49 protein-coding genes (1 of these 49 running past the window's edge) are annotated in these 57,671 nt (G+C 57.4%); 26 read left to right on the forward strand and 23 right to left on the reverse strand.

Annotation, left to right across the window (positions count from 1 at the left end; all coding sequences use genetic code 11):
• Nucleotides 1–82: 82 nt before the first annotated feature.
• Nucleotides 83–328: an IS110 family transposase gene (locus tag HMPREF2847_RS10670; protein WP_070852423.1), complete on the reverse strand. Its 246-nt coding sequence runs from the start codon at nt 326–328 to the stop codon at nt 83–85.
• 332 nt (nt 329–660) lie between these two features.
• On the opposite strand from HMPREF2847_RS10670, the gene HMPREF2847_RS10675 reads away from it, so the two are divergent.
• A complete protein-coding gene (locus HMPREF2847_RS10675; RefSeq protein ID WP_070852424.1) occupies nt 661–2,157 on the forward strand; it encodes an MFS transporter in 1,497 nt (498 codons plus the stop codon).
• Nucleotides 2,144–2,689 (forward strand): TetR/AcrR family transcriptional regulator, encoded by a 546-nt coding sequence (locus HMPREF2847_RS10680; RefSeq protein WP_070852426.1) that lies wholly within the window; start codon nt 2,144–2,146, stop codon nt 2,687–2,689. Before HMPREF2847_RS10675 ends, HMPREF2847_RS10680 begins: the two co-directional genes overlap by 14 nt.
• A gap of 6 nt (nt 2,690–2,695) precedes the next feature.
• On the opposite strand, the gene HMPREF2847_RS10685 is transcribed toward HMPREF2847_RS10680, so the two are convergent.
• The gene (locus tag HMPREF2847_RS10685) at nt 2,696–3,898 is read right to left on the reverse strand and encodes an alpha/beta hydrolase (RefSeq protein WP_070852427.1); all 1,203 of its coding nucleotides are present in this window, start codon (nt 3,896–3,898) and stop codon (nt 2,696–2,698) included.
• A gap of 387 nt (nt 3,899–4,285) precedes the next feature.
• Here HMPREF2847_RS10685 and HMPREF2847_RS10690 point away from each other — a divergent pair, with 387 nt between their 5' ends.
• Both HMPREF2847_RS10690 and HMPREF2847_RS10695 read left to right on the forward strand, forming a co-directional pair.
• Nucleotides 4,286–5,875, forward strand: coding sequence for a Re/Si-specific NAD(P)(+) transhydrogenase subunit alpha (locus tag HMPREF2847_RS10690; RefSeq protein ID WP_070852429.1), 1,590 nt, complete (start codon nt 4,286–4,288; stop codon nt 5,873–5,875).
• Between the two features lie 6 nt (nt 5,876–5,881).
• Nucleotides 5,882–7,357: an NAD(P)(+) transhydrogenase (Re/Si-specific) subunit beta gene (locus HMPREF2847_RS10695; RefSeq protein ID WP_070429465.1), complete on the forward strand. Its 1,476-nt coding sequence runs from the start codon at nt 5,882–5,884 to the stop codon at nt 7,355–7,357.
• 48 nt (nt 7,358–7,405) lie between these two features.
• On the opposite strand, the gene HMPREF2847_RS10700 is transcribed toward HMPREF2847_RS10695, so the two are convergent.
• Both HMPREF2847_RS10700 and HMPREF2847_RS10705 read right to left on the reverse strand, forming a co-directional pair.
• Nucleotides 7,406–7,873 carry a GNAT family N-acetyltransferase gene (locus tag HMPREF2847_RS10700; protein WP_070852431.1) on the reverse strand — a complete coding sequence of 156 codons (468 nt, stop codon included), beginning with the start codon at nt 7,871–7,873 and terminating at the stop codon, nt 7,406–7,408.
• Between the two features lie 11 nt (nt 7,874–7,884).
• On the reverse strand, nt 7,885–9,366 hold the full coding sequence (locus HMPREF2847_RS10705; protein ID WP_070852433.1) for an MFS transporter: 1,482 nt from the start codon (nt 9,364–9,366) through the stop codon (nt 7,885–7,887).
• 145 nt (nt 9,367–9,511) lie between these two features.
• Between HMPREF2847_RS10705 and HMPREF2847_RS10710 the strand changes: the two genes are divergently transcribed.
• A complete protein-coding gene (locus tag HMPREF2847_RS10710; protein WP_070852435.1) occupies nt 9,512–10,477 on the forward strand; it encodes a quinone oxidoreductase family protein in 966 nt (321 codons plus the stop codon).
• 13 nt (nt 10,478–10,490) lie between these two features.
• On the opposite strand, the gene HMPREF2847_RS10715 is transcribed toward HMPREF2847_RS10710, so the two are convergent.
• From HMPREF2847_RS10715 to HMPREF2847_RS10745, 7 genes are read right to left on the reverse strand one after another with little or no spacing between them, the layout of a single operon-like run.
• Nucleotides 10,491–11,012: an AAA family ATPase gene (locus tag HMPREF2847_RS10715; protein ID WP_048734931.1), complete on the reverse strand. Its 522-nt coding sequence runs from the start codon at nt 11,010–11,012 to the stop codon at nt 10,491–10,493.
• Nucleotides 11,009–11,452, reverse strand: coding sequence for a hypothetical protein (locus tag HMPREF2847_RS10720; protein ID WP_070852437.1), 444 nt, complete (start codon nt 11,450–11,452; stop codon nt 11,009–11,011). Before HMPREF2847_RS10720 ends, HMPREF2847_RS10715 begins: the two co-directional genes overlap by 4 nt.
• On the reverse strand, nt 11,419–12,111 hold the full coding sequence (locus HMPREF2847_RS10725; protein WP_048734938.1) for a metal-dependent transcriptional regulator: 693 nt from the start codon (nt 12,109–12,111) through the stop codon (nt 11,419–11,421). The genes HMPREF2847_RS10720 and HMPREF2847_RS10725 overlap by 34 nt, the downstream gene beginning before the upstream one ends.
• Before the next feature lie 3 nt (nt 12,112–12,114).
• A complete protein-coding gene (locus HMPREF2847_RS10730; protein ID WP_048734941.1) occupies nt 12,115–12,933 on the reverse strand; it encodes a metal ABC transporter permease in 819 nt (272 codons plus the stop codon).
• Nucleotides 12,926–13,756, reverse strand: coding sequence for a metal ABC transporter permease (locus HMPREF2847_RS10735; protein WP_048734944.1), 831 nt, complete (start codon nt 13,754–13,756; stop codon nt 12,926–12,928). Before HMPREF2847_RS10735 ends, HMPREF2847_RS10730 begins: the two co-directional genes overlap by 8 nt.
• Nucleotides 13,746–14,429, reverse strand: coding sequence for a metal ABC transporter ATP-binding protein (locus tag HMPREF2847_RS10740; RefSeq protein ID WP_065421351.1), 684 nt, complete (start codon nt 14,427–14,429; stop codon nt 13,746–13,748). Before HMPREF2847_RS10740 ends, HMPREF2847_RS10735 begins: the two co-directional genes overlap by 11 nt.
• A gap of 23 nt (nt 14,430–14,452) precedes the next feature.
• Entirely contained in the window at nt 14,453–15,583 is a 1,131-nt protein-coding gene (locus HMPREF2847_RS10745; RefSeq protein ID WP_070852439.1) for a metal ABC transporter substrate-binding protein, read from the reverse strand.
• A 275-nt stretch (nt 15,584–15,858) separates the two neighbouring features.
• On the opposite strand from HMPREF2847_RS10745, the gene arsC reads away from it, so the two are divergent.
• The 8 genes from arsC to HMPREF2847_RS10785 all read left to right on the forward strand — a co-directional run bounded on the left by arsC (nt 15,859) and on the right by HMPREF2847_RS10785 (nt 25,043).
• Nucleotides 15,859–16,203 (forward strand): arsenate reductase (glutaredoxin), encoded by a 345-nt coding sequence (gene arsC, locus HMPREF2847_RS10750; protein ID WP_049189324.1) that lies wholly within the window; start codon nt 15,859–15,861, stop codon nt 16,201–16,203.
• A gap of 197 nt (nt 16,204–16,400) precedes the next feature.
• On the forward strand, nt 16,401–17,798 hold the full coding sequence (locus HMPREF2847_RS10755; protein ID WP_049189323.1) for an MFS transporter: 1,398 nt from the start codon (nt 16,401–16,403) through the stop codon (nt 17,796–17,798).
• 142 nt (nt 17,799–17,940) lie between these two features.
• A complete protein-coding gene (locus HMPREF2847_RS10760; protein ID WP_016422348.1) occupies nt 17,941–18,108 on the forward strand; it encodes an antitoxin in 168 nt (55 codons plus the stop codon).
• Nucleotides 18,109–18,250: 142 nt separating this feature from the next.
• Complete coding sequence (locus HMPREF2847_RS10765; RefSeq protein ID WP_246822015.1) at nt 18,251–19,348, forward strand: FecCD family ABC transporter permease; 1,098 nt, start codon at nt 18,251–18,253, stop codon at nt 19,346–19,348.
• The gene (locus tag HMPREF2847_RS10770; protein ID WP_070852443.1) at nt 19,345–20,205 is read left to right on the forward strand and encodes an ABC transporter ATP-binding protein; all 861 of its coding nucleotides are present in this window, start codon (nt 19,345–19,347) and stop codon (nt 20,203–20,205) included. Before HMPREF2847_RS10765 ends, HMPREF2847_RS10770 begins: the two co-directional genes overlap by 4 nt.
• A gap of 112 nt (nt 20,206–20,317) precedes the next feature.
• Nucleotides 20,318–21,343, forward strand: a complete 1,026-nt coding sequence (locus HMPREF2847_RS10775) for an ABC transporter substrate-binding protein (protein WP_049189320.1) — start codon at nt 20,318–20,320, stop codon at nt 21,341–21,343.
• Between the two features lie 21 nt (nt 21,344–21,364).
• Nucleotides 21,365–23,197: an ATP-binding cassette domain-containing protein gene (locus HMPREF2847_RS10780; protein ID WP_070852445.1), complete on the forward strand. Its 1,833-nt coding sequence runs from the start codon at nt 21,365–21,367 to the stop codon at nt 23,195–23,197.
• 1 nt (nt 23,198) lies between these two features.
• Nucleotides 23,199–25,043, forward strand: coding sequence for an amino acid ABC transporter ATP-binding/permease protein (locus HMPREF2847_RS10785; RefSeq protein ID WP_070852447.1), 1,845 nt, complete (start codon nt 23,199–23,201; stop codon nt 25,041–25,043).
• 46 nt (nt 25,044–25,089) lie between these two features.
• Here the strand turns inward: HMPREF2847_RS10785 and HMPREF2847_RS10790 are convergent, their stop codons facing one another.
• Nucleotides 25,090–26,385, reverse strand: coding sequence for an alpha/beta fold hydrolase (locus HMPREF2847_RS10790; protein WP_070852449.1), 1,296 nt, complete (start codon nt 26,383–26,385; stop codon nt 25,090–25,092).
• 15 nt (nt 26,386–26,400) lie between these two features.
• Nucleotides 26,401–27,495: a trimeric intracellular cation channel family protein gene (locus HMPREF2847_RS10795; RefSeq protein ID WP_070852451.1), complete on the reverse strand. Its 1,095-nt coding sequence runs from the start codon at nt 27,493–27,495 to the stop codon at nt 26,401–26,403.
• 57 nt (nt 27,496–27,552) lie between these two features.
• On the opposite strand from HMPREF2847_RS10795, the gene HMPREF2847_RS10800 reads away from it, so the two are divergent.
• The 3 genes from HMPREF2847_RS10800 to HMPREF2847_RS10805 are packed head-to-tail and all read left to right on the forward strand — an operon-like array spanning nt 27,553 to nt 28,974.
• Nucleotides 27,553–28,149: an HD domain-containing protein gene (locus HMPREF2847_RS10800; RefSeq protein ID WP_070852453.1), complete on the forward strand. Its 597-nt coding sequence runs from the start codon at nt 27,553–27,555 to the stop codon at nt 28,147–28,149.
• Between the two features lie 58 nt (nt 28,150–28,207).
• Complete coding sequence (locus tag HMPREF2847_RS11520) at nt 28,208–28,345, forward strand: hypothetical protein (protein ID WP_246822017.1); 138 nt, start codon at nt 28,208–28,210, stop codon at nt 28,343–28,345.
• A 29-nt stretch (nt 28,346–28,374) separates the two neighbouring features.
• On the forward strand, nt 28,375–28,974 hold the full coding sequence (locus tag HMPREF2847_RS10805) for an LURP-one-related/scramblase family protein (RefSeq protein WP_070852455.1): 600 nt from the start codon (nt 28,375–28,377) through the stop codon (nt 28,972–28,974).
• 38 nt (nt 28,975–29,012) lie between these two features.
• On the opposite strand, the gene HMPREF2847_RS10810 is transcribed toward HMPREF2847_RS10805, so the two are convergent.
• Nucleotides 29,013–30,311 (reverse strand): MFS transporter, encoded by a 1,299-nt coding sequence (locus HMPREF2847_RS10810; RefSeq protein WP_070852457.1) that lies wholly within the window; start codon nt 30,309–30,311, stop codon nt 29,013–29,015.
• Between the two features lie 140 nt (nt 30,312–30,451).
• Between HMPREF2847_RS10810 and HMPREF2847_RS10815 the strand changes: the two genes are divergently transcribed.
• The 4 genes from HMPREF2847_RS10815 to nagB all read left to right on the forward strand — a co-directional run bounded on the left by HMPREF2847_RS10815 (nt 30,452) and on the right by nagB (nt 34,526).
• On the forward strand, nt 30,452–32,209 hold the full coding sequence (locus HMPREF2847_RS10815) for an ABC-ATPase domain-containing protein (RefSeq protein WP_070852459.1): 1,758 nt from the start codon (nt 30,452–30,454) through the stop codon (nt 32,207–32,209).
• A 111-nt stretch (nt 32,210–32,320) separates the two neighbouring features.
• A complete protein-coding gene (locus HMPREF2847_RS10820; protein ID WP_070852461.1) occupies nt 32,321–33,109 on the forward strand; it encodes a MerR family transcriptional regulator in 789 nt (262 codons plus the stop codon).
• A 220-nt stretch (nt 33,110–33,329) separates the two neighbouring features.
• Nucleotides 33,330–33,641 (forward strand): hypothetical protein, encoded by a 312-nt coding sequence (locus HMPREF2847_RS10825; RefSeq protein WP_048761199.1) that lies wholly within the window; start codon nt 33,330–33,332, stop codon nt 33,639–33,641.
• 99 nt (nt 33,642–33,740) lie between these two features.
• A complete protein-coding gene (gene nagB / locus HMPREF2847_RS10830) occupies nt 33,741–34,526 on the forward strand; it encodes a glucosamine-6-phosphate deaminase (RefSeq protein WP_048761204.1) in 786 nt (261 codons plus the stop codon).
• A 20-nt stretch (nt 34,527–34,546) separates the two neighbouring features.
• Here the strand turns inward: nagB and HMPREF2847_RS10835 are convergent, their stop codons facing one another.
• Nucleotides 34,547–35,170, reverse strand: coding sequence for a cation efflux transmembrane domain-containing protein (locus HMPREF2847_RS10835; RefSeq protein ID WP_070852548.1), 624 nt, complete (start codon nt 35,168–35,170; stop codon nt 34,547–34,549).
• A 32-nt stretch (nt 35,171–35,202) separates the two neighbouring features.
• Here HMPREF2847_RS10835 and HMPREF2847_RS10840 point away from each other — a divergent pair, with 32 nt between their 5' ends.
• A complete protein-coding gene (locus HMPREF2847_RS10840; RefSeq protein WP_070852468.1) occupies nt 35,203–36,288 on the forward strand; it encodes a lipoate--protein ligase family protein in 1,086 nt (361 codons plus the stop codon).
• Nucleotides 36,289–36,447: 159 nt separating this feature from the next.
• Entirely contained in the window at nt 36,448–38,283 is a 1,836-nt protein-coding gene (locus tag HMPREF2847_RS10845; protein WP_070852549.1) for a BCCT family transporter, read from the forward strand.
• A gap of 122 nt (nt 38,284–38,405) precedes the next feature.
• Here the strand turns inward: HMPREF2847_RS10845 and HMPREF2847_RS10850 are convergent, their stop codons facing one another.
• The gene (locus HMPREF2847_RS10850) at nt 38,406–39,851 is read right to left on the reverse strand and encodes an ATP-binding protein (RefSeq protein WP_070852470.1); all 1,446 of its coding nucleotides are present in this window, start codon (nt 39,849–39,851) and stop codon (nt 38,406–38,408) included.
• A 174-nt stretch (nt 39,852–40,025) separates the two neighbouring features.
• On the opposite strand from HMPREF2847_RS10850, the gene HMPREF2847_RS10855 reads away from it, so the two are divergent.
• From HMPREF2847_RS10855 to HMPREF2847_RS10860, 3 genes are all read left to right on the forward strand, one after another.
• Nucleotides 40,026–41,621 carry a type I restriction-modification system subunit M gene (locus HMPREF2847_RS10855; protein ID WP_070852472.1) on the forward strand — a complete coding sequence of 532 codons (1,596 nt, stop codon included), beginning with the start codon at nt 40,026–40,028 and terminating at the stop codon, nt 41,619–41,621.
• Complete coding sequence (locus HMPREF2847_RS11385) at nt 41,618–42,772, forward strand: restriction endonuclease subunit S (RefSeq protein WP_083327378.1); 1,155 nt, start codon at nt 41,618–41,620, stop codon at nt 42,770–42,772. Before HMPREF2847_RS10855 ends, HMPREF2847_RS11385 begins: the two co-directional genes overlap by 4 nt.
• Nucleotides 42,773–42,990: 218 nt before the next feature.
• Entirely contained in the window at nt 42,991–46,488 is a 3,498-nt protein-coding gene (locus tag HMPREF2847_RS10860) for a DEAD/DEAH box helicase family protein (protein ID WP_070852474.1), read from the forward strand.
• Between the two features lie 99 nt (nt 46,489–46,587).
• On the opposite strand, the gene HMPREF2847_RS10865 is transcribed toward HMPREF2847_RS10860, so the two are convergent.
• From HMPREF2847_RS10865 to lepA, 7 genes are all read right to left on the reverse strand, one after another.
• Complete coding sequence (locus tag HMPREF2847_RS10865; protein ID WP_070852476.1) at nt 46,588–47,556, reverse strand: ADP-ribosylglycohydrolase family protein; 969 nt, start codon at nt 47,554–47,556, stop codon at nt 46,588–46,590.
• A 6-nt stretch (nt 47,557–47,562) separates the two neighbouring features.
• Complete coding sequence (locus HMPREF2847_RS10870; RefSeq protein ID WP_168168383.1) at nt 47,563–51,000, reverse strand: exonuclease domain-containing protein; 3,438 nt, start codon at nt 50,998–51,000, stop codon at nt 47,563–47,565.
• Nucleotides 51,001–51,118: 118 nt separating this feature from the next.
• A complete protein-coding gene (locus HMPREF2847_RS10875; protein WP_048735079.1) occupies nt 51,119–51,691 on the reverse strand; it encodes a histidine phosphatase family protein in 573 nt (190 codons plus the stop codon).
• Nucleotides 51,692–51,758: 67 nt separating this feature from the next.
• Entirely contained in the window at nt 51,759–52,694 is a 936-nt protein-coding gene (locus HMPREF2847_RS10880) for a hypothetical protein (protein ID WP_246822018.1), read from the reverse strand.
• A gap of 184 nt (nt 52,695–52,878) precedes the next feature.
• Entirely contained in the window at nt 52,879–54,462 is a 1,584-nt protein-coding gene (locus HMPREF2847_RS10885; protein WP_070852483.1) for a cation:proton antiporter family protein, read from the reverse strand.
• 91 nt (nt 54,463–54,553) lie between these two features.
• Nucleotides 54,554–55,570, reverse strand: coding sequence for an ankyrin repeat domain-containing protein (locus HMPREF2847_RS10890; RefSeq protein WP_070852485.1), 1,017 nt, complete (start codon nt 55,568–55,570; stop codon nt 54,554–54,556).
• A 12-nt stretch (nt 55,571–55,582) separates the two neighbouring features.
• Nucleotides 55,583–57,430, reverse strand: a complete 1,848-nt coding sequence (gene lepA, locus HMPREF2847_RS10895) for a translation elongation factor 4 (protein WP_070852487.1) — start codon at nt 57,428–57,430, stop codon at nt 55,583–55,585.
• Between the two features lie 162 nt (nt 57,431–57,592).
• Between lepA and HMPREF2847_RS10900 the strand changes: the two genes are divergently transcribed.
• Nucleotides 57,593–57,671: the start of a type II toxin-antitoxin system PemK/MazF family toxin gene (locus HMPREF2847_RS10900; protein WP_070852490.1), read on the forward strand. Its footprint extends 536 nt past the window's final position; the window shows 79 of its 615 coding nt (coding positions 1–79); its start codon is at nt 57,593–57,595; its stop codon lies beyond the right edge, outside the window.

Consider the following 57,671-nt stretch of genomic DNA (forward strand, 5'->3'; position numbering starts at 1 on the left):
GCATGGCTAGGTCGGGGAGGTCTCCGACCGTGCAACCGCAGTCGCGGGCCACGGCGATGGGCAAGGCACCAATCGTGTTGAGTTAATCGACGACCATGAGAACGCTGCCGTGGGCCTGCATGGACGCGAAGATTTCACGCCATGCGGCTTCGTCTTGGGGCAGTGGTTTGTCGTAAATTCTCTCGCCGGTGTTGGTCAGCGCGCAGGCATGGTGGCCGGTTTTGCCGACGTCGAGGCCGATGATGATTTCGGGTGTTGCGGACGGTTCCATGATGGTGTCCTTCTGTTGCGGCAGGTCGCCGGTGTCTTGGACATCCGTTGCAGGCACCCACGTTACGACGAGACCTCTGTTTGGTCCGTGGCCCTATTAGCTGTCAGCGGTTGTCCCCGGTGCCCGGTGGCAACACCCCCGGATCATGGAAACTACAGGGCAGATAAGCCATGCCGGGCCCGGTGACCGTCCCCCGTGAGGGGGACACCATCACGGTAACGGATCGAACGGCGGTCGTGAATTCGTACCTCAATAATGCCTTCAACTCAGACACTTTTTCACCGGCTCCTTGGAGGGGGATTAGCGTACTTTTCTTGAATTTTCTAGACCTAAATCGTTGCCCCTTCAAAAAGTTGTAACTAAACCGAACGTTCGTTACAGTTATTGGAATGACAAGTACCGACCACGCCGCTTCCACAAGGGCTACTCCGCCCACTTCAGTCACCCACAGGTGGATCTTCCTCGCTATCATCAGCGCCGGCCTACTACTCATCGGCATAGATAACTCGGTGCTCTACACTGCTCTGCCGGTTCTGCGCGAGCAGCTCCACACAACCGAATTGGAGGGCCTGTGGATCATCAATGCCTACCCACTGGTGATTTCTGCACTCCTCCTCGGCACCGGCACCCTGGGCGACCGCATCGGTCACCGCAAGATGTTTCTTGTGGGCCTGACAATTTTTGGCTTCTCTTCCCTGGCCGCGGCCTTTGCGCCGCACGCCTGGGCGCTGGTCATCGCCCGCGGCTGTCTAGGACTGGGCGCCGCGACCATGATGCCGGCGACCCTCGCACTGCTACGTGAGACCTTCCACCACCCTCGTGAACTTGCCACAGCTATTGGCATTTGGTCTGCCACGGCAACACTGGGTGCCGCCGCTGGCCCCGTCGTTGGCGGTTTCCTATTGGAGCACTTCTGGTGGGGCTCAATCTTCCTTATCAACATCCCTGTAGTAATTTTCGCAATCATTGGCACGCTGATTTTTGCTCCGCCGAATCAGCCCAACCCAGCCAAGCGCTGGGATTTCCTCACCAGCCTCTACGCGATGCTGGCCATGCTGGGCCTGGTTTCGCTCATTAAGGAACTCGCTGGTCATCGCTCCTCCACCGTCATCGTCGCAGCTATCGCCTGCGGGCTAGTGGGCGCGGTACTGTTTCAGCGTCGTCAGGCACGTCTCACTGAACCCCTCATCGACTTCTCCGTCTTCCGTTCGCGGATGTTTTCCGGTGGCGTGCTGGCAGCCGCGCTTGCCATGTTTGTCCTGGCAGGCGCCGAATTGATGACGACGCAGCGCTTCCAGATTTCCGTCGGATACACACCACTCGACGCGGGCTTGCTAGTTGCCACCGCGGCACTGGCGTCCTTGCCAGTTGGTGTCATCGGCGGCATGGTGCTGCATCGAGTGGGTTTCCGCACACTCATCTCCGGCGGATTCCTCCTCAACGCCATCGGCCTGGCAGGCATGTACTACGGTGTTTCCTCGGACAATTTCCCGCTCATGATCGCAGGATTGATACTGCTCGGCGCGGGCGCAGGTTCTGTGATGTCGGTGTCGTCGACCGCGATTATCGGCTCAGCCCCGAGGTCAAAGGCCGGTATGGCGGCGGCGATGGAATCCGTGTCCTACGAATTTGGCACACTAATCACCGTCGCAATCACAGGCAGCCTCCTGCCCATGTTCTACGCCTTGTTCACGCCTGTCGACGCCAGCATCTCACTCACCGATGCACTTCACACGCCAGCGCTTAACGACGGCGCCCGCGCCGGCCTCGACAGTTCCTACCTGGCCATTTTGATTATCCTGGCTGTCGTTGCTGTCATTGCAGCGATTGCGACTGCGGTGGCATTTCGCGGCAACCCGAAGGAGACTGAATATGCGCACGAGTAAGCGCACTGCCATTCTCGACACAATCGTTGAGATTATCGAGACAAGTGGCTTTTCCGAGGTCACCTACGAAAATGTCGCAACTCAATGCGGAATGAGTAAATCAGGGTTGATTTACCACTTCCCCTCCCGCGAAGACATGATTCGCAGCGTCCATGAGCACATGGCGCAGTTATGGGAAGAGGAGCTTATCGAAGCCGCGGGTGGGCCCGCAGAGGAGGTATCCCCCGCCAACCGCCTACGCGCAAACCTCCAGGTCTCACTGGATACGGCAACGAGGGCCGAGCTACTCATGTCCATCGACTCTGCCGCCGACCCGGAGCTGCGCGAGATCTGGACGCGCCTTTTGCGCCGGTGGAATCCGCCGGTAGAACAGATTGCCACCGATGAGGAAGCCTGCATGGCCTACGTTGTCCAAATGATTTCCGATGGACTCTGGGCCAACGACTATCTCAACGGCAATCAGCTCACGAAAGCACAGCGTAAGGCAATCGCCGAGGCCGCGGCAAAGCTGATTCCAGAGTCGATGGAGTAGCCAGCTCTAAACGCCCTTGCGCTGAACGTCCTTGAGCTCGGAGTCAGTAGCCAGGCCGTAGTTAGCACCCTCATAGACGGCCTTTGCTCGACTCGTTCCGCCGAGCACAAACTCACTAAAGGACAGCACCAGCGAGCCAAGCACATTCTTGGACGGATCATCCAGGTAGGTGCCGTGGTAGGAACCGGTGACTACCGCTTCCCAGGCGGGCCCTTCAGCATCGCGGTAACCACGTCGATCCGCATCAAAAGGAACGATGTCCTCGTGCTCCGCAATGGCCACCAGGCTTGGAATCTCCGGCGGTGTGGAGATTAGTCCAGCGTCGGAAGGCCCTGGGTTGATGGCAACCAGACCGCGGGTGACCATATCGATACCCGCAGCCTGGAAGGCTTTATCCATCCTGTTGTTCAGGAAGATTGCGGAGCCACCACCCGCAGAGTGCCCGACCAGCATCGTGCGGGAGAAATCGATCTTGCCTGCAAGTGGTGTGGACTCGTCCTCATTGGCCGCTGCGGCAACTGAAGCTGCCAGCACCATCTGTGGCGCGAACCAGTTGGTGAAGTTGTAGCCAAGGGCCACGACGTATCCGTGGCTTGCATAGAGTCGCGCTTGCGCGTCGTACATACCCGGCTCAGTACCAATGCCAGGGCTGAGAACCATCAGTGGCGCAGACTCCATGGAGTCAATATCCGCCGGGTAGATAAGCTGCGCGCCAACTGGGGAGGCGTTGGCCGATTCAGGCAGTACGTCGTAGCAGCCGGTGGTGTCGTGGAGACCGTGGAGGTCCCGCAGTACGCGGTTATAGATGGTGTAGACGACACCATCACATGGCATTGCTTCGCGGATTGCGGCAACTGGATGGGAGCCCATCGCTCCGAACTCCTTGCGCAGCTGCCCCGCCTCTGGGTCGAACGGCTCGGTGATATGGCCACTTTCGCCACCGGAGATGACGCGGTTCACGCCACCCATGACATCCACCAGACCACCGCCAATTTTGTCCACGGTTTCCGAGTTCTGGTAGTCAATAGTGCTTTCGCGTGCAGTGATGTCCGGTAGCTGACCAATGCGCGGTGCCGCCTGTGCTGGCACCTGTCCGCCGAGAACTACACCAGCTGCGAGCGAGAGAGCAACCACCTTCGAGAACGTACGCCCTTGCCCTCGGAGGGATGCCGACACGGTCTTTCCGGCGGCACTTAGTGAACCAATCATCGTTTTCCTTAACTCTTGCCAAAAACCTTGGAATACGAATCTACCTAATGCGTAAATACGTACGTAAAGACAGAATCATCCTCCCCCATACTTCACCCCTCAAACAATCATTCAGGGCGCTACAAATGTTCACTCTCGCCCACAATTAGCACTATTACCCCCATTTCCTACCCCCTTTCTAAGAGTGCACAGATTCAGAAAACCCACCTCACCACCGTTACCCACATATTTTTATTACCTTTTTCCACAAACGCCTCCGCTGCCTCCCCACCAGCGCATACCTTATTGACACCAAGGAGAAAGCGGTCACGCCCACGCTCACTGTTAACCGACAACCGAGTGCGCATGGCCCTTAATAAAACCCCCGAACAGAAAAGAACTCCCACAATGAGAATCGGCATCCCCCTAGAACCCGATCCCCAGCAAACAATTGTGGCTGCGACCCCGGAGACCGTCGGCAAACTCGTCAAGCTTGGCTACGAGGTCGCCGTGCAGGCTGACGCCGGCCTGGCTGCTAAGTTCACCGACGCGGACTACGAATCCGCCGGCGCCACCATTGTCGACGAGTCTGTCTGGCACAGCGATATCGTCGTAACGCTCGACACTCCGCCGGAGCAGTTCCGTGCACTGCTTAACGACGGTGCCATGCTGATTAGCCGACTTGCGCCAGGGCGTAACGAAGAGCTGGTCGAAGAGCTCGCGCACCGCAACATCACTGCCCTTGCTATGGATGCGGTTCCCCGTATTTCCAGGGCGCAGTCGATGGACGTGCTGTCGTCGATGGCCAACATCGGTGGCTACCGCGCAGTAGTCGAAGCGGCTGCTGCGTATGGTCGCCTTTTCACTGGTCAGGTGACTGCCGCAGGCAAGATGCCGCCAGCTACCGTTTACGTCATCGGCGCTGGTGTCGGCGGACTTGCCGCAATCGGTACCGCCAACTCTATGGGCGCGATTGTCAAGGCAACAGACCTGCGCCCTGAAGCCGGTGAACAGGTCGAATCGATGGGTGCAGAGTTCATCCCGATTCCGGCCGCCACTGAGAAGTCCGAAGATGGCTACGCCAAGGAAATGACCAATGATCAGGCTGCCGCTGCCGCGAAACTCTACTCCGAGCAGTCCGCGCAAGCTGACATTGTCATCACCACCGCGAATATCCCGGGCCGCCGCTCTCCGCTGCTGCTGACTGCTGCCGATGTTGCAGCTATGAAGCCGGGCAGCGTCATCGTTGACATGGCTGCCGCCGGTGGCGGTAACTGCGAGGTGACCGTTCCAGGTAAGACCATTGTCACTGACAACGGGGTGACCATCATCGGCTACACTGACCTTGCAGGGCGTCTGCCCGCACAGGCATCGTCGCTGTACGGCCAGAACATTTTCAACCTGTTCAAGCTGATTACGCCAGAAAAGGATGGCTCTCCAGTTCTCAATCTCGAGGACGAGATTATCCGTGGCATCACGGTGACAAAGGCTCGCCCACAGAATGGTGCCGGCGCTACCGGAGCTGAGATTCTCTGGCCACCACCGCCAATCAAGGTCGCTGTCACCCCTGCTGCCCCGCTGCAGGAACAGCAGGCTCAGCAGGCTGCATTAGAAGAGAATGCGCCGGAGAAGGTTTCCTTCATGGGATCGAGCCTGGGCTCGAAGATTGCTTTGGGTCTGACGGCATTGCTGGCAATTGTGGTTATGCTCAGCGCGCCGCACAGCGTGAGCGCCAACTTCATGGTTCTCACCTTGGCTATCGTGCTTGGCTTCTACGTGATCTCTGCGGTCACGCCGCGCCTGCACACACCTCTGATGTCTGAGACCAACGCGATTTCCGGCATTGTTCTGGTGGGTGCGATTCTCCAGGTGGGAAGCTCCAACCTGCTGGTTTCCGGTCTCGCGTTCGCGGCCATCGTGGTCAGCTCCATCAATATCTTCGGCGGTTTCGCCGTCACCGACCGCATGCTTGGCATGTTCGTGAAAGAGGAGGCATAAAGTCTAATGGCTAGCATTGATACTGCTTCGCTTCTGGACTGGACCTACCGTCTGTCCAACGTCGGCTACATTGTCGCCGCTGTCCTGTTCCTCGCTGCCCTCTCGGGCCTGTCCAAGCCGGAGACCGCTCGCCGCGGAAACGCCTTCGGTATTGCCGGCATGGCCGTCGCCGTTGTCATTGCCATCTTTCAGGCACTCGTCACCGCTGACACCAAGCCGGATACTCACTTCTCCCCGCTGATTACCCTAATTCTCATCGCTGTCGCTATCGGCATCGGTGGTGTCATCGGTATCACCCGCGCACGCAGCGTTGCCATGACTGGTATGCCGCAGCTGATTGCACTGTTCAACGGTCTGGTTGGACTCGGCGCTATCTTCATCGGCTTCAACTCGTACATCTTCGCCGAAGATGTCGCCCCCGATGCCCTGAAGTTCCACTTCGGCGAGGTCTACATTGGCGTCTTCATCGGCGCTGTGACCTTCACTGGCTCCATCGTCGCTGGCCTGAAGCTGTCTGAGAAGATCAAGGGCTCGCCGCTGCTGCTGCCAGGCCGCAATGCTCTGAACATTGCCATTCTGGTGGTCACTCTGGTTCTCCTGGCTGTCTTCATCGCAACCGGCACCGAGGGCGGCACCATCGCATGGGCATGCATGGTTGCTGTGACTGCTTTGGGCCTGTTTTTGGGCTGGCACTTGGTCATCGCCATCGGTGGCGGCGACATGCCGGTTGTCGTGTCCATCATGAACTCGTATTCCGGTTGGGCCGCTGCTTTCACCGGTCTCATGCTTGGCAACCCGCTGCTCATCATCACCGGTGCGCTGGTTGGTTCCTCCGGCGCCTACCTGTCATACATCATGTGTGAGGCCATGAACCGCTCCTTTGCCAACGTTATTCTGGGTGGCTTTGGCTCCGAAGCTACGTCGGCAAGCGCTGTGGAAGGCTCCCACACTGAGGTCAACCACGAGGACACTGCAGAAATCCTGCGCAACGCGGACAAGATCCTCATCGCTCCGGGCTACGGTATGGCTGTGGCACAGGCTCAGTACGCCGTCGCCGATCTGGTACGCAATTTGCGTGCCGACGGTAAGGAAGTGGTCTTCGGTATCCACCCAGTCGCTGGCCGCCTGCCGGGTCACATGAACGTGCTGCTGGCTGAGGCCAAGGTTCCCTACGACATCGTGCTGGAGCTGGACGAGGTCAACGATGATTTCGCTGATGTGGATGTCACCCTGGTCATCGGTGCAAATGACACCGTCAACCCGATGGCAGAGCAGCCGGGCTCCCCGATTGCGGGTATGCCGGTGCTGAAGGTGTGGGAATCTGAGCGCGTGATTGTTCTCAAGCGGTCGATGGGTTCGGGCTACTCGGGCGTGCAGAACCCGCTGTTCTTCAACGAAAACACCGACATGCTTATCGGCGATGCGAAGGCCAGCATCGACTCCCTGAATCGCATCCTGGCGGATTCGAAGGTCAACGCTTAAACCCGAAGTAAGCAACGCCGTACCAACCGGAACCTAGGCGATTAGTTCCTAGGCTTCGCCACGGGCTGCATCACGAACCATGGTGATGTGCTCAATGCCGGCTTCCATGAAGGTCTCCCCGACCTCATGGAAGCCGGCTTTTGCGTACACAGCCTTCGCCTGCGTCTGGGCATGCAGAATCAGCCCCGTATCCGGGTGGTCAGCGATGACCTGCTGCAGCAGTTTCGAGGACAACCCCCTACCCCGGCTCGCAGCATCGACGACAACGCGGCCGATAGTGCGCGGGTAGGTCGACGAGTACTCATCGAGCGTGTCAATTACACGCAAGTACGCGATAATCTTGCGGGAGTCATTGTCGTCGCGGATGAAATAGTGCTCTGCGGTATCTTCCAGGTCGCGCCAATCCATTTCCGGCTCCTCACAGGACTGCTCAAGATAGAACACGTCGGTACGCAGCGCCGAGATGGCATACGCATCGGTCGCACTGAGGTCGGAAAAGAAAGCTCTCTCAATCATGGGATTCGATACTAATGCGGTGGCTCCGCAATACGCGAGAGATTCACCGCTTTTGTGTCGCCGCGGTCGTCGGCCACGGCCACAAGCAGTGTCGCGAAGAAGGCCGTGCTGATGGTGAGGAAGCCAGCGGCAGCACCGACCTCCCGATTAAATGCATCCTTTACCGCAAACGTAACCGCGAGAATAACCGCCAGACCGACGGAAGTACCGATGCGCTGGCCGGTCTGCAACACTGCACCTGCGGCACCGGCGTAGGTCAATGGCACATCACGCAGGGACAGTGCCTGATTTGGCGAAATAACCAATCCGCCCGAGGCGCCAACGAAGCACAAGGTGAGAATCATCCAGTACTCGCTGACACCGAATTTGCTGTGCAGCGCGATGACCCCCACGGTCAGCAGCAGCCCGGTAATCGAGATGGCGATGCCGCCGATGACAATCCTGCGGCCTCCCTTGTCCAAGTGGTGGCCAGCCCAGTTCGCAGAAAACGAGCTGAGTACCGCTGCGGGCAGACCGATCAAACCGGACACCAATGCCGAGTGCCCCAGCGCATTTTGGTAGTACTGCGCCACGAGCACCCAGATACTGGTCGTACCGAAGAACCATAATGTGGCAATAATCGCGCCGTTGCGGAAGTGGCGGAGCCGGAAAATATCCAAATCCACCATCGGCGCGGTCGGTGTGGATTTCATGTGCTTTTCCCACTTCAACCACACCGCAAGCAGCACTGCTGCCGCAGGAAGCATGGCCCATACCCATGCGGAGCCGCGCGACTCCATAAACGGCAGCATGACCATGAGGACGGTGAGCCCCAGCAACAATGAACCAACTGGGTCAAGCGCACGAATTGTGCGTAGAAGACCAATTGGTTTGCCGTCTGCATTGCGAAGTCGCCACAGGTAGGGGCGCGGGAAGAATATGAGCCCAAGAATAATAGTGAGGATGCCAACCGGGACGTTGACCAGCATGGTCAGCCGCCAACCCAGGTCGGGGCCGCCGAGACGGATGAGCAATCCACCCAGCGGCGGGCCGATGGCCACTGCAACACCCACGACAGTGCCGAAATAGCCGAAAGCGATGGCTCGCTCACGTCCGTTGAAATACTGCTGAATCATGCCGACACCCTGCGGGTTAAAGAATCCGGCACCGATGCCCATAACAAAGCGAGCAACGTTCAACATCTCAATACTCGGGGCAAAGCCTGCAGCGATAGCGGCGAGGGTATAGATAACCATGCCAAGGATGTAGAGCCCGCCGCGGCCGAGCAAATCACCTGCTCGCCCCGCAGCCACCAGAACTACACCAAATGACAAGGCATAGCCGCTGAGCACCCACTGCACATCCGCGTCACGTGCCTCAAGCCCGGTCTGGATGCTGGGCAGAGCCACATTGACGATGCTCACAGCAATCAGCGCCATAAAGATACCCGTCAGTAGAACTGAGAGTATTCGCCACCTTTGGGGATCTGGAGTCGTCTGATTTTGTTGCATCATTCCACTATTTATACGCGCTGAATATGTGAACTCAATCCCGCAAGTTTCTAAAGCTGGAACGTATGCAGAGCGTAGGCACCCTACGGGTCGCACCCCGTACGCGTCGCATGCCCCCAACGCTGCCGAACTCACCTACCATCGTGGAATGGCACACAATAACTCGACGTCTTACGCAATGATCATCAATCGCTTTGGCGGCCCCGAGGAGTTCACGCAGGTTCCCCGCACCCCTGCAGAGCCCGGCCCCGGCGAAATCCTGGTCAAAACCACAGCCATCGGCGCAAACCCGCTGGACTACAAGATGCGCGATGGATCTTCCGGTCTGTGCGCAAAGTTCACCCCTCCCGCGGTACTCGGACGCGAAGCCGCTGGCGAAGTCGTTGCCGTCGGCGAAGGTGTGGACAGCTTCGTCTCCGGCGACCGTGTCTTTGGCATGCGCGGCTTCGACGACTTCCGCGGCACCTACGCAACGCACAACGTCTTCCCCGCCGACGGTGTGGTCCGAACGCCCGATTCGCTTGACGACGTTACCGCTGCGGGCCTTGCCCTAGTGGGAATCACGGCGACCGTGGCTGTCGAGCAGCTTGCAAAGGTAAAAAGCGAGGACACCGTATTAATTCATGGTGCCGGTGGCGGTGTTGGCCAGCTGATGACGCAGCTGGCGGTCGCCCGTGGCGCAACTGTGTTGGCCAGTGCGTCGTCACGCCATCATGAAAAACTAGTGGGCTTTGGCGCGCAGCACATTGATTACACAGCAGAAGATGTATTCGAGGCTGTGCGACAACAGTTCCCCGAAGGCGTGGACGTTGTCCTTGACGGCGTGTACTTCGACACTTTCCTGCCCTCACTGGATGTGTTGGCATCGGATGGTCGGATTGTGGCGCTGCCTTCGCTGGCCGATTTAACACCGGCGAAGGAACGCGGCATTGAGGCACACATCCCGGCTATTTCGAATGACACGACTATTTATGCCGACCTGGCCGACCGCGTGGTTGCCGGTGAGATTTCACTTCCTATCGGCCTGACTAAAAACCTCACCGAGGTCGCGGAGGTCCACCGAGTATTGGAAGACGGACACGCTGACGGCAAGATTGTGATGACTGCTGAGTAATGCAAGTGCGTTACTACAGCTCTCGACGGGCGTTCTGATATGTCTTCGTCAACGAGCACCACAGTTCGTCGGCATCAGAGATGGCTTCCAGCAGCTCCCGGTTGGTCATAGTTTCGCGCTGCTCGCGCAATCGATTACTTAGCTTGCGGGCACGAGAGAGTTCACCGCGCAGCTCGATGAGCTCCGGCGTAGCCTCTCCAGAGGCAAATACATCCTTGTAGATGGTGCCAACGCCCATTGTGGTGTTCACGTTGTCCCAAGCAGAGAGGATTGCGGTGAGCTGGTACTCCGTGTCCATGGCGATCTGCTGCAGCTGGGCGTGATTCCGCTCGGCGAGCTCGTGGGCCTCAGCGCTGCGGCGCACACCGGCCCATGCCTGATATCCAATGAGAATCGCAAGTATCAGGCCTGCAACTGGCAACACAAATTGCAGAATCCACAGCGTGACCCCGAAGAGTTGAATAATCAGGCCGAAGAAGAAAAAGACGACAATGACCATCGCACAGCCGTTGTCGGAACCTGAGCCTTTACTCATCGCGGCATCACCTCCGCCCCGGCATTGAGAATCGCATCGGCGCCCAGGTGGCTGGCATAGCCAAGTCCGATGGCCGCTGCCAGAAGGAGTATGGCCAGCAGCGTATAGACGATTGCTTCTTTAACAGTGCTGGTGACCGCAACGCGCTGCTCTTCGTAGTCAAGCAGTGCTCGCATGTCCTTGGTCGAGGCCTTCAAGCGACCTTCGATGTCAGCCATGTGTTCCTGCTGCTCAGCGGACGAGATAGCGATGGCATTCAACGGCACATCAAAGCTCTCGACGCTGGTATATGCCTGCCGACGAGCACTCTTAACACTGTCGAACGAAACCGACGGTGCGGGCGGCACTTTGGTCGGCCCACTGAGATTCCGCGACACCTTATAGTAAGAGCGCGCGGCGGCTCTGGTCAGTTCGTCGTTGGAGTCGCCTTGATTGCCCATAGAGCCGAGTCTGCCACATGAATTTTCTTTGGTTCGGCATCGCCCACCTCATCGAGGATGGCGAAGACGTGCATACCCGAATATGGTGCGGCTTCTGCGCGGAGCACGGTTCCCGGGCCAACCCCTGATGTCGCCAAGTAGCGCAGCAATTCCGGGTCGGAGTCGTTGATGCGATCGACCACAACCATCTCGCCAACTTCGATATCCGTCAGGTCGGTGCGCACCGCGTTGGCGATGGTACCGCTTGCGCTGGGAATTGGATCACCATGCGGATCGCGCTCAGGGAATCCCAGCATCGCATCAATACGACTAATGAAATCCTCCGAGACCGCATGCTCAAGCTTTTCCGCTTCCTCGTGAACCTCATCCCAGGTGTATCCCAGCGTCGAGACCAAGAAGCTTTCAATAAGCCGGTGGCGTCGCACCATCACCAACGCGATATCGCGCCCGCGATCTGAAAGGCTAATGCCCCGGTACGGCTCGTGAATAACAAGACCACGTGCAGCCAGCTTCTTCACAGCCTCGCTGGCGGTGGGCTTCTTCTCACCCATCCGCTCAGCGACATCGCCAAGTGCCACTTTTTCACCGGTGCGCTCGTGCAAATCCCAAATGACCTTGAGGTAGTCCTGGGTCTTTGCTGGTAAATCCTCCACGTGCATTCTTTAGACTTTAGCGTTATTGCGTGTTGACGCAATCTTGAGGGGGACATAGAAACAACCGGCACAAACGCCAATGCAGCCACCGACTGACAGGTTGGTTGCCACTGCAATGAACAATCCCACCAGGCCAATCGCGATCCCCATCAATGGTGCTAACACGAATAGCAAACGGGTATCGTTTACTACCCCAACAAGCGCAGCTGCAGGGGCAGCCAACAGCGCGATGGACAGAATCGTACCCACCGCCGGAATCAGCGCCACCAGAGTCAACACAATCAGCCCGCTGATGACCAACTGTGCTTTTCTCCTCGAATGTGCTACCTCGAAAGACTCCGGATCGAAGGTGAAGAAAACCAGCTGCCGCCACCGAGCCAAGAGCACCAACGCCACCAGCAGCAAGAGTCCACCCGACAGCGCAATATCAATCTTGTTCACATTTAGCACGCTGCCGACCAGGAAACTCTCTACCTTGACCGGCAACGGGGCGAACCACTTGTTCAGGAAGTACCCCAGCGCAAACCCGAAGGTCAGAACGATTCCCGCTGCCGAAGAGGTCGTTCCCACTCTTGAGAGACCGAACAGTGCACCGATGGGAATGCACATCAGAAATGCACCGATAAAGAGGAAGACAGATATCCACGAGTGGCTCAGTCCAAGCGCTGCCGCGATAACAACGCCCACGACCGCGCCGGGAAAGGTCGCATGCGTAATCGCTTCTGCGAAGAACACTTGCCTGCCCAGCACCGCGAGTACCCCAACTACACCAGCCAGGGCTCCGACCAAAATCAGTTCGATAATCGGCAGAATCAGGATGCTAGACACGATTTCCTCCGATCACCGCACGCAGTCCCAGCGCCACGAAATACAGTCCCACCGACGTCAGCGCCACGACGGCCTGTGGCGACACCGGCCCCAAAGGCACCAGTGCCAAACCAACGATTCCGCTCAGACAGCCCACTGCAATCGCAATCGGCACCATCACATGCACCCGGCGCGTCAGCAGTCTCGCCGCTGCTCCCGGTACGACCAGGTAGCCGACCACCAGCAGCACGCCCACTGCGCTTGCCGACGACACCACCACCGCAGCGATTGCCGCATTGATGGTGAGGTCAACGCCCCACACATTGATGCCGGTGGCTTGGGCTCCGAAGCGGTCAAAGGCGACAAACACCTGCTGACGCCACGTCACTGCGATAAGAACCAAAGCGATGGCGCAGACAATCAGGGCGCTGGTGAGACGGGAGTCGGTGACTTCCAATAGTCGCCCAAACATGAGCGCCTCCAGCTGTCCTGACTGGTCGCCTTTCTTCAGCGAGAGAATCACACCGATGGAAAAGAAACTGGTCAGCACAACTGCAACCCCAGCTTCCGACATGTGCGAGCGCGATACCAAAGTCAGCGCCACTGCCACTACCACCGCAAATGCGGCTGCCACCGGGATAATCATGTCGATGCCGCCGAATACGGCACCGGCCACAATCCCGGGAAATATTGAATGCACCATGGCTTCTGCGTTGAACTCAAGACCACGCAGGTTCACAATGACACCGACCAGACCGGAAACCACCCCGAGGGCAATCAGCAGCACCAGTGGTCTGAACATGAAAGGCGCAACCCCAAGCGCATTCGCAAGCTCAGTCCACATAGGCTGGCACCAACTTCGAGGTCGCACCAAAGGCTGGCTGTTCTGCCACAATTAATGTGTTTTCGCAGGTCTCTTCAGCTAGCACGAGATCGTGGGTGGCAGCGATAATCGCTGTGCCGTTTTCTTTCAGTTCGTTGAGAAGGTTCAACAGCACGGCCCGGTTTTCGGTGTCGAGGCCGTTGAACGGCTCGTCGAGAAGCACGAGCTGCGGGCGTGCGACAATGGCGCGCGCTAACAGGACGCGTTGTTGTTGGCCGCCGGAGAGGTTGCCGAAGCGTTCGCTGGCGCGGTCGGCGAGCCCTACTTTGGCCAGCGCTGCGCGGATGCGCTCTTTGCGGTGGCCGAGCGGCTGGAAGGGGCGCAATTCGTGCAGGACGCCCATTGCGACAACGTCGAAGGCCGTTACCGGAAAAGTGCGATCGAGGTCTGCCGACTGCGGGACGTAGGACACAGTCTTCGCACGGTTATGCATCTCACCGGCGAGAAGACGAGTCCCACCCAGAATTCCACGCAGCAAGGTGGTTTTACCGGAGCCGTTAGCACCGATTAGCGCGAGCCCAGTGCCCGGCGCGACACTGGCGGTGATGTGCCTGACGATGGGCACCGCTGTGTAGCCGAATGAGGCATCGCGGAGCGAGACTATGGCGTTAGCAGACATGAGGTTGGCAGACATGGGATCGACTGGGTCGCTAGGGGTCACTTGATGTCCTTCGGCAGCGGCGCGACGGTTCCGTCCCACGCAGTCACTACCTGAGTGACATTGTGGATGATTGAACCGATGTAGGTCTCGCCAGCACTTCCGGCCGGACCAAGGGAGTCGCCATAGAGGGCGTCCTCGCCGACGACGGCCTTGACACCCGCGGCCTTGGCAATTGCCTCAATTGACTTAGAGTTATTCGAGTTTTCCGCAAACAGCGCGGTTGCACCCGAATCCTTCACGGTCTTCGCGGCCTTTGCGATGTGCGCGGCCGTGGCATCCTGCTGCTCATTGAAATCAGACAGCGCTGCGCCGATGAAGTTGATATTGAACTCGTGGGAGAAGTATCCAAACGCATCGTGGCTGGTAAACAGCACCGGATTGTTCACACTGGCGATGGACTTAGTTGCCCAGTCATCCAGCTGATCCAGCTTTTCCTGGTAGGCAGCCACATGGTCGGCGATAGTGGACTTCAGCTCATTGTCACCACGTTCCTCAGCAACCTGTTCCAGGGCGTAGCCAATGTTGGCAACCTGTATCTTAGCGTTCTTCGGTGAGGTCCACACGTGCGGATCGAAGCGGAATTCTGCCTGCTCACCGGGTTCTTCCGGCGGGAATGGCCACGGGGCGACATCGACCTTTTCCACGCCGCGGTCAATGGTGTAGTTGCCGTTCTTCGCTTCCTCCGGTGGCAGTGGCTTCGTCTTATCCAGGTCCTTGTCCGCCTTCATAGCGTCGACGTCAGCTGCCGTGAGGACGCCACTGGTCACTGCCATCGTTCCGGAAAAGCCTGACGACTCAATCGCCTGGTCCAGGAAGTGCTCCAGATCGACTCCGTTGACGAACAAGAGATCGGCGTTACCAGTCTTGGTCAGCTGCTCATGGGTCATTTCGAGCTCATGTGCTGTTGCATTCGGCGCCAACAGGCACGTCAAATCAACTTCATCGATGTCCAGCTGCTTCACGTAATCACAAATCTGCGTCGTGGAAGCCACGACGTTGATTGGGTTCTCGCCGCTGGCTCCCTCACTGCCATCGCCACACGCTGCAAGGCCAGCGCCCGCTAGCAAGATCGAAAGGCCCGCACACATGGACTTAGCTGATCGCGAAAGTTTTCCGGAAATTGTCATGTTGGTGTCCGCTCTTGATTGTTTGTTATTGCTTTACGACGGCTACGCTGACCGGCCGCTTCAGTAAATCTGGTCACCTTAGGGGCGGTTGGAGCGCACTTCGCCGTTCATCTATCACGTGTGAGAGTAAACCTAACGACAACTATTTTCAACCTATTGAACTTAAGTGTTGTTGGCTTTACAGCCTTTCAGGATAAATAATGAACAAGGTCTCACCCCATACAGTTACACCGCTCCATCAACCGCCACACCACAACATCAGCCATGATGGAGACATGGAAGCGAAGATTTACCACAACCCCCGCTGCTCAAAGTCCCGCCAAGCTCTCGCCGTACTACGCGAGGCCGGAATCGAGCCGGAGATCATCAAGTACCTAGACACTCCTCCAACCAAGACCGAGCTGCGCTCGCTAATCGAGGCGGCCGGCCTGAGCGTCATCGATGCCGTGCGCACCAAGGAAGCAGAGTTCAAGGAACTGGGACTCTCCAAGGACTCCAGCGACGAGGAACTGCTGGACGCAATGGTCACACACCCACGCCTGATTGAGCGCCCGTTTGTCGTCACCAATAAGGGGGTAAGGATGGCTCGCCCCACCGAGGCCATTAATGACATTCTCTAGGCAGTGGCAAGCATTAATTGCTTTTACGCCAACCCCTCTCAAAGACCTCCAAGGCCGGGAGGTTAATGCCCCGTTAATAGAGACTGAAGTCTCTGTAAACTCAACGCTGAAACGATAAAGCTCCCCGCCTGCTGCCCTAACCACCCGCACAGGTCGCATTAGAGGCAACGGCGGCCTTCAGCGAAAGGACTGTCATTATGAGCAGTCAGAGGCTCGGCTGGCTCAGCGCACCCGGCCCAGCAGCTCCCCTCCCCGAGGAAAAAATTGCCCCGACCTACCGAACCTGGCGATTCAACGTGTTCATGGGCATCTTCATCGGCTACGCGGGCTTCTACCTCATCAGAAATAACATCCCCCTGGTGTCCGCCGTACTGGAAAAGCACGACCTACTTGGCGCAGCCGGAATCGGCATCGTAGCCAATGCAGTTCTGTTCTCCTACGGCCTATCCAAATTCTTCATGGCCATGCTCTCCGACAGAGCCAATGCCAGGTACTTCCTCCCGCTTGGCCTAGCACTGTCCGCGGTCGTAAACCTCTTTGTTGCGTTCGTCCCAGCCATCAGCGCCTCTGTTGCAATATTCGCGACAGTCATGTTCATCAATGGTTGGTTCCAAGGCATGGGCTGGCCGCCCTCTGGACGAGTTGTCGTCCACTGGTTCTCGACATCCGAGCGTGGCACTTTGATGTCGATCTGGAACACTGCCCACAATGTCGGCGCCGCCGTCGGCGGTGCTCTGGCAGCCTGGGGCTTGCATTCGTTCGCCACTTCCGACGCCGACTGGACTCCCGCATTCTGGCTACCGGCAATTGTCGCGCTCGTGATTGCCGCCATCGCATTCCTGCTGATTCGAGATAACCCGCAATCCATGGGTCTGCCTCCGGTAGAGGAATACCGGAACGACCCGGACAAGGTCGAAGGAACTAATGACGAGGCACAAGAACCCTGGTTCACAATCGTCAAGAACCATGTTCTTACCAATCCGGTTATCGTCATGCTGGCGCTGGCCAATGTGTTCGTCTACGCACTCCGTTACGGAGTTCTTAACTGGATTCCGATTTACTTGACAAACGAATTGCACAAGACCAACGTCACGGGCGGAATCATCGGATTCATGCTCTACGAGGGCGCAGCAATTGTGGGCACCTTGCTGTGCGGATGGGTCTCCGACAAGGTCTTCAAGGGTTGGCGATCAGGCGCCGGCATGCTCTTCCTGGTCGGCACCGGCATCACCATTTTCGCGTACTGGCAGCTACCCGCTACGGCACCATTGTGGATGTTCTACGTGCTCATCTCTCTGATCGGCGCACTCATTTACGGTCCAATCATGCTCATCGGACTGCAGGCCATCGACCTCTCGCCTAAGTATGTTGCGGGAACCGCAGCTGGTTTCACTGGATTGTTTGGATACCTTCTCGGCGCAACACTCGCCTCGACTGGTGTCGGCCTCTTGATCGACTTCGCAGGCTGGAATGTTACATTCGCGACCCTCATTGGCGTTGTCGCTATAGCGTTTGTCCTCATGATGTTCGTCGGCAAGTACGAGCGCGATGTCATGCACAAGGCAGATGAAGCCCGCACCAAAACAGCTCAATAGCCGTCAGTCACGATTTTGCTAGCCGGATCTCGGATTCACTCCGTGAGTCCAATACGGTCGCAAGGTCGCCAATTCATCGGTACACTCTATGTCACAAACGAAAAAACGCGAGTAGACATTACGAATGGAAGGAGTCTTCACCATGGGACTTATGGACAAGGCCAAGGAAGCACTGAGCAACGAAGAGAACACCGACAAGGTTCTGGACAAGGCTGAGCAGCTGGGCAAGGACAAGCTCGGCGAGGACAAGGCTGACCAGATCAAGAAGGTTCGCGACATGGCAGACGAGCGCCTGGGCGACAAGAAGTAAGCTACAGAGCTTCTTCACCCCGCATTAGCACCCCACTTTCACAGGGGAGCTGGTGCGGGGTTTTGCTGTCCTTAGGAGATCCCACAGACCCCCCGATACTGCTTTATTGACAATTATTTTCAACTTGTCCATCATTAACCAAGTGAAAACTATTGTCGATAGAGCTTCTCTTCCGCGTACTCGAAACCAAAAACTTCGAGCCCGGCTCTTCGGCTTCCTGTTTTTCCTCGCAGTCCCCGCCACAATCCTCTTGGCGATCTCCATCGGCCCCGCGGGAACAGGTTTCAGCAACGGCATCGTCGCACTGCTCACCCCGCTCATCAATACGCTTTCCGACGACCTCCCAGCTCTCAACCACCTTCTGCCAGAGATATCCCCTGCTACGCAATCACTTGTCTGGAGCATCCGGCTGCCCCGTGTCCTGTTGGCGGGGCTGGTCGGTGCCTCGCTCGCTGTCGCAGGCGCAACCATGCAGGCAGTCTTTCGCAATCCACTGGCCGAACCTGGAGTTACCGGTGTCTCCTCCGGTGCAGCAGTGGTAGCCGTTATTCTCATCGTCACTGGCGTGGCCGCGAAAGCGCCGTGGGTCCTCTCGGCAGGCGCGTTCATAGGCGCGTTGCTGGCTGTCATATTTGTCCAGATCGTCGCCGGTCTCAATGGCGGCAGCGGAGCCACCCTGTTGCTCGTCGGTATTGCACTCAATGCGTTCCTCGGCGCAGTCATCGCCGCCACCATCGCGAACGCGCCACACAGCGATGACGCTCAACAGGCCATGTTCTGGCTCAACGGCGATTTAACTGCTGCCAATTGGCAGGACATTGCGCTGGCAGTCGGCCCCATTACCGTCGGCACAGTTATCTTGATGACGCTCATTCCCGAACTCAACCTGCTCCTCCTCGGCGAAGAACAGGCCGCTGCCACTGGTATGCGCACAGTCTGGATCCGGCAACTGCTACTCGCCCTGGGTGCCTTAGTCACGGCAGCGGGCGTCGCTGTCACCGGCGTTATTTCCTTTGTCGGATTGGTCGTCCCTCACCTGATTCGCCTTGCCATCGGCCCCGATCACCGCAGCCTGCTGCCCATTTCTATGTGCCTCGGCGCAGTGTTTCTCATTCTCGCCGACCTCGTCGCCCGCAGTCTCTTTTCCCCAGTTGCACTGCAAACTGGCACAGTCACCGCGTTCCTTGGCGCACCTGCGCTACTCGCGTTGATTCTTCGGCAAGGTGGCCGCCAATCATGAGTCAGCAGACACAAAACCTCAGCGACCACGTCACTAAGCCAGACACCGACAGCACCGCGCTGCTGCGGGCTACCAATCTCAGTGTCGGTTACCGCAATCGGACCGTCGTAAGTGGCGTGAACCTTGCTATTCGACCTGGCGAAGTCCACGGCATCATCGGCTCCAACGGCACCGGAAAATCCTCCTTGCTCCGTGCTTTGGCTGGCATTGTGACACCGAGTTCGGGGCAGATTGAGCTCCTCGGCACGCCGCTGACGAAGCTTCGTGCCCACGAACGCGCCACTCGATTGGCGTACCTGCCACAGCACACACCGGCCGATGCTGCTATTGACGTTCGAACTGTCGTGGCACTCGGCAGGTACGCGCACCACCGTCGGCGTGACCGTTTCCGCAGCTCACTAAACTCCACGGACCACGACATCGTCGCCTACGCTCTCGACCGCGTTGGTGTCACCGCACTCGCCGACCGTCCTATCACGGCTCTGTCCGGCGGGCAGCGGCAATTGGTGTTCATCGCAAAGCTATTGGCACAACAGGCCAAGGTCATGCTTTTCGACGAACCCACTGCGGCCTTGGACATCGGGTTTCAGCTGGAAATCCTCGAGCTGCTCGGCGAGCTAGCCGACGAAGGCCACGGTATCGGAGTTGTTCTTCATGACCTCAACCTCGCGGCCCGCAGCTGTCACCGGCTCAGTGTGATTCACAACGGCGGATTGGAAGTCACTGGTTCCGCCGAAGCGGTGCTAACACCTCCCCGAATAGATGCGATTTATCGCATCTCCAGTGCTGTCGATACCGATCCACATACCGGTTCGGTGCGAGTGACGGCGTTGGCTCGGGCTCGCCCGGCTGACTGATTGCGGCTAACTGATTCAGAGTGTCTGATTCGGGCTGACTGATTCCAGCTAGCGAAAATGCAACCGAAAACCTTCCCAACAATCAAAACTCAACAAGCAAGGAAGTACTTTCATGTTTTCACCAACTTCTCCTATCTCTGCCTTGAAGCGAAACTCTAAAAAGGCCTTCACTCTGCCATTGATTGCAGCGCTTCCACTCGCTGCGATGGTCGCCTGTTCCTCTTCGGAGGAGGCGTCGCAGCAGCCGTCGTCAAGCGAAACTGCGACAAACAAGCAGGCGCAGTGGCCGCGGACTGTGACAGTCGGCGACCATGACGTTACGGTGCAGAGTCAGCCGAAGCGCATCGTTGCACTGTCGACCGAAGTTGCGGATCTGGCGCTGGAACTGGTTGGGCCAGAGCGTGTCGTCGCGGTGACGAAGAACGCGCTCGATGAGACCTCTGGTAATCAGGTTGAGCTGGCGCGTAAGGTGCCTAATGCAATTGCCAACTCCACGAAGCCGGATCCGGAGCAGATTCTGTCCTATGAGCCAGACATGGTGTTGATGACTAGCCGCCATGATCAGGAGCAGTCGGCAAGCAAGCTGCTGGGCGCCAGCGATGTTCCGACCGCTGCGTTTTCCAGCAGTGAATTCGCTTCGCCGAAGGCGTTGGCAGAATCGGTGACCACGCTCGGCAAGTTGCTCGGAGCCGAGGACAAGGCGGCCGAAATGGTTGCCAAGATTGAATCGGAAACCGAAGAGATTCTCTCGGGAATTGATTCCACAACTAAGCCAAAAACGCTGGTCCTGTTTGCCCGCGGTGGTCAGAAGATGATTATGGGAATGCAGTCGGCGACGACGAATCTCGTTGAGCTGGCCGGTGGCGAGCCGATTTCGCCAAAGGGCAAGCGCCCGGGTGCCGTTCCCGCTGATCCGGAGACAATTGTGCAGCTCAATCCGGATGTCATTTTGATTCAGGATTTCCACGGACAGGGCAAGGCTCCATTCCAGGAGTTGCTGGATAATCCGGCGCTTGCCGACGTCGCTGCGGTCAAGAATGATCGAGTGCAACTGATCGATGCGAAGACGACCTCTGGCACCGCCGGTATGCACATACCCGATGGACTGCGTGAGATCGCTGACGCGCTGGCTAAATAGAAAATAGGTTTTCACGTCGCTATGTGGATTCATGAAGCACTGACTTCGCCTCCCCGCGGAATGCACTGGGTTTTGTTATCCAGCTGGGGGCGTAGCTTTTTCTTCGCTCTCAGTGCTGTGTCTCTTGGACACGCGCTCGATGCTCTCAGCAGTTTGCACGGCGGTATCACAGACACCAGTGGCGGCAATTGGTTTGGGGATTGGGGGCTTTATGAATCTTTGGCCGCTGCAATTGTGGCGGTCATTCTGGGAAGCCTCTGTGCTTATGTCACCGAGGCCCTGCCACCACGGCTAGCTGGTGAGCAGGAAAAGCTGTGGCGCTGGCATGTGGTTGGCAGTGTGCTGAAGCCGGAGTTTTCTGCTCCTGAACAGGCCCCGAAGCGCTCGCATGGGAAAGGGCACGGTGGCGGGAAATCCGGTCACGCAGACCGAAGCGCCGCCAACACTGGCGAAGGCCTACTCTTCGATGCCGCGACCACAAGCGTCGAACAGACCGCGAATTACCGAGCGACATTTCTCGCTCCCACGTTGGCCTCGTTTAGTGCTCCACTGATCATTTTGGTGGTCTGGGCTTTGTGGGTGGATACGAAGACCGCCTTGTGGCTGGCACTATTTTTCATTTCCACGCCGTTGATCATTATTGGTGCTGGAAAAATCCTGCGGAAATCCAATGCGACGTATCGCCGAAAGCAAGCGAAGGCCACACATGCGTATTTGGAAATGCTCGAAGGGCTGGGCACATTCAAAGTTCTTGGAGCAATTGACCGGGTCATGGCACGTTTTGCCAGCCAAACTCGCACTGCAATGGCTGAGCTCACTGCCCTGCTCGCCCGCAATCAGCTGATGATTATTGTCAACGATGCGGTTTTTGGCATTGCAATGTCGACTACAGCAATCGGCCTTGTCCTGCTGCGTTTACAGGCCGGCGCAATCAGTGTCGGCACGGCTCTCGCAGGTGTTTTTCTATCCGTTCTGCTCTACGAGCCCGTTAATCGTGTCGGCCGAACCTTCTACATCGGACTCGGTGGACGCACCCATCGAAATGGAATTGTGGAGATGTTCGGTGAACCTCCAGCTGAAGCGTCCACAGCCGCGACAGCGCATTCCACCGATGCCTCCGCGCCGCAGGCACCGCACTTACAGCACGCACCGGAGATTTCCCTCCGCGATGTGACCGTTGACATCGGCGAAAAGCGCATTCTCTCCGATATCAACCTGACAATTCCAGCCGGCAGCAGAGTCGGCATCGTTGGCCCCAGCGGTTCCGGAAAAAGCACACTCCTGCGTGTACTCGCAGGCCTGCAGCCGCATTCCGGGGAAGTCTCCCTCGACGGCCACGCGCTTTCAACCCCGGAGTTGCTCGCCAACTCGCTACTCATCTCCCAGCAACCAGCCATTTTCGGCACCACCGTCGCGGACAATCTTCGCATCGCATGCCCGGACGCAACGGCCGTCGATATGCGAAAAGCACTTCGCGACGTGCACTTACTCACCGAAATCGAGCAGCGCCCTGGTGGTCTCGATTCGGAGGTCGGCGATCAGGGCAATTGGCTCTCGGGCGGGCAACGACGCCGCCTGACCATTGCGCGTGGTCTGCTCGGTACTGCTCCGATTGTGCTTCTCGACGAGCCGACAGCGGACATCGATCGTCGGACGGAAGGTCTCATCAAGGAGTCCTTGACCAGGCTTGCTGAAGGCCGAACAAGCATCATGGTCGCTCACCGAATGGAGGCACTATCGGACGTTGACCTGGTCATTGTCGTCGCTGAAGGCCGGATTGTGGCTACGGGCAACCCCGACGAATTGAGCACAAGCAATGAGTATTACGCACGGGCGCTGACCGAGGAGAGCTGACATGAACAACATCATCTGGTTGCTGCGCTTTTCCGCGCAGGCTCGCGGAGCGCTCAGTGCATCTATCCTCGCACGCGTGGTTGGGCACATACTGGGTGCATTAATGCTGGCCGTGCCTGCCTGGGCAATTGCCACAATTGCGCTGTCGAAGTGGGACGCAGCCGGCTCGTCGCAAAGCATGGGCATGACGTGGACCTGGGCGGTCATTGGCGTGATTGCAGGGCTGGCGCTGCTGAAAGCGATTCTGCGGTATGTCGAGCAGTACCTCGGACATTTGGCGGCATTTCGGCTGCTCGGTGAGCTGCGGTTGTGGATTGTCGAGCGTCTTATCCCGCAGGCGCCCGCGGTAACCGATGGGCTGGGTACTGCCAGGATCCACACGATTGCGATTCGTGATGTTGACCGTGTGGAAGTCTTCTTTGCGCACACAATTGCGCCCGCGGTGACGGCCGTATTAATTCCTCTGCTGGCGGTCGTGACAGCGGCATTGACGGCCGGAGCACTGCCTGCGATTGCTCTGGCACTGACCTTTGCGGTTGGCTTTGTGATTGCGTTCGCAGGCGCTAAGAAGGCGACGGCGGAGGCCTCCGCAACGAACTCCACACGCACGGAAGTTGCGCAGTACATCGCTGATACGTTGCGACTTCGGGAGGAAATCCTCATCTACGGCGCAGCCGAGCAGCGGCTGCGGGGACTGCGTGAGCTCGACGAGCAGCTCACCCAGAAGATGCGTGCAGGTGGCAAGCGGGCTGGACTGCGCTCTGGTGCGACTGGGCTTCGGATTTGGGGCGGCAGCATCGCTGTCTTTTGTGCTGGTATCCCGGCTCTTTCCGCCGATTACCGAATGCTCCCTGCCGTTTTGGTGGCGACGTCCCTGGTGGCGGGAACAGCTGCATCGATGGATTCGATCGAGCGCCTGGCATCTTCTCTGCCAGCAGGGCTCAATGCAGTCACTCGGATTAGAGAGCTAGCCGCGCAGCCACCGACTGTGGACGAACCGCGGCAGCCGGAGCAGCTGGAGTTGCCGAATCAGTTGGAACCGCGACACCCGCTAGCCACCCGGGCCAACTCCGCCGACCCTGTCCCTGCCCTCGAACTACGAGATGTCAGCTACCGCTACCCTGGCGCCGATAACCCTGCGCTGACCAACATCAACGTGCGCATTGCCACAGGCCAGTTCATCGGTGTGGTCGGACCAACCGGTTCGGGCAAGTCCACACTCTCCCGGCTAATCCAACGGCATGTCGATCCGGATGTCGGCGAGGTTATCATCAATGGTCACAATGCCCGTGACCTCGGCTCAACCAATGTCTGCCGAGCAGTTGTTGTCGCAGATCAGAATCCTTTTCTCATGGAGGCCACTGTCGCCGAGAATTTGTGTCTCGGCGCACCTGATGGCTGCGAGGTTCCCGAATCGCTGATGCACTGGGCACTCGAACTCGCTGCCATCAACCCTGCTGAGATGCCGCTGGATAGGCCCATCGGCCGCCGCGCGCAGCGGCTTAGCGGTGGTCAGCGTCAACGACTAGCGCTGGCTCGTACCTACTTACGAGCGGTACTTGCCGACGGCTCCGTGCCCAACGGCCCCGGTGCACACCTCACCGGAAAGATTGTCATTTTCGACGAAGCCACCAGCCACCAGGATCCGCTGACACAGGCTCGTATCGTCGACAATGCCCGCACATGTGGAGCGACCTGCATCTTCATTGCACACCGGCTTCAGACTCTGACCGAGGCCGATGACATCCTGGTCATTGAAAACGGCCAGCTCATCGAACGCGGCACTTATGACAACCTCTTGAGCGCCGACGGTGCCTTTGCTCGACTTGCGCGCGCCGAGGTCTAGGCTCAATCTAGCTCTCCGTGCTAAGACTCAGCGCTCGGATACTCGCCTAGTGATCCTCGACGAGCTCGCGGAGCCGTGCAAAGATTGCCGCGCCATCGTGGCGAATACCGTCATGCTGAAATGCATTGGTCACATGTGGCCGCAAATCCCGGTAGCAGTTGGCCGTCGCCATCGAGTACTCGAACGGTACGAAAATGTCGTCGAGATAAACCGCGGCTGCCGAGGTCGGAGCGTCGGCAAGCAAGCGCGCGGAATCATACGGTGAGCTTTCCCAGGTGTGCTGCGCCAATGCTTCCGCCTTTTCCTTGAAAGGAATGAGCGTGGGATCTTCGTCGAATTGCCAGGGGAAAATGTGCTCGCCGGTGAGGTAAAACGGCTCGTCTCCTGCCGGATTGGCATTTTCTTCGAAACCTGGAATTTCCTCGCGAATGCGGTGAGCTGCCCAATTAGTTGTGGGCTGGTCCCCGACGCCACCATAAATGGATTCGTGAATCGCAGCGTATAGCGGACCCTCAGCGAAACTCACACGGGATCCGACATCGGCTAGGAAATCAGTGCGCAATTGCTTTTCACCATTGCGAATGTGGAATGGCTCTTCCAACAAATACGCCAGATTGTGGAATCCATCTCCGCGGCCCAATTCAATTCCGATGGTTCGGAATCGACGAGAACTCAGACGCTCACCAGTGGGGAGAGTTTCTGCAGATTGCTCCAGGTGCGCACAGATTTCTCGAATGCGGTTGTCGGCCCAAGGATACTCGCGATAAAAGCGCTCGTGGCGGGTGCGCAGCTTCCCATATGTCGTGCGATAAAGGTCATCAGCGCCACAGTCCAGAACAGGCAAACCACCTGTGAGGTAAGCGTGCTCCACGGATTGCGGATACCGGCTGAGATATGAAGTAATGCAAAAACCGCCAAAGGACTGGCCGTACAGCGACCATTTCGCAATGCTCAAATGCTTTCGCAATGCTTCCGCGTCTTCGACAATGTATTCCTGACGCAATTGCGCAAGCCGCGCGGCCGGAATTTCCGCAATATTGGCCGCATCAATTCGATGCGAGCGCCCCGTCCCCCGTTGATCCAAAAGAATCACGCGGAATTCCTTCAGCGCCTCACCAATTACTCCGCTAGTTCCCACCGGACGCGGTGCCGGAAAACCCGGGCCGCCCTGCAAATAAACAATTGCCGGCGCGTCCTCATTTCCCGGCGCATAGATCTCCCTTGCGAAGAGCTCAAATGTCGCAGCATCCGCAGCCCCGGTAAAAGGATCCCAGGGAACCTCAAGGGTGTGTTCCTTAATAATGTGCCCAAAATGCCTGCTTGCAGTACTCGTCGATGCCAAGTCTCTACCGCTCCTCTAATCCCGCTGGTCGTATTTCTTCATTAGCTTTGCGACGAGCAAATCGGTCGCCTCATCGTCAGCAAGAATTTGATCCAACATCTCCCGGTATTCCCGCTGCCGCAGCGCAGTATCTTCCCCGTAATCGTCATAGGAATCGCCGGATAGGTCCACACCGAAATTGGATTCATCGCTTTCGTCTTGCTCTGTCTCCTGTTGTGCCGACGGAACTTCCAGATCCGCTGGGAAGTCCGCATTGAACTCCTCCAGGAATTCCTCCGCGTTGGCCTCGGCGTCGGAACGCGACACTCCCCTATCAACCTCAGCCTGAATGCGACGTTGCAGCGCCTTTTCCATCTGACGGTGCCGCCAGCTACGCAGGCGTGCGGGCTCGAAACGTCGACCGACCTCACGGCTCTTGCCCTCTGCGCGACGCGCGAGGACCGCAATCTGCGACGCGGTGTCGTTCAATGGTGCCCACTCAGAGCGTGCCGACACTCTCCAATTACCCCAGTACCCCAGCAGCGAAAGCAGAATACTGACGATAGGGCCAATGACCATAGACACGGCCATAAATCCCAAATGATGGCCTCCGATGACAATGACGGCGCAAGCTACGGCCGGGATGACCGTGGGCTGATTGCCGCCGAAGACAGCGGGTACCCGTCCGGTAACAATGTCACGAATCATGGAGCCGCCGGTGGCGGTGAAGACACCCATCATGATGCACGGAAGAATGGGCAAGCCATACGTGACACCTTTAACCGTTCCCGTAGCGGCCCAAAGACCCGAAACTACAGCGTCACCGTGGACCTGAACGTATTCCCAGGTCTTTCCTTTGAAATAGAAAAACCGCGCGATGAGCGCCCCGGTAAACGCCAGGATTAGGTACTCCGGCTGACTCATTGCGGCGACGGTGCCCTGGTTAATCAGAACATCGCGAATCATGCCGCCACCCAGTGCGGAGAACAGCGCAATAAAGAAGAACCCGATGATGTCGTAGCCTCGTTGCCGGGCGATGGTGCCACCAATAATGCCCATGAGCAGGACACCGCTAACATCGGACCACTGGTACATCGACTCGATGAGCGGATCTACTTCTGCGACGTTCATGATGTTCAAGCTTAGACGCTGCTATTTTTCAAGCATCAACGAAAGGTCGGGATACCCATGGAAAACGCTGACGCCTTTGTTTCGGAACGCCCCAGCGCCAGGCTCATGCGCGGCATCGCAACTGCTTCCCGCGCGCACGATGGGCACTACCGAAAGGGCTCTGGCGTTCCCTATATCAGCCATCCGATGGCGGTAATGCTGATTGCGGCGAGCGTGACTAACGACGAAGACGTGCTGTTGGCAGCCCTCTTCCACGACATTTTGGAAGACGTGCCGGAAAACTACTCACGTGCCGAGATGAAAGACGAGTTCGGACCTCGCGTGGTTGAGATCGTCGATGGCGTCACCAAGGACTCTTCCCTCCGCTCCTGGCAGGAACGCGCCGATGCCTACCTGGAGCAACTTTCTCGTGGCAGCGCGGAGTCCGTCATCGTGGCCGCTGCGGATAAGTTCCACAATCTCAGCCAGACTCTGGAGGATTTGGACCGCGATGGCCACGCCTTGTGGCAACGCTTTCGGTCAACTCCGAGCCAGCAATTGTGGTGGTACACGAGTGTCCGCAACGTAGTCGCCGAACGACTGCCCGACATGCCCTTGCTGGAGGATCTTGACGTTCTTATTGAGCGACTCGATTCCTGGGTACAGGAGACTTAACCTGCGATTTTCCAATCGCTTTAAGCTGGTCAGTTTGCCAAGCAGATGGGCGCATCCCGTGTCATTGGCTCCGCTGGTCGTCAGCGATAAGGTCGCCTACGATGTCACCACTCGCCACGGTATCGAGAACATGCCAGCTGCATTCCTCGAACTGTTTAGCGGAGGCAATACCGGCAAGATGGTCGTAGAGTTCTAAATAACTGTCATCGAGTTTGGAGCTAATTCGTGAACACACAGAAGCCTCGACTGCTTACGACCGACACACTGCTAGTTCAAGAAACACGCAACGTTATGCGCAGTGAATACTCCATTTTCGATGACAACGGCACCCAGATTGCCCAAATTGCCCAAGCGGGATCACTGGGTCGCCGCATGTTGGGCATCGGTGTCAAGTACGACATCTTCGATGTGGACGAGGATGGCAAAGAGGGCGACAAGCTCCTCACCATCACCGACCCCGCGAACGTTTTCGGCGACACATACAAGGTTCTCACACCCAACGGCGCTAAGATCGCCACAGCCAAGACCAAACGATTCAGCCTAAAATCACGGCTAACTTTGTCCGTCAAAGGGCTTTCCGACGTCGATGTTGACGGCGGCTTCCGCGGTAAAAATTACGCACTGACCAGCAAGGGACGCCCGATTGCGAAGATTGACCGGAAGTACCGTGGTCTCAAAGGCGCTATTACCGGCAAGGACACGTACGCTCTGCACTTGGAGCCGAACTTGAACGAGGAAACGCGGGCTGCGGTGATTGGTACTGCGCTGGTTATTGACATTGTCAGGCGCAAGAACGATGAGGCTGTAGCGGTTAGTGTGAGCTAGTGCTTCTAGCTAAAGAACCGCCTTGCTACACAACCGCCTTATTGCAGAGTTGCCCTGCGCGGAGCCGAGACTTCCTTCAGCCTGCTCGACATAGCGACACCGACCAGTCCCATCAGCGCCAGGAAGATTAAGGCCGCCGCGGGACCGAAGCTGGCGATAACGCCCGATAGCGCACCGACGATGAGCAGGACAACACCCATAATGGTGTTGGCCGCTCCGACGTACTCGGTGCGCTTGTCGCCTTCTGCCATGTCAACAACATAGGTCGAACGAGCCACACGAACACCTGCGTGGACGACGGACATTGCGAAGAAACCGAGTGGGAAAATCCAGGCATTGGCACTGGTGGAAAGCCAGTGCGCACTGGCGACTAGCAGGAAAAGAACAATCGAGCCGACCAGCGAAGAATAAGTCAACACCTTCTTCGAGGACTTATCCGACCAGATTCCGGCGACTTTTCCACCAACCAAAGAGGCGAAGCCTGCGGCGAGCATAAAAATACCGACGTTGGCGCTTACTCCCCCGCTGCTGTTGTCAGAGGCTTCCAAATCAGCACCTACCTGCGCACTTAAGGTCACAATGAACGACGTAGACAACGCTGTGACCAGCAAGAGGCTTCGGACAATCACAAAGTCTCGGAAGTTCTTATCCTCTTTAAAGAGCCGCCAGGTGTCCTGCCACCAAGTTTTATTCGGCTCTTCCTTGCCACCTTCATTGGTGGGCTCGACAATCCCGCGGAAAATCAAAACTGCAATCACCCACGACAGTGCCGCAACAAAGATGAGCCCCGCCACGATTGGTTTGGTGACGTTGTCGCGGATAATCCACAACACCGCACCAACGATAATTGCGGCAACGCCGCCCAACATCGCAGCACGGCCACTGATCTGTCCGCGTTGTCCCTTGGGAATCGTGCGTCCCTGAACATCCTTCGAGGCCATCGAGCACAGAGCTCGTGCCGTCGCAAAGCCTGCAAGCGCAATGATGACAGCAACGCCGAGCGCGGTACCTTCTAGGAACAAGGCCGCCAGACCAATAAGCGCTGCTGCGATGGCTTGCCCCAAGGCGCCAGCAATCCAGACGGTTGTGCGGCGCGGGCGAGACTTTACCCAGGGTGTGAGCGCTGCCTGCGGCAGCATCGAACCGGACTCGCGCACCGGCACAAGCATGGCGATGAAGAAGCCCGGCGCGCCAGTCGAATGCAGCAGCCATGGCAACAGCGTCTTTGCCGCGACGATTTGGTCGCCGATATTCTGCAAACCATTTGCCCAGACGTAGCGCTTGGCATTTGCAGACTTAGACTCAGCGGGTTTGGCAGCTTCGGGACTATCCGTCATACCTCTCACGCTACCTGCCCTTGGCACCGGCGCTACCGCACTCAGCAGACCCGCTGTGTCGCCCGACGGCAATTCTCATCCGGCGCTCAGTCGCTACACTCGCGGGAAGAACACCGAATTCCCTCAACGAAAGTAGCAACATGCCCGCTGACCTTTATCGACGTCTCTCCAACCTCGATGGCAAGAGCTACGGTGCATACAAATCTCTGCGTGGCTCCCACGAACTGCCTGATCTGGACGCGACGCTTTTTATCGACAAGGTCCAATCCGACCCCTACGCCCCGGCATCACGGGCCCGTGTACACATTCCGCTGTCAGTGCTGGACTATCGCGGCGCATCCCGGTCACAACCGGGCAGGTTCAGCACGGCGGAGCTCGATTTGTTGAACCGTCGCCTAGTGCGAGCTTTGAAGAAATATGGCCGCGGTCTGTTTATCGATTCCCCAGGTCAGCAGGTATTGCGCCGAGCAGCTGTCGCTGAGCTCCGTGGGGATGCGCACGACGTCGATAAGCATGACGATGCCCTCCAGATCAGCGTAGAAATCCAACTGCCCGCCCGCGGCCGACGCATTCTCGGGCGTGAGGCGGCGCGCTTAATCTGTGAGGATTTGTTGGACGCGCTTGACGACGCCATCGTGAACGCACCCATCGATGCGCTCGAGGCAGCAGCGGAATTGGAGTATGACCAGCTGTTTTTGCGCCGTGCAGTGGAGGACGCGGACCTGATTGGGTTTGTGGCAGACGGTGCGGTGTTGCCTCGTCAAGCGGGCAATAGCCAGTTGCCGAAGCCCGGCGCGACTGCGTTTACCTCGCCGGAATCGTTGCAGCACAGTTTTCAGCTGCCATCGGGGAAAACGGTGCACGGCATGGGCATTCCGCGGGGCGTGACGTTGATTGTCGGTGGCGGCTACCACGGCAAGTCCACGCTACTGTCCTCCCTGGTCACGGGCGTATATAACCATGTCGCTGGCGATGGCCGCGAGTTTGTGGTCGCCGACGAGACTGCGGTTGCGCTGCGTGCCGAGGATGGTCGGGCCATCACTGGTGTGGATATCTCACCGTTCATCAACGGTCTTCCCTCCGGTGATGACACGACCCGGTTTTCCACGGCGAACGCGTCGGGGTCGACGTCCCAAGCTGCGGGTCTGATGGAGGCGCTGAGTTCCGGTGCGCGAGTGCTGCTCATCGACGAGGACACTTCCGCGACCAACTTCATGATTCGCGATGAGCGCATGCGCCGCCTCATCCCCGATGACCGGGAGCCCATCACACCACTGGTCGCACGGGTCCGCGAACTCTGGGAAGACCACGGCATCTCCACGGTCATCGTCGCTGGTGGTTCTGGTGCTTTCATCGATGTCGCGGACACCGTGATTGCTATGGATGCGTACACGCCTTACGACGTCACCGAGCGCGCCCGTGAGCTCCGCGAATCTGCCACTCCGGCTGCACCTTCGCCAGCTTTTGCGCAAATTGGTGAGCGTTTATTGCAGGCGGACTTCCCTGCCGGTGAGAGCCGTGGTGGTCGCGGACGTGGCGGTCACCGCGGCGGACGTGGCGGCGGGCGTGATGGTCGTGGCCGCGGTGCGAAACCGCCTAAGCCACCGCGTGCTCGTGGACTCGAGCTGATTCAGGTAGGCAAGGACAATCTTGACTTGCGCGCTGTCAGCCAATTGATGGATTCCTCCCAAACAGAAGCCATTGCCAGGATTCTGGGCGCCGTTGTAAAACAGCTCGATGGGAGTACTGACCTCACCGAGCTTATCCAGCACGAGTACGACAACTTTTGTCATTCGCTCTTCGATGCGACAGCTGAGTTCAATAATTCAGGTCATCTCGCGGAGCCTCGTTTCCAGGAGGTTGCGGCGGCAATCAACAGGCTTCGGCTCTTGCGGTAGGAGCCCGAAGGTTGGCAATCGCGGGAACGACATTCCTGCGGCTGCCGCAGCAAACTTCCTCATCTGATTCCGGCGTTAGGTATTGACCTTGACGCGGCGTCAAACAGAAAGATGATTCCCGTGAGCAACAACGACAACGAGTACACCATCGGCGAGGCAGCTGAACTGTTGGGCGTTACCACGCGCACGCTGCGACACTGGGATGCCATCGGGCTGCTCAGCCCGCAGTACCGCACGTGGTCCGATTACCGCCTCTACACCGATGAGGACATCGACACCGCGCTGGAGATCCTGGTCTATCGCGCCGCTGGTGTGCCGTTGAAGACTATCGAGGAGTTCATTCACGGCGATTCCTCCCCGAGAGGTCGGAAAGATCGGTTGCTCGCACAGCGAACTGTTCTCACAGAGAAAATCGCTGACCTGCACCACATGGTGCAGTCTCTGGACAAACTGATCGAGGAAGGACACACGATGGAAGCAAAGACGAAGGCAAAGCTCTTGGGCCGCGATTGGCAGAATCTAGAAGCCGAAGCTGAGGAACGCTGGGGCGACACTACCGAGTGGGAGCAGTCCCAGCAGGCCCAGGAAAAAATGAACGATAACGACTGGGCTGCTCTTGAGGCGGAGGCTAAGGATTTTGCCGATGCGCTTGCCGACGCCGCCGAGCGCCACGTGGAGCCAGGTTCCACTGAAGCGACTAAGTTAGTTGACCGTCACTTGGCCTCTATTACCCGCTTCTACGAGGCTGGTCGAGAGAAGCAGATTCTGCTGGCTCGCATGTATATCGCTGATTCCCGGTTTGACCGGTATTACCGTGGCAATGCTGGCTATTTGCTGGAATTGATCGAAGCTCAGGCCCGTAAGGAAGGTATTGACCCGGCTACTGCCGAGTGGCGGTAGGTGGCGTGTAGCGGTAACTGGCAGGTGGCGCTAGGTGGCGTCTGGCGCTTTCATAACCCCGAAATATATGAACCAATGGGTTACCGATTTACATTTGCCGTGGGATTGACGGATAATTGAAATAGATTAGCTGTCACACTGTCATAGCTATGATGCCCATTTTTATGGTTCTGTTTCCCTCATGACTCCGTCATATCCCCGACTCGGGAAGGAATTAACTATGAAGTTCTCTCGCTCTCTCGCCGCTATCACCATCGGCGCCGCTACTGTGTTTGGCGCTGTTGCTGCCTCTCCTGCTATCGCACAGGCGATCAGCTGCCCCTTTGCTCCGGTGCACAAGTATGAGGCACACCGTTTCTCCGGTTCTTCAACTTCGGCAGATGCTTTCAAGGTTTGGTTTAACGGTGGTGTCTACATTGAGCCAATCGTCGAAACGCTGGATTTGGTTGATCTTCAGGTTAACGAGACCCAGGTTGCTTACGCCGGCGACATCATCTACAAGGATGAGAACGGTAACTTCTGGGTGAAGTAACTCAGTACGACTAAACACTCAGGGCAGCGGCACCTACGGCCTTGCCCTGAGCGTTTTTCATTTTCTGCCGCGCGTTAGCTTTTTCTGGAGTGTTCCACCATGGAAATCATCATCGTCGATTCTGAGGCCGAAGTCGCGAACATCGCTTCGGACTACCTCGCTCACTACGCAAATAAGGGTGCAAACCTTGGTGTAGCGACAGGATCGACCCCGCTTGCGACGTATCGGGAACTGATTCGTCGCCATCGGGCTGGTGATGTCACTTTCAAGGACTGCAGTTTCTTTGCACTCGACGAGTATGTGGGGCTGCCCATCGAGCATGAGCAGAGCTACTACCACGTGATTCACAATGAGTTTTCCGATCACGTGGATGTCGACCCGGCGCGTGTCCATATTCCCGATGGTCTCGCAGACGACATCGGCGCAGCCTGCGAGGACTACGAACGCAAGATTATCGAGGCCGGTGGCATCGACATTCAGTTGCTCGGCATCGGCACCAATGGGCATGTCGGGTTTAACGAGCCCGCCAGCTCTTTTAGTTCTCTGACCCGCATTAAGACGCTGCACCCGCAGACCGTGCTGGATAACGCCCGGTTCTTCGACTCCGCGGACGACGTGCCGTACCACGTGGTCACCCAGGGGCTTGGCACTATTTCACGTGCGGGCCATCTCCTGTTACTGGCCACCGGCACCGCAAAGGCGCACGCTATTGCCGCCTCCATCGAAGGCCCACTGAGCGTTTCTATGCCCGCGTCCGTATTGCAATTGCACCCACGGGCCACGGTTGTCATTGATCAGGCCGCAGCCAGTGAGCTGAAGAACAAGGAATACTACGAGTTCACTTATGCTCATAAGCCGCAGTGGCAGAAGGATATGTGGAAGTAAGAACACACGACTAGTCAGTGCTAGTCGTCGTCATCGTCCATCTCTAGCTCGGGGTCTTCGGCGCGCGCCTGCTCGTAGACTTCTTTCGCGGCCGTCAGGTTAATGACGCCAATGACAAGCCCAACAACGATGTCCGGCCATGCGCTAAACCAGAAGACGGTGACCACTCCAGCGGCGAGGATGAGCAGGTTCGCCAGGACGTCGTTACGCGCCGCCAACCACGCGCCACGCGTGAGAGCACTGTCAGCCTTGCGCAGATTCATTAGCAAAATCGCGCAGACCAGGTTGATGACCATCGCAATAATTGCCGTTACCGACAGCGTTAGCGGCTCTGGCGGCTCACCGCTGATCATCTTCCAGATGGCGGTGCCGAACGCCGCGATTGCCGGAATCAGGATTAGCCCGGCAAGGCCGATACTTGCTTTACGACGGCTCGCCAGCGACCAACCCAATGCGGTGAGAACCAGCAGGTTGATGAGGAAATCTTCAAGGAAGTCCGCAGCGTCAGCAAACAGGGCTGCGGAGCCAATAATTGAGGCAACAATTAATTCAATGAAGAATCCGAGAAGGTTCAGGCCTGCTACCCACGCGACAATTTTGCGGGCGCGGTGATCCAAAGTTGATGACGTAAACACGGAGGACATCGTAACGCCCGGCGCGAGTACCATCGAAACCCATGACCCCCGCACAGAAATTTCACTCAGAAATGAAGGTTCCCGGCGGCAAATTGGTTGTCGCCGACTGTGAGACCACCGGTGACACTATTTCGTCGATAAGCATTTCGGGCGATTTTTTCCTCGAACCCGATGAAGCCTACGACATTATTAATGACGCACTCCTCGGCGCACCTGCGGGAGACCATACGGAGCGTCTACAGGCTCGCCTCGATGCGGCACTGAAGGATTTTGCGGATCAATCTGGCCGCCAGGTTCGTCTGCATGGCTTTGATACCCACGTCATTGCCCAGGTCGTTCGCCGCGCACTGACGCAGGCCGTTGATTTCACGGATTTGGAGTGGGAGGTTTTGCAGCCGGGTACTCTGCCGACGGTGATGAATGTTGCCCTCGACGAGGTCCTCCTTGACCAGGTCAATTCCGGCCAACGCGGCCCAACCCTGCGGTTCTGGGATTGGGAAGATCGTGCTACCGTCATTGGTTCCTACCAGTCCTATGTCAATGAACTCGAACCCGAGGGCGTAGAGAAGCACGATGTGCAAGTGGTGCGTCGTCTCTCCGGCGGTGGCGCGATGTTCATGGAGGGCGGCAACTGCGTCACTTACTCCCTCTACGTCCCAGAGAAGCTGGTAGCGGGCCTCAGCTACGTCGAATCCTACGAATTCCTCGACCGTTGGGTTATCGCTGCACTCGCGCAGCTCGGCGTCAATGCGTGGTACGTCCCTATCAATGACATCACTTCCGATGGCGGAAAGATTGGCGGCGCCGCACAGAAGCGCCGTGGCTCGACAGTGCTCCACCACGTCACCATGAGCTACGACATCGACGCCGACAAAATGATGGAAGTCCTGCGCATTGGCAAGGCCAAGATTGCCGATAAGGGCCTGCGCAGCGCGAAGAAGCGCGTCGACCCGCTGCGTCGCCAGACCGGTGCCAGCCGCGCGGAAGTCATTGACACGATGAAGCAAACATTCATCAACCGCTACGGCGCCACCGAAGCATCGCTTTCCGACGAGGACTTCGCTGCGGCGCAGCACCTCATTGACACCAAATACGGCACGGAGGGCTGGACTCATCGCGTCCCCTAAAATGTCGCTCCGTTTACCTGAATAAGACACACCCGCAGAAAAAGGGGTTAACTATATACATCAGGTAAACGAAGGAGAGTCGACGTGGGCGGCGAGAAGAAACAGCGTCAAAAGAAAAATCTAAGCCCTCTAGATGAGACCCTGGATAAAGCTCGCGGTATGCGCGCCAAGCGCGCCATCGGCCTCTATCCTGCGAATATGCACCCAGGTCTGGTGCCGGGTTTCAGTGTTGAAGAACTGAAATACAAATTCGGTCTGGACAAGCTTGTTTTCGGCGTCAACGCGGTGCTGATTATCGCCTTTGTCATTTGGGGTGTCACCAGCCCCGAGACCGTTTCCTCCGTTTCTTCGGCGGCTCTGTCGTGGGGCCTGGAAAATTTCGGCTGGCTGTTCAACGTCATTTTGGTCGTCTGCATCATTGTGATGCTGGGTGTGGCAATGTCCCGCTACGGCAATATCAAGCTGGGCAAGGACGACGAAGAACCGGAATACTCCCGTTTTTCCTGGGTGGCAATGATGTTCGCCGCCGGTATCGGTGTCGGTATCTTTTTCTTCGGTCCCTCTGAACCACTGGAGTTCTACCACTCGCCACCACCGCTGACGGTTGAGCCCCACACTGAAGAAGCGCTGCACCGAGCAGTTGCCCAAGCGGATTTCCACTGGGGTTTTTCACCGTGGGCGCTGTATGCGCTGGTGGGTGGCGCTTTGGCATATTCGACCTACCGCCGTGGTCGCGCCAGCTTGATCTCCTCGCTCTTCGCGCCCATCCTGAAACGTACTGATGGCCCCATCGGTCGCACCATTGACATTTTGGCGATTGTGGCCACGCTGTTTGGTACTGCCGCTTCGCTGGGTATTGCCACGCTACAGATTGGCGAGGGCATTTCAACGCTTTCAGGTTTCACACCGTCAATGGCCGTGCTGTTGGTGATTATTTTTGTACTGAGCGTTGGCTTTATTATTTCGGCGGTCTCTGGCGTGTCGAAGGGTATTCGGCTTTTGTCGAATACCAACATCATGCTGACCTTCTTGGCTATCTTCTTCGTCTTCGTCACAGGTCCAACACTGTTTTTGGTCAACCTTCTGCCATCTAGCATTTTGACGTACCTGGACAACTTCCTGGATATGTCGTCACGTTCGCTGTCGTGGGGTCCAGAAACACTGGATTTCCAAGCCGCGTGGACCGTATTCTACTGGGCCTGGTGGATTGCTTGGGCACCCTTTGTCGGCATGTTCATTGCCCGCATTTCTCGTGGCCGCACGATTCGTGAGTTCATTTTGGTCACCATCATCGTGCCGACCTTTGTGCTGATGCTCGCATTCGCTGTCTTCGGCGGCACCGCTATGGACTTCGCCCGTAACAACGTCCCCGGCTTCGATGGCTCGGCTTCTGCCCAGCAGGTGCTCTACAACCTGATTGGCGAGCTGCCGTTTAGCGGTGTGGTCTCTGCCCTGGTGATTGTGATTCTGGCTATCTTCTTCATTACTTCTGCCGACTCGGCATCTGTGGTGATGGGCACGATGGCTTCCAAGGGCGATCCGGAACCAAATAAGCTCGTGGTCGTGTTCTTCGGCGTCCTCATGATGGGTATTGCCGTGGTCATGCTTCTCACCGGCGGCGAAGATGCCCTGTCTGGCCTGCAGTCACTGACGATCTTGACGGCCATGCCCTTCGTGGTGATTATCATCGCGCTGCTCATATCCTTCGTTAAAGATCTCACCACTGACCCGCAAGCTATCCGCACTACTTTCGCCAAGACCGCTGTCCGCGACGCCGTCATCCGTGGCTTGGAAGAGTACGGCAATGACTTCGAGCTGGCTGTCGAGCGTGCCGACGAGGGCCAAGGTGTCGGTTCCGTTGCGGGAGTAGAAACCGACATGGAGCAGCTGACCGAGTGGTATCAGCACACCAACGAAATGGCTGAGATGACTGACGGTGAAGTGTCCACGTCCGACGGCACAGGCGAGGAAGACACCACAGAGAAAAAGAGTTAGCTGTCTGCCCGGCGAGGCGTTTTTAACTTCCCACTTAACTTCCCACTCGACATAACACTCTGGGAAGTTAGTGGGAAGTTAAGTGGGAAGTTCGATAGAACCGGGGTCGCCCTGCCGAGTGGCTAGGGTTTGATGCGATAGCGCTGCCGAGGACTTCTCAGCGGTTCAGTGCGCTCGACGACACCTTCGGCAATAAGTTCATTCACTGCTTTTTGCACTGCTGTACGACTCAGCTTCGTGCTCTTTACGAGCTCAGTTGTCGAGGCAGAGGCCTGCGCTTTTAACGCGGTACGTACTTGATCAAATGCACTTGCATAGCGTTCTTTTTCTGCCACCCTTCGCCGGTGGAAAATAATGGTGAAGCTGTCTAGCCGGTTGATGTACTCAGGCGGCGGCATGAGCGCATCCGCAAGCGAACGTTGAATGACTGCAATGCCCGTACCCCTGTTCTCAGCCACAACGCCCTCTCCGCCCCCATCGGCATGAAACTTCACGTCTTCGAGAAACGAAGACAAGCGCTGGTTTCTGGTTGAACTCACGCCAGGCATCCCGAGATTTCTTACGGTAACTCCTCCATACAGTCCGCCAGGGCTTGTAATCTCGAGGCGATCAACGAACATGTTGATTTGAACCTGACTGCCTTGTGCGTGCGGTGAGTAATCGCGGTGCATGAGGGCATTCACGAGCGCTTCGCGCACTGCGACAGGTGGATAGTCTGGCAAATCCGAGCGATACTTTTCGCCGATGAGAGCGGCAGTGCGCATGTTGTTTTTCACAACTTCGATTCCCTCATCAACGAGCTCCGGGATGGTGCCAGTGAGGGTCTTACTGTCGAGGAGCCTAATACCTTCAGTGACCGAGCCCTTCGTTGTACCTGGAAAGTTGGCAAATGTCACCGTGAGGCGCGGGAAGAACTCCTGCGGATACTCACCCATAACAAGCAACGACGCCAGGGTTGGGTGTCCATCCTTAAGGATGCGTAGACGCTTCATTGCGGTTTCGGTGCCGTCATTAAAGGTTTTGGGCCGACGTTTGCGCTGTACAGCCATGTAAGCATCCACGATGTCGGGTTGCAGGTCTTCAAGTTGCGCTTCTGCCACTGGCTGCTCGTCCCATTTGGGTTGGGTACGCTCCTCAATGAGACGGTCAACCTCGTACTGCGTTAGCCGGATGTCACCGTCGCCAACGCGGATATAGCTACCGCCATATTTTCCCTGGTCAGTGACATAGCAAGGCTTGTCTTCGGAAGTCATCTCATTGACTTCCGCTACAACAACTAAGGAGTCTTCAAAGGGAACCGTGTCGATATGTGGACGTACCGGGGGCGTGGTCTGGCCGCATCGAGTTTCTAGTTTGTCCTGAGCTTTTGCAGCATCGAAGCCATCCACGGGTAAGAAGCCGTTTGACTCATCGAGCCCCACAATGATGGTCCCGCCGTTGGCGTTCGCGAATGCGCTGAGGGTTTCGCGAATCGATTTTCCAACATCGCTCTTGACTTCGATTGGTTGACTGTCTTTACCCACCAGGCGCAGTGTGCGGACGATTGACTCTAAGCGTTCTGTGTCCATCAGATACTCACTAACTTCCCACTTAACTTCCCACTCAACATAACACTTTGGGAAGTTAGTGGGAAGCTTGCGGGAAGCTCGATAGCGCGGTATCCCGCACCACTCGCACACCTGGTCGAGCCGCACGATAGCCAATGTGCTTTAGCGTCCGCCCCTGCCGATACACTTGACTCCATGATTACTGGTGCTTTGAAAAATGATGTCGACCGCATCTGGGACGTGTTCTGGACCGGCGGCATCACTAACCCAATGAACGTGATCGAGCAATTCACGTACTTGCTTTTCCTCCGTCTCTTGGATGAGCAGCAAAATAGCATTGACCAGCAGCGCTCGCTGGGAGTACCAGTACCGGAGTCCCGCGATATTTTTGGCCCGGACCAGCAGCACTTGCGCTGGCGGGACCTCCTCGCCGTCACTGACCCAACTCAGGTCAAGAACCTTATGGCGGACGAGGTCTTCCCTTTCCTCCGCAATCTAGGTGCTGATACAAATGGCACTACTGGCGAAGGTGTGATGGCGCAGCACATGCGCTCTGCCAACTTCGGCATTGAAAACCCGAACACGTTGAAGTCTGTGATGACGCTGATCAACAAACTGGATTTGCGCAACAAGGACTTCATGGGTGATTTGTACGAGTACATGCTCTCTAAGTTGAGCGTGTCCGGCACCAATGGTCAGTTCCGTACGTCTCAGCTCATCATCGACTTGATGGTGGAACTGATGCGCCCCTCCCCCAGCGAGCGCATCATCGACCCCGCCTGTGGCACCGCGGGCTTCCTGGTCAACGCATCCGAGTGGATTCGCGATCACCACGGCGATGAGTTGATGAAGAAGTCGGTCCGCGACAACTTCGAGGCCCACGGTCTCACCGGCTATGACTTTGACTCCACCATGGTGCGCATCTCTGCGATGAATATGTTCATGCATGGCTTTAACAGTCCGAACATTGCCTACCGAGATTCCCTGGGCACCATCCCCGACGAAGACAAGGAAAGCTTCGACCTCATCCTCGCCAATCCGCCATTCGCGGGCAGCGTCGACGAAAGCAACCTGGATAAAGAACTCACCTCACTTGGCAAGACCAAGAAGACAGAGCTGCTTTTCATCAACCGTTTCTTGTCGCTGCTCAGGATTGGTGGTCGCGCTGCCGTCATCGTGCCTGAAGGCGTTCTCTTTGGTTCGACGAAGGCGCACAAGGCGATCCGTAAAGAGCTGGTAGAAAACCAGAAGCTCGACGCAATCATCAAATTGCCGTCGGGTGCGTTCAAGCCGTACACGGGAGTGTCTACCGCAATCCTGTGCTTCACGCGCACCGACTCGAAGGCGAACGAGGATGTCTGGTTCTACGAAGTGCTTGCCGACGGTCGCTCGTTGGACGACAAGCGCACCGAGCTACTGCCACTGAATTTGTTGGGACCAGTACCCAAGGACCGCCTGCCTAAGGATGACGATCCAACCGACCGCCCCGAGCCGGTCGAGCTTACTGCGGAGCAGCACGAGAAGAACAACCTTCCCGATGTTGTAGCCCGCTTTGCTCTTCGCGAGACATCCGAGCGCGAGCGTGCCCGCACCGAGCAAAGCTTCTGTGTGCCGGTAGCCGAGATTGCAGATAATGACTATGACCTGTCGATGAACCGTTACAAGGAAATCGTCTTCGAGGATGTCGAGACCCGTGATCCGCTAGAAATCATCGCTGAGATTGAAGCTCTCGATGTCGAGATTGCGGCTGGCATGAAGGAACTCAAGGACCTGCTGGGAGGGGCAAAATGAGCCAGTGGCCGATGGTGAAGTTGGGGGATGTTTGCGAAAGGAAAATCCCCAAGTGGGACAGAAATGGGAGAAAGAAGTATATAGATATTTCTACAGTTTCCCCTGAAACTAAAAAGGTCGCCTCACCTCAGGATGTTCTGGGGGAGGATGCGCCTAGCAGGGCTCAACAAATCATCCGAAAAAATGATGTACTTGTATCAACTGTTCGCCCAAACCTCAATTCAGTAGCAAAAATACCTTCCACACTTGATGGCCATGTCGCCAGTACTGGTTTTTGCGTTCTTCGCGCTACTGAGAAAATTGATTCTGGTTTCCTGTTTCATTTTGTGCAAACTCAGGCTTTTATCAAGCAATGTATCAATAAATCTACTGGCATTTCATATCCATCAACAACCGCCAATAAAATCAAAGAAATACTAATTCCCCTCCCCCCTCTCGAGGAGCAGCGGAGGATTGCGCGAATGCTGTCCACCGCAAGGTCTGCCAAACAGAATTACTTAGAAATCTGCCATGAGATAAACTCTATTAGAGACAATTATTTCCTGACTATTATTTCTAATAAATCTAAAATTCTCCGCTCGGAAAATTTAGAGGATGTAGCTGATTCCGTAATCGACTGTCCACACAGCACGCCCAAATGGACTGAATCAGGCATACCTTGCATTTGGACAAATAACCTACGAAAGGGATATTTCAACTGGGATGCTCCTCGTTTCGTAAGTTCTGAGACATATAAATTGCGCTCTGCGCGAGCATATCTACAAGAAGGCGATATCATCCTATCGAGAGAAGGAACAGTTGGGGTTGCAGCTATAATCCCCCGTGATTTTAAAGGCTGCATGGGTCAGCGATTAGTGCAGGTTCGACCCAGCCATTTCTCTGTTCCCGGCCAATGGATTTTAGCTTCCTTGTTATACCTATTGGACCCAGTACGCATTTCTAACTTCATGGTTGGAGCTACCTCTAAACACCTAAATGTTCGCGATTTAAGGAAATTACAGATCCCAATACCTACAGAACAAACACTCAAGCAATTTATTGAGTTCGATAAAAAATCTAATGAGCTCTTAAAGGAAGCACAGAAGCGTTCCTTACTAACGCAAGAGCTATACAACTCCCTCGCAACCCGAGCATTCGCAGGACAGCTTTAACGTCACGGAATCATGAAAACGCTGGTGTCAGGTTTCGCTCAAAGAAACTACGCTTTGCGCGTTCTAGTGATTCACCGGCACTTACCTCGATATACTCAACTCGTTGCATAAACGCTGTTGAACGCCGAGCTGTGAAGCCACGCCACCCACAGCGATACTTACCAACAACAGCACCCCAGCCACGCACCGACCCCAATCAGCAAACTTCGGAGGAACACATGGCAGCACCTCGAACCAACTTCGGATTCGTCGGGGCTGCCTTCCCATCCCTCCTGGCTGACTGCCGAAATGCTGAAGCCGCAGCCCTCTCCAATCCCAGGGCCTCTGCTTTCCAGTCTCGGTTTGTCGCCGAGCGCCTGACTTTCCACATCTGCAAGTTCCTCGGGCTGGAAACTGAAGGGTACTCATTCGCTGAACTGACAGGTCGGCCACAATTCCGCCAGTTCGTGCCGCAGGTCATTCAAGGGAAAATCACTGCGGTCCGCAAGATCGGCAACATCGCCGCACACGGGGCCGCATTCTTTGACCCGCAACTAGCGGTGCGCTCCATCGCTCAGCTGTATGACCTCCTGGTGTGGGCCACCGCTAACACCTCAGACAAGGGAAAAGCGGCGCTGCCGAGCGCACCATTTAATCCGGAATTCCTCAAGGAGGCTCCGAAACAGCCGTCGGCAAGCAAAGCCCAATTGGACGAGCTGCAGCGCCGACTCGAAACCAGCAAGCGCGACGCACTGCTACTGAGCAAAGAACGCGAAGAGCTGCACCGACAGCGGGAAGAACACCTGCGTCAACAAGAACTGTTTCGGAAAAAGGCAGCTCAAGACGCTGAGGCGCAAGAACAGCTCCGCCAAGAGCTGGAAGCGCTGCGCAAGCAGCTGGAAGAGAAGACTCGTGAAGAACTGGTCGCCGCACAAGCAGATACGGGGACAGTGGATACCAGCAATCTCTACGCCATCAGCGAGGAAGACACCCGCCGCGACATCATCGACCCGATGCTCGCAGAGGCAGGATTTACCGCTGCCGATGGCAACCTCGTTGCCGAGTTCCTCCTACCCTCCGGGACACGCGCCGACTACGTGCTACTGGGAGCAGACGGCAAACCGCTGGCTGTGGTTGAGGCGAAGAAGACTGCCGCATCAATCAGCGCTGGGCGTGAGCAGGCCCGCGAATATGCCGACGAGATTGAACAGCACTACGGTCGCCGCCCGGTAATCTACTACACCAACGGCTACGAAGTTCACCTGTGGGACGATGCCGCGGGGCTTCCGGAGGTCGGTGGCTACCAGCCGCGCGCCGTGGAAGGGTATGCGACTGCGGATGAGCTGTACTTGATGATCTCCAAGCGCTCGCAGCGACAGGCGCTTTCGGAAATCCCAGTTGACAGTGACATTGCTGGCCGTCTTTACCAAGAGCAGATGATCCGCGCCGTCACCGAGCACTACGGGCAAGGGCACCGTCGAGCATTGTTGGTGATGGCAACAGGTACGGGTAAAACTCGTGTGTCCATTGCCCTAGTCAAGCTCCTGCAGCAGGCGGGCTGGGTGAAGAACGTTCTGTTCCTGGCCGACCGCACAGCGTTGGTGCGGCAGGCTGCGAAGAACTTCCAGGCTCACTACGAAGAAGCTGGCATCGTCAACCTGCTGGAAAACCCCAACGGCATCGGGTCAGTGTACGTGTCCACCTACCAGACCATGGTCGGGCTCATGGGCGCCCAGTTCGACTCGTACTCCTTCGACCTCATCGTCGTCGATGAAGCACACCGAAGTGTGTATCGGCGCTACCGCCGAATCTTCGACTACTTTGACTCGCTGCTCCTCGGCCTCACCGCCACCCCGCGCGATGAAGTCGACCGCAACACCTATTCCCTATTCCAACTTCCCAAGGGCAAGCCGACCGGCGAATACGGCCTGGAAGAAGCCACCGCCGCCGGGTATCTCGTTCCCTACAAGGTGTTTTCCACCAGCTCTGTCATCCTGAGCGACGGCATCATCTACGACGAACTCAGCGAAGAAGAGAAGATTGAGTGGGATAACAAGGACTGGGGTACCGACGAAGACGGCGCCAAGCTGGCCGCACCCGAAGGTGCTACCGCATCAGAGATCAACTCCAAGCTGATTAACCAAGACACCATTGACCAGGTCATCGCCCAAGTGTTGGCCAACGGCATCAAAGTCGCCGGCGCCGACCGCATTGGTAAGACCATCTTCTTCGCACGCAGCCAAGCGCATGCGGAGAAAATCGGTGAACGTCTCCAGCTGGCCAATCCAACACTGCGCACGGAAGTCATCACTCACGAGTCCTCCCGCTCCCAACAGCTGATCGAGGCATTCGAATCCACCAAGCCCGGTAGCGTGGATATCGCCGTCAGCGTGGACATGCTCGATACCGGAATTGATGTTCCGGCTGTCGTCAACCTGGTGTTCTTCAAGCCCGTCCACTCCAAGACCAAGTTCTGGCAAATGATTGGTCGCGGTACTCGTACCTGCAAGAACCTATTCGGTGAAGGCATGGATAAGACGGAATTCTACGTCTTCGACTACTGCGATAACTTCCACCGTTTTAGCGCAGAGGCTTCGTCGGAAAGCACTGACGGTTCAGCACAAAAATCCCTGCAGGAACGACTTTTCCTCGCCCGCCTGCGCCTGATTGACCTGCTGGGACACTCGAATACCGATTCTGACCTGGCAGATTCGGTGAAGACGCACCTGCGTAATCAGCTCTCACAGGTTCCGGTCAACAGTCCCCTGGTCGGTCCGAAGACGCGACCGTATCTGGAAAAATACCTGCGCCCGGACTCGTGGAATCCGTTGAATGCGTCAGACATTGCGGAGCTCGAAGAATATCTGGCAGACCTGCCGTTTGCATCTGCAGCGGACGAAGAATTCGCGAAGCGCTTCGATCTGCTGATTTTGAAGATGCAGGAAGCTGTCGCCGAGGGATTGGAAACGGTTGATGGAGCCGTACCTGAGGCACCGCGCAATCGAGTCATGCGGCTGGCGGAAAACCTGCTGACCAAACTCAATGTTCCAGAGATCGCAGCGCAAGCTGAGTTGCTGGAAAATGCTGCTACTGAGTCGTGGTGGGAGGGCGTCAGCCTGGAGGAGCTAGAACTACTGCGCCGTGGCATGCGTTCTCTGGTGCGACATGTCGACCGCGGCAGGCGCAATGTCGTGATTACCGACATTGAAGACGAGTTTGGCGAATTACAGGAAGTGGAATTACCTGCCTCCGCAGCATCGTTTGCCGTCACCGAAAGCAGCATTGAGCAGAAGATTCGCGAACTTCTGGAAGAACATGGTGACTCCCTTGTGCTGCAGAAGCTGCACAAAGCGATTCCGCTGACACCAGTAGATGTGGAGTCATTGGAGCAGCTCGTCGCAGAAGCCGGAATTGGCGATGTCGACGAGCTACAGCACCGACTCGGCATGTCGCTGAGCCGCTTCGTGCGCACGGTTATCGGTCTTGAGGAAGGCGCTGCCCGCGCGGCATTCGCTGACCTGATCGACGGCGCGAATCTGAACTCGGTGCAGCTGGAATTTATGAACCGAGTGATTACAGGCCTGGTTCAAAATGGAATTGTCACCGTATCCGACCTGTTCAATGCGCCCTACAACGACTACGGCTCCCCCGTCGAAGTCTTTGACGGCAGCATGGCCGCGGTCATTGACCTGAAGAACCGGTTGGAGAAAATTGAGCGCAGCGCGGACGCTGGTTAGTGTCGGCTGACGTTTTGGGGTGGTTCGCACCGGTGCGGCGCGCTGCGCGAGTACTGCGTGAGCCGGGCTGGGGCAGGCGCGGCGGCGGTGATTAGCTCGTTATTGGTTCCCCATGACCGCCAGTTTCTCCGCCAAGTCCGCAACATCGTTTGGGTGATACTCCGCGGGCCGGTTCCGTTTCGGCGAGCAGGAATCAATGACTTCCCGCCACCGCTGCGGAATGGCGGAGGCACCAAAGATGCCACCGAGAAAAGCACCAACAATGGCCGCGTTGGTGTCAGTGTCGCCGCCACGGCCAATCACTCGAACCAGAGAGTCCTCAAAGGTCGTGGATTTTTCTTCTACCCGGCGAAGTTCTTCATGCAGCGCCCACAGCGCAAAGCGCAGCCAGCCCTGATGCACCGAGAAATCCGGCTCCCCGCTGTTCACCATGGCACCGCTGGCCTGCCACTCGGCCTCCCACTGCGTGCGCTGGGAAGCCAGCCACTCCATCAGCGCACTCAAACCAATGCCGCGGCGCGGCTGGTGGAGGCCACCGCTGATGACGTCGGCAAGCGCGGATGCGTAACGTGAGTTGGCGTCGATGCACACCGGATGTGGGTGCGTGATAGCGGCGTCCTTGCGGGCGAGTTCACCAGCGCGTGCGGGATTGCGCCAGTACGCGATAGCCAGCGGTGAGATGCGCATGAGTGCGCCGTTGGCCTGAGAATTCGGGTTCGGCGCGCGCCGGAGCAACGCCGCCGTGGTCGCCTCCCCCATATCGAAGGCATCGGAGTTTGCCCAGCGCACATAGGACTCACGGACATCGGTGGCGTCGTAGCCTTCGCAGCGCACCAGTGAGCGTGCGAGCGCCAGTGCCATTTCGGAATCATCGGTGGGTTGACCGGCGGCGATATTGTGGGTGCCGCCATCGGCAAGTTCGCGGACACCGTGCGGATAGCGCTGTGCGATGTCCTCTGCACTGCAAAACTCCACTAGCGCCCCGAGATTATCGCCGATGACCTGGCCATAGAGAACGCCGCGAGCACGGTCGAGTACCCGGGCGAAAGCATCAGAATTGTGATTCACGGGCGCCTACAGAGCTTGAATCGTGTCGGCCAACTCGTCATCACGGCGATGGCGCAGGCGCGACACCGTCTTGCGGCGAGGTGCATCGGCGGGCAGGCCGAGCTGCCTATTGATAGCCGCGAGCACAGCATCGACATCGAGCTCCGCGGCATCACCCTCAGTAGAGAGCTCCGCAGTGAACTCCTCATCGAGACCGAAGGCGTTGACAAGCGCCGCCAGCCCTTCCGCGTCAGGGTTTTCCGCAGGCGCACGCGTGATGTCGAAGGTGTCGCCGAAATGAACCCACACGCGCTCGCCTTCGGTCAGCTGCATATCGTTGACGAAGCGAGAAATCGTCGACATCGACGTGTTGGTGCGTCCCACAGCAATCCGCTGGTCACCCAACCTGGATGGCAGCAGCTTCTCATCCCCGTAGCCCAGACCGTACATACCCGCGATGCCAGCGGGGATAGCGCTTCCCGAGCCACGCATATGATCGCGGTTAATAGTCAGCAGCAGGCACCACTGCCCATCGCGTAAGTAGAGATCGCGGGATTCCTCCGGCGTGGCATCGATTGGTTCCATTTCTTCGTCCGAGCGCTTACGAACGTAGCCGTCTTCCAGCACGAACTCACCACCGCCGGCGTAGGTGCGCACGGAGTTTTCCGATACTCCAAACGCGGTCGCACCCGCAATGACGTCGTCAAGCAAAACGCCATCTTGCCCCTGTGCAACGGCATCATCAATGCGTCGGGAGATGTAGTCGGCGATCGTCGTCCACTCTTCCAACTCCCACTGCGCCAGCGCCCACGTGCCCGGCGCGCACCGCTTAGTCCGCGGATCAAGCGCGAGACGACCGTCGATACCGCGCGAGTTCCGGTCAGTGATAACGGCGGCGATGTCGTCGATGTGCATCGGCTTGCCACGGTGCGCTAGCAACGCCACTGCCCTATCGCTTACCGACGTGACCTTGGTAAACAGGTGGCCTTCAAAGATCTTGTACCCGGTACGCTGGGCGATCCACTCGCGCACGATTTCCTCTGGGATGCCCAGCGTGACGGCCAATTCCGACAAGGGCGCGATGCCGAAGTCATCGGTAAGCTGCTCAACGGCGGTGGCGAATTTGTCCTCGAACCCGTTGGCGACGAACCATTCGCCATCAATGCCCCACTGTGCTTGAGCCACAGCAGCGCCTGCGGTGCCGGTGAGATTGATTAGGTTCAGCAGCGGTGCGGACATTCCATCGGGAACGGTGAACAGGCCTGGCATATCGTGGCGGAGCTGGCTAATCTTCGCCAACGGCGCGTAGCGGTGGAAGATACCGGTGCGGAGAATCTCGCAGTTGGGGCCGGCATCGGCGAGTGCCGCCAGCAATGCGTTCTCCAACTGTCGAACGCGTTCGCGAGAAACACCAAATTGCTGACCAAGCTCCGCCAGGGTGGCGCCGTCGGGGAGGCGGCGGTTGAGGATTACTGGAAAGCGTTCATCCTGGTCGGCAATGTGCTGAATTTCGCGTTCAGCACCGGTGAGGATGTCGGTGATTCGGTCGTTGAGGCTGGCCACTTGTTCGCGCACGGCTTCCGGAACGTAGGCTTTGTCTTCTGCTTGGTCGAGGATGCGATTCGATGCGCCGGTGATCGCCAACCAATCCAGCAGCACCGATGTCTCGGGAGTCGTTGTGTCGTCCCAGCTAATGCCGAAGTCACTGGTGTTGTCGAAGGGGTTGTCCGCGGTGTCATCTGCGGTGTGATTGGCAGTGTGGTCCGCGGTGACATCGCCTGCTTCAAACTCATCGAACGCATGCGTGACCGCATCTGCCACCAGTTTCTGGACGCGCACACGGCCATAACCTTTGAGGTCCTGCAGGTCTCGGACTGTGAGCTCGCGGATGAGACGATTGCGCAGCGAGGTGTCTTTGACCTCCGGTTCAGTCAGCCCCAGTTTGGCTAAGACGCGCTGCCATTCCGGGCTCTCTGGGAATGCCAGGAAGTTCATATAGGGCGACAGCCCTGTCAGCCCCGAAGTCTGGTGATCCTTGATCCACGCCTGCGCAATTCCCAGGACGTCTTCGCCGATTCCGCTGAAGTCCCTATCGGTCAGCCACGGAAAGATTGTGGTGAGGTCCCGCAGCTCGGACAGGAGGTCGCTGCCCGTGGATTCTTCGCTGTCAGCGGGGTTCTGTTCGGTGCTGTGCTTTTGCGCAGCATTCAGCTCGGCCAGCGCATGAGCAAAAGTCACTTCATCAACAATGGGAATGCCCAGTGCACGTGCCTTTTTCGCTTTCCCCGACTGCGTGTGCACATCCGCGGCAACAAGAACCACGGAGGCCTTGATGACTCCACCGACATCGAGACCAGCAGTACGCGCACGCTTTTCCCATACCTCTCGCGGAGTTGCCATAGCACCGGTGAAAGTCACACGGTCACCAGGGCGAAGCTCCAGTTTTCGTGCAGAAGTGACCAACTCTTCCACACGCTCGCGCTCAATGTTGAGCTCTCCGGCAATGCTGATAAGCCAGCGGCGTTCCTGCTCCGTTACTACACCGTCGGCCCACGCCTGCACAATGAGCTGCTGCAGGTATTGCTCATGGAGCATATTGACATCATCTGCACTCAACCCACGTTCTGCGGCAATGCCGTGCAACTTAGACAGCTCTCGCATGTCCAGTCGCCCATCGACCATTGCTTGCACCAGGAAGCCAATGTACTGGTCTGAAGCCTCATCCCCAGTTCGTGCCACATGCTGGGCAAGTTCCTGCAGCCACTGTTTCTCGGAAGTTTGCTGATCTGCAGCGGTACCTGTGGCGGTTGAATCTGCAGCGGTACCTGCAGCAGCTACATCCCCAGTAGCCCGCACATTATTGCGCTCAAGCAGGGGCACGTCCGAAATGCGCAACTGCGCCAATTGCGCTGGCACAAAATAGAGCGGCTCGGCATAGTCCACGATGTCCGGACGTGCCTGTACAAACCGCTGAAGCGCTGCCGCGGTCGCCTCAGCATCCGCAAGTGCAGTATGAGCCGCCCTGTTTTCAATCCCCATGATGCTGAGAACATTTTTCAGTGAAACAGGCTGACCAGGCATAAATTGCCGAGCTAACACCATCGTGTCCAGCAACCAATTACCGTCGGCAAGCTCGACGCCGAGGCGTCCGAACTCGTTGGTCAGGAACTTGTACTCAAAACTGGCGTTGTGAGCGACAATAACGCGGCCGTTGAGTACCTCGGCGAAGCGGCGCGCCACATGCTCAAACGTGGGCGCACCAACCAGATTCGTGGGGGTAATTCCGTGGACATCTGAGTTATCGAAGCCCCGGTTCGGCTGCACCAGAGTTTGCCACGTCCGCTCGACACGACAGTTCGCATCCAGCAGCACCACACCAATTTCAATGACTCGGTCATGCCGGGAAAATCCCGTTGTCTCAAAGTCCAAGACCGCAAAGCCGTGCATACTGCCGGTTGGTCTCATCGCTTGAAAGAAATTACTGGGTGGAATGGGTGCCATTGAACGCGGACTCCGTTTCTTGCCGGGAGATTCACATCATATGCTGGCAGCTATTAGCCTGACAGGCGAACGCTGCCGGCGGTTACAACCCCCGCGAGAGGTTCCAGCGCAGAACCGCAGGTCGATCATGGTAGCGACCGAGCACAGACAGGGATGCAGTATTCAATGGGAAGGACTGGCCAAGTTCGATGGGCAGTTCCAACCAGGCTGTGGTGAGCGCACGCAGCGAGTGACCGTGGGCGAACAGAATCGCCTTGTCTTCGCCCGATTCGCGCACCCTTTTCACCACGCGCTCAACGCGCTCACGGACTTCCTCCGCCGTCTCGCCATTGGGCACGCCATGAGTCCAAATCTGCCAATCGGGAACAGTCTTTTGCACTTCCTTCGAGGTAATCCCCTCGTAGTCGCCGTAGAACCATTCCGCAAGATCCTCGTCGACCTCAAAGTCGTGGAATCCCGCCAACCGAGCGGTCTCCTGGGCGCGCTGTCGCGGCGATGCCAACACCAGACCAAAGTCCTTCGGATCCAGCCAGCCGTTCAGGGCCTTGGCTTCCTCCCGGCCGTTGTCAGTCAGAGGAAGGTCAGTTATCGAGGTGTGCTGCCCTGTGCGCGACCACTCAGTTTCGCCGTGCCGCACGAGATATAAATCAGTCATAGTTCCAGCTTAGGCTTATTTGAAAATGCTGTTAGCCGGGGCATTCCCATTACCCCAGCTAGCCAATCTAACCCATCAGCGGCTCGTGGACTTGCAGTCCCCGCTTAGAATTCTCACACACCGTCGCAGCCTGGAGTTCCTGTGACCTCGCGTATGTCGGCGAACTACATACCCAGTCCCCCACCTGGGCCGTCAGCGTATTGCCACCGCCCTCAGTGTCCTTGATTGTGTCGTACCGATCCAACACATCCATGGCCTCAGCGCAGGTCATCTCACCCTTGACCACTTCCGCCAGACGATGGCCCTCCATGGCACCGCACATCATCGGCCCCTGAACAAGTGCATCCGTGCCCTGACTGTAGCCCCTCGCCGGCTCACTGCCCTGGGCCATGAGTTCCTCGACGGAATCGAAAACCTTGCCGGAGGTGCGAATATTCCTGTCCTTGCCTTCGATGGCAAAGGCCGCGTTATCCGACTGACACACCAGCTTGTTCGCATCCGTCTTCGCACACGCAGCGGTGCCGAAGCTCGTCCATTGGCCGTCGTCAAGCTCTTCCTGAGCCGACGGTACCCCTTCGACGAGCGTGTACGCGGCACCTGAAGTATCCAGCATGATTGCGCCCGGCGACTGTGGTGGGAACGGCGGAACCTCCACGTCGGGAATCGACGAATCAGCCTTACCGATGCACGTCACCGCGCCGTCTGAGTAGAAACACTCGCTCTTTTTCCCGTCTAGCGTGACGTAGAACGCCTTGATTCCGTTCTGGCTAAACCGCTGAACGTCAATTTTCTGGTAGGCGCTTTCATCAAATCCGATGCTGTCGGCGCTTGTCCCCTTCGTCGGCGACGGCATCTTCGGATTATCGCCCTCGCTTGCCGACGTCGATTGCGACTGCACCTCACTCTGATCATTGTTGCTTTGTGATGCGGCGGCATCTTCGGAATCTGAAGATGAGCAGCCGACGAGAGTTCCGAGCATGACAACAGCAAGGCCCGCGGTCATCCGAAACATCGCACTGCGACTGGATCGAATAGGACTCGCGGGCATCTGGTTTTGGGTGACTGACATGAAATCAGCTTATCGCCGAACGAATCGGCTGGCTTGTTGTTTGCCGTATTTAACGGATGCGGCGGTACCGCGGCTGCCATGGCCCGAGTTCGGTCACCATCAGCTGCCGCGACTACGACTAAGACCGCTGCTTAAGTGCCTCCACTGCACGGTCGGCGAGCTCCTCGCCAGCACCGTCGTATAGGTAGACAGCCATGTCAGCACCAACGTTAAGAAGCTGGCTCTTAAACTGCTGCACCTTGGTGGTAGTAGCAACCACGGCTTCGGTGTCCTGCTTACGGATGTTCTGAATCATGGTGTAAGTTTCGGCGTGCTCAGACAGCGCCAGCACGTACAGCGCTGGTTTCTTCTCCAACTCGATGTGGTGCCAGAGCTCTGGGTCTGTCACATCGCCTGGGATGACCTTGTAGCCCTGCTCACGCAGCTCTTCGATGCGATCCTCATCGAAGTCAACGCCGAAGACGTTCATGCCGTACTCATTAACCAACCTGCCGTAGACACCAACGCCGACTCGCCCCATACCCATGATGAGAGCATCGGCGTTGTCAATAATGACCTTTGCCTCTTCTGGCACCAGGCGGTCCTCTGGGGTTTCTGGGACGAACTTCTGCAGGAAGCTGACAATCTTGTCTTCGTGCGGGGCCATCAGCGAGCTGGCAATGAAGCTACCCGCCACGGCGACTGCCATAATCGAGGTCCATTCTTCCGGCAGAATGTCCTGTTGCGTCGCCGCCGCCATCACAATCAGACCGAACTCCGAGTAGTTGCTCAACGTCAGACCCGCCAGCGCACTCGTGCGCAGCGACAGTCCAGTGCGCTTGAGAATCCAGATGAAAATAGTGGCCTTGAACACCAGGAACAGAACCATAATCGCGGCGATGACGTAACCGCCAGCACTTGGCAGACCACCGAGGCCAATTTCGATAAAGAACGCGACCAGCAGCAGCTCACGGATACTAATCAGAGCTTCCGACAGGCGGTCAGAAATCGGGTGCGAGGACAGCAGAATACCGGCAACCAAGGACCCCAGCGAGCCGGACAGCCCTGCCAGCTCGAAAGCCGAGTAAGCGGCCACAGCAATACCAATGCCGGTGAGAACCAGCAGCTCAGTGCGGAACATGCGGTTGGGAAGCCGCGCCGCCAGCGGACGAATGAAGAACAATAGCGGCAGCGCCAGCGCCCACAGCTCCGGGGTCTTACCCGACGATGCCACCAGCACACCGACCGCAATGATGTCCTGCAGAATGAGCACACCAATCGCGATGCGTCCGATGGCCGAAGCACCGCGGTTCTGCTCCTCCAAGTGGCTCATCACAAACACCGTCGACGAGAAGGAAGTCGCGATGCCGATGTAAATCAACGCAGTCGCCGACAGCCCCGTGAGTTCACGCAGCGGCAAGAAACTGGCGATACCAAACAGCACGGCAAAAACCACCGTGTTTAAAAACGCGTGACCCAACCCTGAAAACACCACTCGCGGCGCCACGATATCCTTCGGATTTAGCTTCAGACCAATCGTGAACAGCAAGGTGGTAACACCGAGCTCGGCCAGCGAATCAATGAACGGGATTTCCTCGAGCCCCATTGCATGAACGGCAAAACCGGCCCCAAGGAAACCAATCAGCGGCGGCAGCCGAAGCAACGACGCACCGAGCCCGCCGATAATCGAAAACAGTATTGCTGTTAGGTATACGGATTCCACCCATCAAAGATAACGGCTGACACAACTGATAAATGCAGAGGTTGGCCATTAACCGTTCTTTGCCACCCGACTGGGGCTAGCGTCTTGGGAGCTAGCGTCGGTACGGAACCTCGCCCAATGCAATCGGCTGCGGGTGCTCCGCCACCCACGCGACCGCCGCTGCCGTCAACGCATCAATGTCCGACTCACCGGCTTTGCGCTGCTTTACGACGGCCATGGCATCCTCGGCAGCTCCTACCGTCTCCAGCCAAAAGTCGGTCATCGTGACAAAGTCTTCGTCCCAGTTGACGTAGCCCATCTCCAGGGCCTCGTACCCGAGCCGGCCCACGATGCGAATAACTTCACCCTGAACAGTCGCGGCTGCGCCACCACCCGGCACCAGGTAGTTCCAGAGGTATCGGAACTGGCCGTTGGTCGACTTGCCTGCGGGGACAATGATGTCGCTGTGGCCATCGTGAGGCGTAATCACGTCCGGACGTTCCGCACCGATGCGTTCGTAGAGGCGATCCATGACCGGCTGGTACTTGTCGCGCTGCTTGTCTGACATGCGGTTGTAGCGGCGACCGAATTTGGTGAACTCTTCGCGGACTTCGTCGTCGATTTCCGACCCAGCGTCCAGGAGCACCTCGATACTCTCTAGGACTCGACTTAGGGCATCGGTATCGGCGGTAGCGACGGCCTCTTTGAACGCTGTCCGGCCGTGACCGAGCCGGTTCTCGCGGTGAAGGTCAGCGCCATTTTCCAGCAGAAGCGCAATGGCCTTGGGCTGATGGCTCTTCGCAGCCATGAAAAGCGGCGGATGGGTGCCCGCTTCGATGTCTGCACCGCAGTCGAGCAGGAGCTTCATCTTGTCGATGTCGCCCCGGCTTGCGTGCTCTGCCAGGGCGGTTTTACCGAAGCGGTTCTCGGTGTTGACGTCGAGCCCCTGGTCGGTTAGCCAGCGCATGAGCTCCGGAGGGGTGCCACGGAGCGCCAGTGCAGTGTCCTTGCTGTATCCGAAAACTGCGTTGAGTGCGCAGGTTTCATAGACGGCTTTCAGCGCATCCATGTCACCGGCCTCGAGCAGCTCTTCGAAGTTCTCGACCAGTTTCTTCCGCTTCCGTGGCATGCAGTTTCCCCTTTACTTACCGCCCTCGTCAGTGGACAGCGCAGCCACGAATGCTTCCTGCGGCACCGAGACCGAACCGATGTTCTTCATACGCTTCTTACCGGCCTTTTGCTTCTCCAGCAGCTTGCGCTTACGGGAGATGTCACCGCCGTAACACTTAGCAAGGACGTCCTTGCGCAGTGCACGAATGTTCTCGCGGGCAATAATCTTCGAACCGATTGCCGCCTGAACCGGGACCTCGAACTGCTGGCGAGGAATCAGCTCGCGCAGCTTCTTGGTCATCTTGTTGCCGTACCACTGCGCATTGTCGCGGTGGACGATAGCGGAGAAAGCATCGACTGCTTCGCCCTGCAGGAGGATATCCACCTTGACCAGATCCGCGATCTGCTCACCGGCATCTTCGTAGTTCAGCGACGCATAACCCCTGGTACGGGACTTCAGCATGTCGAAGAAGTCGAAGATGATCTCGCCCAGTGGCATCTTGTAACGCAGCTCCACGCGATCCTCGGACAGGTAGTCCATACCGCCCATTTCGCCGCGCTTCTGCTGGCACAGCTCCATGGTGGGGCCAACGAATTCACTCGGCACAACGATGGTGCACTTGACCATCGGCTCGTAAATTTCGCGGAGCTTGCCCTCCGGCCAGTCACTCGGGTTGTGAACGGTGACCTCAGAGCCATCCTCAGTGACCACGCGGTAGACAACGTTTGGAGCTGTCGAAATCAAGTCCAGGTCGAACTCGCGCTCGAGGCGGGCGCGGGTAATCTCCATGTGCAGCAAGCCCAGGAAGCCACCGCGGAAACCAAACCCGAGAGCCACCGAGGTCTCCGGTTCGAATGTCAACGAAGCGTCGTTAAGCTGAAGCTTTTCCAACGCATCACGCAGGTCGGGATAGTCCTGCTGAGAGATCGGGAACAGACCGGAGTAAACCATCGGCTTGGGCTCTTCGTAACCTTCCAGAGGCTCCTCAGCCGGTGTGGCGTTCAGCGTGACGGTGTCACCGACCTTGGACTGACGGACATCCTTCACACCAGTGATGAGATAACCGACCTCGCCGACGCCAAGGCCCTTACACTTCTTCGGCTGCGGCGAAACAATGCCGATTTCCAGCAGCTCGTGCTTGGTGCCGGTGGACATCATCTGAATGACCTCACGCGGCTTGAGCTGACCATCAACAACGCGGATGTAGGTGACCACACCGCGGTAGGTGTCGTAGACGGAGTCAAAGATCAGCGCACGGGCAGGTGCCTCCGGGGCGCCGACCGGCGCCGGGACGAGCTCACAGACACGGTCGAGCATTTCCTCAACGCCCTCACCGGTCTTGCCCGAAACACGCATGACATCTTCCGGCTCGCAACCGATAATGTGCGCAATCTCCTCCGCGTACTTATCCGGATCCGCGGCCGGCAGGTCAATCTTGTTCAGAACTGGGATGATCTCCAGGTCATTTTCCATGGCCAGGTACAGGTTGGCCAGCGTCTGCGCTTCGATGCCCTGAGCGGCGTCGACAAGCAGAATCGCGCCTTCACACGCCTCGAGCGCACGCGAGACCTCGTAGGTGAAGTCAACGTGACCAGGCGTATCAATCAGGTGCAGGACGATCTCTTCGCCCGCGTGCTTACCAGTGCTCGGAACCCACGGCAGGCGCACGTTCTGAGCCTTAATAGTGATGCCGCGTTCGCGCTCAATATCCATATTGTCGAGGTACTGATCGCGCATGTCGCGCGCCTCCACAACACCCGAGAGCTGCAGAATTCGGTCCGCCAGGGTGGACTTACCGTGGTCAATGTGCGCAATAATGCAGAAATTTCGAATCCGTGAGGGGTCCGTAAAAGTCTGCTCCGCAAAATTCTTGGTCACGTTGGGTCTACTCCGAAAAATAAAGACGTTATGGGCATTGGGGCGCGGCGTTGGCCGACCCATATGCGCCGGCCTCGAAAACCGACCAGCCGGGCTTAAATACAATCACGCACAATCTTACCTATCGATTCCCTTCGCACTAAACCTCTAGACTTAGATTCCATGAGCTCCACTTCGTCCACCGATAAAAATGAACGCGAAAGCTGGCCACGCCGCCTGCGCAATCGCATCAGCGCGCGTC

The sequence above is a fragment of the Corynebacterium sp. HMSC074C03 genome, assembly GCF_001838285.1.
GTDB classification, from domain to species: domain Bacteria; phylum Actinomycetota; class Actinomycetes; order Mycobacteriales; family Mycobacteriaceae; genus Corynebacterium; species Corynebacterium amycolatum.

Excerpts from the sequence above, each read along its gene's own strand:
- HMPREF2847_RS10875 (WP_048735079.1), bottom strand. The coding sequence starts at position 51,691 with ATGACTGATTTATATCTCGTGCGGCACGGCGAAACTGAGTGGTCGCGC.
- HMPREF2847_RS10845 (WP_070852549.1), top strand. The coding sequence starts at position 36,448 with ATGCGCGCCAAGCGCGCCATCGGCCTCTATCCTGCGAATATGCACCCA.
- HMPREF2847_RS10825 (WP_048761199.1), top strand. The coding sequence starts at position 33,330 with ATGAAGTTCTCTCGCTCTCTCGCCGCTATCACCATCGGCGCCGCTACT.
- HMPREF2847_RS10705 (WP_070852433.1), bottom strand. The coding sequence starts at position 9,366 with ATGATGCAACAAAATCAGACGACTCCAGATCCCCAAAGGTGGCGAATA.
- HMPREF2847_RS10840 (WP_070852468.1), top strand. The coding sequence starts at position 35,203 with ATGACCCCCGCACAGAAATTTCACTCAGAAATGAAGGTTCCCGGCGGC.
- HMPREF2847_RS10725 (WP_048734938.1), bottom strand. The coding sequence starts at position 12,111 with ATGCACGTGGAGGATTTACCAGCAAAGACCCAGGACTACCTCAAGGTC.
- HMPREF2847_RS10695 (WP_070429465.1), top strand. The coding sequence starts at position 5,882 with ATGGCTAGCATTGATACTGCTTCGCTTCTGGACTGGACCTACCGTCTG.
- nagB (WP_048761204.1), top strand. The coding sequence starts at position 33,741 with ATGGAAATCATCATCGTCGATTCTGAGGCCGAAGTCGCGAACATCGCT.
- HMPREF2847_RS10870 (WP_168168383.1), bottom strand. The coding sequence starts at position 51,000 with ATGAGACCAACCGGCAGTATGCACGGCTTTGCGGTCTTGGACTTTGAG.
- HMPREF2847_RS10815 (WP_070852459.1), top strand. The coding sequence starts at position 30,452 with ATGCCCGCTGACCTTTATCGACGTCTCTCCAACCTCGATGGCAAGAGC.
- HMPREF2847_RS10850 (WP_070852470.1), bottom strand. The coding sequence starts at position 39,851 with ATGGACACAGAACGCTTAGAGTCAATCGTCCGCACACTGCGCCTGGTG.
- HMPREF2847_RS10810 (WP_070852457.1), bottom strand. The coding sequence starts at position 30,311 with ATGACGGATAGTCCCGAAGCTGCCAAACCCGCTGAGTCTAAGTCTGCA.
- HMPREF2847_RS10780 (WP_070852445.1), top strand. The coding sequence starts at position 21,365 with ATGTGGATTCATGAAGCACTGACTTCGCCTCCCCGCGGAATGCACTGG.
- HMPREF2847_RS10800 (WP_070852453.1), top strand. The coding sequence starts at position 27,553 with ATGGAAAACGCTGACGCCTTTGTTTCGGAACGCCCCAGCGCCAGGCTC.
- HMPREF2847_RS10710 (WP_070852435.1), top strand. The coding sequence starts at position 9,512 with ATGGCACACAATAACTCGACGTCTTACGCAATGATCATCAATCGCTTT.
- HMPREF2847_RS10795 (WP_070852451.1), bottom strand. The coding sequence starts at position 27,495 with ATGAACGTCGCAGAAGTAGATCCGCTCATCGAGTCGATGTACCAGTGG.
- HMPREF2847_RS10745 (WP_070852439.1), bottom strand. The coding sequence starts at position 15,583 with ATGACAATTTCCGGAAAACTTTCGCGATCAGCTAAGTCCATGTGTGCG.
- HMPREF2847_RS10760 (WP_016422348.1), top strand. The coding sequence starts at position 17,941 with ATGGGACTTATGGACAAGGCCAAGGAAGCACTGAGCAACGAAGAGAAC.
- HMPREF2847_RS10690 (WP_070852429.1), top strand. The coding sequence starts at position 4,286 with ATGAGAATCGGCATCCCCCTAGAACCCGATCCCCAGCAAACAATTGTG.
- HMPREF2847_RS10880 (WP_246822018.1), bottom strand. The coding sequence starts at position 52,694 with ATGACCGCGGGCCTTGCTGTTGTCATGCTCGGAACTCTCGTCGGCTGC.
- HMPREF2847_RS10775 (WP_049189320.1), top strand. The coding sequence starts at position 20,318 with ATGTTTTCACCAACTTCTCCTATCTCTGCCTTGAAGCGAAACTCTAAA.
- HMPREF2847_RS10855 (WP_070852472.1), top strand. The coding sequence starts at position 40,026 with ATGATTACTGGTGCTTTGAAAAATGATGTCGACCGCATCTGGGACGTG.
- HMPREF2847_RS10755 (WP_049189323.1), top strand. The coding sequence starts at position 16,401 with ATGAGCAGTCAGAGGCTCGGCTGGCTCAGCGCACCCGGCCCAGCAGCT.
- arsC (WP_049189324.1), top strand. The coding sequence starts at position 15,859 with ATGGAAGCGAAGATTTACCACAACCCCCGCTGCTCAAAGTCCCGCCAA.
- HMPREF2847_RS10680 (WP_070852426.1), top strand. The coding sequence starts at position 2,144 with ATGCGCACGAGTAAGCGCACTGCCATTCTCGACACAATCGTTGAGATT.
- HMPREF2847_RS10785 (WP_070852447.1), top strand. The coding sequence starts at position 23,199 with ATGAACAACATCATCTGGTTGCTGCGCTTTTCCGCGCAGGCTCGCGGA.
- HMPREF2847_RS10835 (WP_070852548.1), bottom strand. The coding sequence starts at position 35,170 with ATGTCCTCCGTGTTTACGTCATCAACTTTGGATCACCGCGCCCGCAAA.
- HMPREF2847_RS10735 (WP_048734944.1), bottom strand. The coding sequence starts at position 13,756 with ATGTGGACTGAGCTTGCGAATGCGCTTGGGGTTGCGCCTTTCATGTTC.
- HMPREF2847_RS10860 (WP_070852474.1), top strand. The coding sequence starts at position 42,991 with ATGGCAGCACCTCGAACCAACTTCGGATTCGTCGGGGCTGCCTTCCCA.
- HMPREF2847_RS10700 (WP_070852431.1), bottom strand. The coding sequence starts at position 7,873 with ATGATTGAGAGAGCTTTCTTTTCCGACCTCAGTGCGACCGATGCGTAT.
- HMPREF2847_RS10715 (WP_048734931.1), bottom strand. The coding sequence starts at position 11,012 with ATGAGTAAAGGCTCAGGTTCCGACAACGGCTGTGCGATGGTCATTGTC.
- HMPREF2847_RS10675 (WP_070852424.1), top strand. The coding sequence starts at position 661 with ATGACAAGTACCGACCACGCCGCTTCCACAAGGGCTACTCCGCCCACT.
- HMPREF2847_RS10740 (WP_065421351.1), bottom strand. The coding sequence starts at position 14,429 with ATGTCTGCCAACCTCATGTCTGCTAACGCCATAGTCTCGCTCCGCGAT.
- HMPREF2847_RS10820 (WP_070852461.1), top strand. The coding sequence starts at position 32,321 with ATGATTCCCGTGAGCAACAACGACAACGAGTACACCATCGGCGAGGCA.
- HMPREF2847_RS10720 (WP_070852437.1), bottom strand. The coding sequence starts at position 11,452 with ATGGGCAATCAAGGCGACTCCAACGACGAACTGACCAGAGCCGCCGCG.
- HMPREF2847_RS10685 (WP_070852427.1), bottom strand. The coding sequence starts at position 3,898 with ATGATTGGTTCACTAAGTGCCGCCGGAAAGACCGTGTCGGCATCCCTC.
- HMPREF2847_RS10890 (WP_070852485.1), bottom strand. The coding sequence starts at position 55,570 with ATGCCACGGAAGCGGAAGAAACTGGTCGAGAACTTCGAAGAGCTGCTC.
- HMPREF2847_RS10770 (WP_070852443.1), top strand. The coding sequence starts at position 19,345 with ATGAGTCAGCAGACACAAAACCTCAGCGACCACGTCACTAAGCCAGAC.
- HMPREF2847_RS11385 (WP_083327378.1), top strand. The coding sequence starts at position 41,618 with ATGAGCCAGTGGCCGATGGTGAAGTTGGGGGATGTTTGCGAAAGGAAA.